Origin of the sequence: Andreprevotia chitinilytica DSM 18519, assembly GCF_000711875.1 — a bacterium.
GTDB classification, from domain to species: Bacteria; Pseudomonadota; Gammaproteobacteria; order Burkholderiales; family Chitinibacteraceae; genus Andreprevotia; species Andreprevotia chitinilytica.
Genome location: NZ_JONM01000005.1, coordinates 1 through 57671, shown reverse-complemented (window position 1 = coordinate 57671; position 57671 = coordinate 1). Strand labels below are relative to the sequence as shown.

Here is a 57671-nt window from a genome sequence, read left to right as displayed (position 1 = left end):
GCTCGGTGATCAACTCGTGCGCCTCACGCATCGCCCGCAGGCTGGTGAACAACAGGAAGGCGTGGCCGTGGGTGATTTGCAGCAAGGGCCATGCACGCTCGACCACCTTGCGGGTGAAGTCCGGCGCGTTCGGGTTGGGCATATCACGCGGCACGTAGAGGGCGGCTTGTTGCTTGTAGTCGAACGGGCTTTCCCAGGTTTCGGTGCGGGCGTCCCACAGGCCGAGTTCGTGCTGGTAGTGCTTGAAGCTGTTGTTGACGGCGAGCGTAGCGCTGGCAAATACCCAGGCTTTCTGGCCGGCATTGAGCTGTTTCTGGAACAGCTTGGCGATGTTGAGCGGCGTGGCGTGCAGCATGAAACCGTGGCTGGTGAGGTCGATCCAGTGCACCGCTTCTTCGTCTTCCACGATCTGCCATTTCGCCAGCCCTTCGCGCATGGCTTGGGCGCGTTCGCGGCATTTTTCCAGCTCTTCGGCCCGTTCGGCCTGCGCAGCGAGTTGGCCTTCGATGGCGGCGAGCTTTTCGCTCAGCACCGCCAACGCTTCAACATAAGCCGGGAATTTCTCGGCGATTTCGTGCTGCGGCATGCGCGCCGGTTCGGGCCGGAACACCAACCGGACATCACGCACGGCTTTTTCCAGCGCTTCGGCGGCTTGCGGCAGGTGGACGTAATCCTTGGCGACGACCAGTGCCTCGGCGCGGGCATCGCGGGCGAGTTCGACGATCTGGCCGGAGGTAATCGTTTCGCCGAAGAACAGGCTGGCGACTTCCGGCAGCTGATGCGCCTCATCGAAGATTACCGCATTGCAGGCGGGCAGCAACTCGCCGGCCCCTTCGTCCTTGAGCCAGACATCGGCAAAGAACAGGTGATGGTTGACCACCACCACGTCCGCCTCTTGCGCATCCTTGCGCGCCTTGAGGACGAAGCAATCCTTGTGATTCGGGCAATCGCTGCCCAGGCAGTTGTCACGCGTGCTGGTGACGTGCGCCCAGATCGGCGCGTCTTCCGGCACACCGGTACAGCCGGCCTTGTCACCACTGATCGTCGTCTTGGCGTAGCGCTCGACCTTGTGCAGATCGGCGATGTCCTCACGGCGCATGAAGCGGCCTTCGTGGCGGGCGCGTTCCAGGTGGTAATGGCAGACGTAGTTGGCGCGGCCTTTCAGCAGCGCCACCGTCACCGGCACCTTGAGCACGTCGCGCACGGTCGGGATATCGCGCTGGAATAGCTGATCCTGCAGCGTTTTAGTGCCGGTCGAGACAATCACCTTGCCGCCGTACAGCAGCGCCGGCACAAGGTAGGCAAAGGTCTTGCCGGTGCCGGTGCCGGCCTCGGCAATCAGCTGACCGCGCTCTTCCAGCGTATCGAGCACGGCGCGGGCCATTTCCAGTTGCTGGGCACGCAGTTTGTAACCGGGGAATGCGTCACCAAAGGGGCCGGTGTCGGCAAAGGCTTCGTCGAGGGTCATGCCAATCTGCCTTCAATCCGTTGCGAGCAGTCGTCAGCCGAGGAAGCCCGGCGCGCAGGAACCGGAATGTATGTGCAATACATGAGGATTACGAGCACCGGGCGACCTCGGATCACGGCTGCGCAGCAGGATTGAGGGCAGATTCGTTAAAGACCAGCGTCTGGCCACTCTGCCCAAGGCTCGCTTCGCCTAACCAATAGAGGATGGATGGCACGATGGCATCGGTCGGCGGGTTCTCATCCTTGCCTTCGCCGGGGTGGCTCTTGGTGCGGAACGGGCTTTGGATCGGGCCGGGGATCAACCAGTTGATACGGGTGTTTGGCTGGCCTTCCCACTCATCGGCGGCGATCTTGACCCACGCGCCTTGGGCGACTTTCGAGACGGTATAGCCGCCCCAATACGCTTTCGGATCGAGCGCGTGATGCTCACCGAGCACCAGCACCGCCGCATCTGGCGCAGCGAACAACAGCGGCGACAAGGCTCGCGTTAGTGCGAACGGCGCAGCGACGTTGACGCGGAATTCGTCCACCCATTCATCGAGTTTCTGGTTGGAAAGCGGCGACAGGAACGCGAAGCCATTGGCGGCATGCAGAATGCCGTCGAGCCGGCCGAATTCCTTCTGGATCACCATGCCGAGCTGGGCGAATTCAGCTTCGCCGGCCTTGGCCAGATCCAGCGGAATCGCAGCGGGCCGCGGGCCGCCAACCGCTTCGATCTCGTCGTAAACGCGGGCGAGTTTCTTCTCGTTGCGGCCGGAGAGGATCACCGTCGCACCGGCTTGCGCCAGCGCCAGCGCGGCGGCTTGGCCAATACCTTGGCCTGCGCCAGTCACGAGAATCACCCGGTCTTTGAATGCGCCAGCCGGTGCGGCGTAGTTTTTCCAGTCGTTCATGCGATGGTTTCCAATTCAAATCGCCGCGATTATCCCACGAGCGGCAGCCAAACCGCTGCGCACCGCGCCTTCGAGCGTGGCGGGGTAATCGCTGGCGGTGTAGTCGCCAGCCAGCCACAGGCTTGGATCGCTGGTCGCGTTGGCCGGGCGTGACAGGTTGGGGGTGCAGGCGAAGGTGGCGCGTTTTTCGCTGATGACTCGCGTCCAGCTCGGTGTGCCCCAGCTGAAATGCTGTTGAAGTTCTTTGACCACCGCCGCCGTGAGCTCGTTCTGATTCAGCGACGAGTGCGCGCCCCGTGCCGACAGAACGACCGCGATCAACCCCGGTGTGGCATGGGTATGGCCCCGGTCGAACACCCATTGCGACAGGCCATCCGCCAGACCGACCATCGGTTGCGGCAAGGCAACGTGGTCGGCGTACTGCAGATAAATCGTGACGATGGGTTGGAAATCCCACGCAGCCAGCAGCGTGAGCGCTGGTTCTGCAGCGGCAACGCCGGCCAGCGCCATATCGAGCCGATGTGGTGGCAAAGCGCAGACCACACCATCGAATTGCGCGTCGTTCACCAACCAACCGGCCTCCGTTTTTGTCACGCCACGTACGGTCGCCCCGAGCTGCACTTGCCCACCGCGTGCTTGTATATAAGTGGCGGCGGCATCGGGGAACAACGCGGAGAAATCCAGGATCGGGAACAACAAATCAGAAGCCGGCCGTGCGCCGCCCAAGCTATCGCGCAGCACGTTGAACAGAACCTGCGTGGAGGCGGTCTCCAGCGGGGTGTTCAACGCGGCGACTGTGAGCGGCCGCCAGAATGATTCGACCAGACTGGTCGGTTGGCGCTGCGCGGCGAGCCAAGCGCCAACCGGCAAATCAGCGGCGAGCTGCCATTTGGCAGTCTGCGCGATGCGAACAGCCCGGATCAGTGCCCAACGCTCGGGCCAAGACAACCCGCGCACGCCAAGCAAACCAGCAGCCAAGTGCAGCGGCGCTGGCAAGCGGGCGCAACGCAGATGAAAGTCGGGCAATACGCGCAGATCGAGCGGGGTGCGCAGGAAGGCGGCCGCGGGGTCGACGCCTACTTGGCACATCAACGCCAGCAATTCGGTGTACGCGCCGATCAGCAGATGCTGGCCGTTGTCGATCTGACGGCCATCGATGTCGATGCGGCGGGCGCGGCCACCGAGGACCGGGCCGGCTTCGAAGACGGTCGGGGTGAGGCCGGCATCGACTAGCGCAACAGCTGCGGCCATGCCGGCGTATCCGCCACCGAGGACGGCGATTTGTTTCATTTGGAGGGTGTTAATCCAGATGTGAGCAAGCGGCTTAAGGGCTGTTCAAAGACTTATGTCCCCTCTCCCTCGCGTGCAAGGCTTTTGCCTTGCTCAGCAATTAGCGGGAGAGGGTTAGGGAGAGGGTGCTTGAAAAGATCGATGCAGTTGACCAGACCCTCTCCCCGGCCCCTCTCCCACTTTCCCTGAACAAGGTAAAAACCTTGCACGGGATGTGAGAGGGGAGACAACTACCCAAACCAATGCGCCTTCCAAGCCAGCCACAGCTTGCGAATCGGCGTAAGGGACAGACGCTGATTCAGCACTTTCTGCGATCCATCCTGCTTGATCTCATCCAGCGTGGCGCGGTAAATCGCGGCCATCACGAGGCCGGTGCGCTGGTTCTTCTTGTCGATCGCCGGCAACTCGCTCACCGCCTTGGCATAGAACTGTTCAGCGCGTTCGATCTGGAAATCCATCAGTGCGCGGAAGGCGTCGGACTCGCGGTAGGCCAGCACATCGGCAGCCGGCACGTTGAAGCGCTGCAGGTCTTCGACCGGCAGATAGATACGGCCACGGCGGGCGTCTTCGCCCACGTCGCGGATGATGTTGGTCAGCTGGAAGGCAATGCCGAGATCGTGGGCATATTGCTCAGTGCGCGGGTCGGTGTAACCGAAGATACGTGCGGCCAACAGGCCGACCACCGACGCCACGCGATAACAATACTTTTGCAGGTCAGCAAAGCTGTTGTAACGCGCCTGTTCCAGATCCATCTGCATGCCGTCGATGATTTCGGCGAAATGCTGTTGCGGCAGCTCGAAAGCCTTGATCTGCGGTTGCAGCGCCTTGGTGACCGGATGCTGCGGTGTGCCGGCGTAGACGTTGTCGAGTTCGGCACGCCACCAGTTGAGCTTGGTCAGCGCCACGTTTTCGTCGTGGCATTCGTCGACCACATCATCCACTTCGCGGCAGAACGCATAGAGCGCGGTGATGGCGCGGCGTTTTTCCAGCGGCAGGAAGCGAAAGCTGTAATAGAAGCTGGAACCGCTGGCCGCAGCCTTGTCTTCGCAGTATTGATCGGGCGTCACAAAGAAATTTCCGGGGTGGCGGGAGATTATTGGGCGGGGTCTAAGGGCATGATCTGGCGCACGACGCGTGAGCCGGAAACGCCGGGGAAATCACGGAACAGCGCGCGGGCCAGCCAGGGCAAGGCTTGATCGAATTGATCGTTTTGCGAGCGGTTCTTGGCTTCGCCCTCGTACAGCTTGGCGAACTCTTTACGCTCCAGAGCGCGGCGATCATAGATATCCACCGACAGATAGCGGGTATAGAACGTTTCGGAAACGGTGCGGCTGCCCACGATACCGGTCTGCGGATACGAATACGGCATGATCACGATGCCGTTCGGGGTCGAGATGCGGCGGTAATAGGTATAGAAGCCGGTCGTGCCCCACACCGGTTGGCTTTGGGAGACGGTCTTGCCGTCGTCGATGCCGTAGGCCAGCTCCACCCACCAGTCGATGCGCTTCGGGTCGGTTTCTTCGATCAGGCCCGCACCCTGCAAATTGCTGGCAACTTCGCGCTCCACATCACGCTGCAACAGGCTTTGCGCCTGACTGGCATCGCGCTTGAACGCGAAACGCTTGCCTTCCACGCTGCTGGTGAAGGTGTTGCGAACGGTGACTTGGGAGACGAACTGCGGCGGTGCAGTCGCGCAACCGGCCAGCAACGCAAGCGCGCACAGGCCACCCAACAACATCTGTTTCATCACCGCTCCTCGTCCGAAATCCACGCGCAAATCCATCAGCCGATCCGACCCGGAATACGCGGCGTGGTGACGACTACATCGCCGCACTGCGCACGGTGGCGCAAGGCGTGGTCGATGAGGGTCAGCGCGAGCATGGCTTCGGCAATCGGTGTGGCACGGATGCCGACACACGGGTCATGCCGGCCCGTGGTCGCCATCAGCACCGGATTGCCTTCCTTGTCGATCGAGCGGCGTTCTTGCGCGATGCTGGAAGTCGGTTTGACGGCGATATTGACGACGATGTCCTGCCCGGTGGAAATACCGCCGAGCACGCCACCCGCCTCATTGCTGGCGAAGCCTTGCGGCGTGAGTTCGTCGCAATGTTGCGAGCCCTTCTGCGCCACGGATTTGAAGCCGGCGCCGATCTCGACGCCCTTCACCGCATTGATGTTCATCATGTTGAAGGCGATGTCCGCATCGAGGCGGTCATACACCGGCTCGCCCCAGCCCACCGGCACATTTTCCGCCACCACGGTGATCTTGGCCCCGACCGAATCGCGCTCCTTGCGGATCGCGTCCATATAGTCTTCCAGCTGATCGATGATGCCGGCGTTGGGCGCGAAGAACGGGTTGTTGCTGACTTCGTCCCAGCTTTCGAACGGGATCTCGATCTCGCCCAGCTGGCTCATATAGCCACGGATGACGATGCCGAATTTTTCGCTCAGCCATTTCTTGGCAATCGCCCCGGCCGCCACGCGCACGGCTGTTTCACGCGCCGAGCTGCGGCCACCGCCGCGATAGTCGCGAATGCCGTACTTGTGCCAATAGGTGTAGTCCGCGTGACCGGGGCGGAAGGTTTCGACGATCTTGCCGTAGTCCTGGCTGCGTTGATCGGTGTTGCGGATCAACAGCGCGATGGGGGTGCCGGTGGTCTTGCCTTCGAATACGCCGGAGAGAATCTCGACCGCATCGGCCTCCTTGCGCTGGGTGACATGGCGGCTGGTGCCAGGTTTACGGCGGTCGAGTTCCAGCTGGATCTCTTCGACCGAAATCGCCAGCCCCGGCGGGCAGCCATCGACCACGCAGCCGATACCCGGACCATGCGATTCGCCAAACGAGGTGACGGTAAACAACAAACCAAGCGTATTGCCGGACATGACTTCCCCTTGCGGCACACCGGTTCACCGGTGTTGGTATCTTGAATAGGCCGGAATTTTAACATGCAGAGGCAGTGGCAGACGGTTGCTGTTTGGGGAGGTGGCTTGGGACTGGATTTGGCGGGGGATGACGGCAAGGCAGTGGGCCCTACCTAAGGATTGCTCAAGGTCTCAACTAAGCAGCCGGAATTCCCTCGCCCACTTGTGGGAGAGGGTTAGGGAGAGGGTGCTTGCAAAGGAAGCTGAAGGTTGCACTACCCTCACCCCCGGCCCCTCTCCCACAAGTGTGAGAGGGGAGCAAACCACGAGTAGGGAGAATTGAAGCGGTTCTTACAAAAACTCCACCACCGCCGCACTCGTCGGCTCATCCGTCGTCGCACGCAGCTGGAATTTACCCGCCGGGATGCCGGCCTTCACAAACTCAGCCTTCACCGCATTGGCGCGGGCGAGGGCGGCCTTCTGGGCGTTGCCGACCTTGGTGCGGTCGCAATAGCCGCGAATCGAAATTGTCTTCGCGGCCTTGGCCTGGTCGATCAAGCCGGCGACCTTGTTCTTGCCCGCCTCGCTAATCGCGATGCTCATGGCATCGAAATCGATCTTGTACAAGTCGCCAGCCATCACCTTCACCGGCCCGACAATGCTGCCGGCAGCGGCCGGGGCGGAAGCCTGCACCGTGGCCGGGGTCTTGGCGGCGGCGGGCGCACTGGCGATGCTGGTATTGGAATTATTCGTAGCGGTATCACGCAGCCAGTGCTGCGCCTCGCCTTTCTTGGTTTCTGCGGTTTGCTGCGGTGTTTCGGCGCAGCCGGCGATCAGCGCCAGACCCACCAGACAAATGCTTACACGTTTCATCGTGCCATCCCCATTGAAGCTGTTTGCGAAAGCAGCGGGTGGAATCCACACCGCGCGATCTGCGATCAACGACGCGATCACGGCGGCGCAGCCCCTTTCGAAACCGCTTCTTATAACGAAACCGGCCCGTTCATCGATGAGGAACGGGCCGGGAATTTCACACCAATCAGGCGATCGTCTTGTTGGCGGTGAGATCCCAACCGGAGCTCACGTTACCGCCACCAGCACCGTCTTCACGCTTCTGCTGGGTGTAGGTCCACTTGATCTTGCCGTAGCTGAAGCTCACGGCTTCTTGCGGAAAGCCTTCGCCGCCGTGGGCTGCGCCGCTCGGCTCAACCTTGGAGATCAGCACTTGTTCCAGCTTCACTTCCAGATACTTCACCTTGTCGCCACCGGCGCGGCACAGTTCCAGCGTCACATCCTTGATGTGCTTGCCGGTGCAGACCGCTTCGTAAATCTTCGGGCTGGCTTTGTCGAGCAAGTGAACGATGTCGAACGTGCTGTGATTCACGCGTTCAGCAGTCGCGCCACCGGAGGAGCTGGCCGTGGCCGAAGCCGGCTGTTCGATCTTGTGCGCGAAAGACTCGATTTCGATCCAGTCTTTGTGCTTGTCGTCGGTGCTTTCGCCGGGGATACCGTCGATCTTGAGGAAGGCATCAAAAGCCATGGAAATCTCCAAATTTAAATAAAGGTCGTTAAAACAACTTTCCTGTTTTCCGTCGATTAGCGGGCGGACTTGGGCAGTTCAGCCACCAAACGCAACGAAATCGTCAATTCATCGAGCTGGAAGTGCGGGCGCAGGAAAGCGGCGGCTCGATAAACGCCCGGTTTGCCGGGTACTTCAACTACGTCCACACGGGCTTCGCGCAGCGGGTACTTCGACTTGGCTTCTTGCGATGCCGAATCGTCCAGCAACACGTATTGCGCCAACCAGGTGTTGAGGAAGTCCTGCACGTTCTGGCGGGTGGCAAAGCTGCCGATCTTGTCGCGCATGATCGACTTCATGTAATGCGCGATCCGCGATACCGAGAAGATGTAGGGCAGTTGCGTGGACAAACGCGCATTGGCGTTGGCCGCATCGGTGTTGTAGGTCTTGGCTTTCTGCGTGGATTGGCCGCTGAAGAACGCCGCGTAATCGGTGTTCTTGCAGTGCACCAGCGAGATGAAACCAAGGTCGGACAGCAGCTTTTCAGTGCGGTCGGTAATGGCGACTTCGGTCGGGCACTTCAGCGCCACTTCGCCGTCGTCGGTCTTGAAGGTATGTGCAGACAAGCCTTCGACCAGACCACCGCCTTCCACGCCACGGATCGCCGCCAGCCAGCCGAACTGGGCAAACGCATCGGTCAGCCGGGCGGCGTAGCCATAAGCGGCGTTGGTCCACAGGTACTTGCTGTGATCGGTGCCATCGACGTTCTCTTCGAAATCGAACGCCTCGACCGGCACGGTATCGCGGCCATACGGCAGGCGACCCAGCACGTGCGGCAACACCAGGCCGACGTAACGCGAATCTTCCGATTCACGGAACGACTTCCACTTGGCGTATTCGACGGTATCGAAAATCTTCGCCAGATCGCGCGGCTTGCCGATGTCGGCGAAGCTTTCCAGACCGAACAGGCCGGACGCAGCCGACGAAATCAGCGGCGCATGAGCGGATGCTGCCACGTGCGACAGCTCTTCCAGCAGGTAGAAGTCTTCCGGATGGCGGGTGAATTCATAGTCACCGACCAAGGCGGCATACGGCGCACCACCGAAGGTGCCGTATTCCTCTTCGTAAATCTTCTTGAACAGCGCGCTCTGATCGAACTCCGGCGAGGCCTTGAAATCCTTGACCAGATCTTTCTTGGAGGCGTTCAGCACCTTGATCTTGAGCTGGGTGCTGGTTTCGGATTCCATCACCAGATAGTTCAGGCCGCGCCAGGACGCTTCCAGTTTCTGGAAATCAGCTGCGTGCATGATCTCGTTGAGCTGCGACGAAATCAGCGCATCGATTTCCGCGATGCGGGCATCGATGCTGGCGGACAAATCCTTGGAAACGGTCACGGTGCCAGCGAGCACTTGCTCGGCCAGCTCGCTGATCAGATCGCGGGTGTGGTTCTTTTCTTGCTCGTTGGTGGCAATGCGGCTCTCGTCGATGATCGAATCGAGCAGCGCGGCACCGCCGGACAAGGTAACGACGGGCTTCTCTGCCAATGTTTGTTCGGAACTCATCGCTTATTCCCCCTGCCCGTTCGACTGGCCCTGACTGATTTCGCGCAGCTTTTCGGTATCACGCACCACGTCATCCAGCAGCTCTTCCAGCTTGTCGTTGCCGACCATCTTGTTGCGCAGGTCAGAAAGACGCTGGCGCGCATGCAGCAGCTTTTTCAGCGGATCGACTTGCTCGACCACTTGCTGCGGCTCGAAGTCGGCCAGCTCGTTGAACTCCAGCTCGACCGACATCAGCGTGCCGTCATCCGCCAGCTTGTTGTCCACGCGCATCGCCAGACGCGGCGCCATGCCCTTGAGCACGTCGTCGAAGTTGTCGCGGTCGATCTGCACGAACTTGCGCTCTTTCATCTTCGGCAGCGGCTGCTTGCTGTGGCCCGAGTAATCGCCCAGCACGCCCAGCACGAACGGCAGTTCCTTGGTTTCGATCGCGTCGCCGATTTCGACGTCATACGTGATTTGAACGCGTGGCGGTCTCACCCGAGACAGCTTCTTCTGCGTGCTTTCCTTGCCCATGCGAGACCTCAATCATAAAATTTTAGAAAGGCAAACTACACAACAAACAAATATTACGCAATGTTTTTTGTAAGTTTTTCGACAATATCCTGCAATGAAAGCAGGTTCAGTCCCGGGTCGGCCAACTGCCGCCCCAGGATGTAAGACACCTCGGCATAGGACTGATGGCCCGACCAGGGTGCTGACACATCTTCAACGTTGACCACCGTGAGCGGGTCCGGCTGCATGCCCCACAGCACACCCAGGAAGCGCTCGGTAAAGCACTCCGGCGCCAGCGCCAGATAGCGCCGGCCGTGTTGCGCAACGGTCAGGCAATGCGGGAAGCGGGCGAAGGTGGAACGCGTTGCGGCGCGGTACAGCGACAGCCACGTCGCCAGGCCGAGAATGTCTTCGCCCGGTGCGGACGGCAGCGGCAGCATGATCACTTGCTTGGGCGCACTGCCCGAGTAACGGCGCAGCAGCTCGCCGTAGAACACGAAGGCCAACAGATGCGCATCCAGCCCGCCACGGCCGATGCCTTGCAGCTCGGTTTCCAGGCGCGAGACCGGCGTCTGCCGCAGATGGCGGCTCAACACATTGCTCGCCAACTCCACATCGGCGGCAGCCCGGTTGCTCTGGACCTGCTGTGCTTCGAGAAACTGCCGGCAAGCCAGCATTTCCACCGAGTTATCGATGGCGCTCGCCAGCTGATCACGCAAGCCGGCAAAGAACAGCTCGTTGGCAATCGCCAGCTCAGCCAGATGCGGCGACACGCCATCGCTGGGCAGGATCGCGCCCGCCACCAAGGGATAGAAACGCCCCGCTTCATCGCGGCTGGGGTGCAGCACGCCAAAGAACGCCCATTTGCCATCGGCCGAGGTGAAGTGGAAATCGCTCGCCCCGGCGCTCAGGTATTGATCCTGCCAACCCTCGTGCTGCGCCGCCCAGGTCAGGCTGCGGGCGATCAGGTTGTCGAACTCCTGCACCACCGGATGCGTGGCATTGATGCGGACAAAGTCCGCCCGGCGCGGCAGCTTGCCGAAGATGGCGAATTGCGGCGTGACATCGTTATTGCGCATGAAACTGATCGACATGGTGGGCTCCTTACTGCGTCACGCGTTCGGGCAGATTGAGTCGTTGCAAGCTCGACAACCGCATCGGGTTGACGCCGCTCACCATGCGGAAATTGAGTTTCACGGCATCTGCATCGCCGGCGTTCTTCACCTTCCAGGTCAGTTGGCCGGTCTGCGCGCCCGGCTGATCGCCACCGTGGTCGAACTGCGCTTGCGACAGCAAACGCATCCAGCCCATGCGGCCCTGCTGATTGGCGACCACCGATGTTGCGCCGTTGAACGCCACCACCTGAATGCGTGCGCCCTGTGTGCCGGTCGTGTTCGGCCAGCTGAACGCCTGCCACGGCTGCGGGCCGTTGCGATAGCGCAAGGTCTGGCCGTCGATTTCAACGCTGATTTCAGACAAGCCCGGCGTCGGCACCGGCTGCAGCTCGAACTTCACGCCCTCGCCTTCCTGCACCATATTGCTGCCCAGCTCAGACAAACGGCTCGCGCCAGACAGGAATGCCGGGTTGAAGCGCAGGCCCATATTGGCCCAGCTGCGCGGGGTGAGCGTATCGCCCTTCTTCAGCACCAGGCCATTCAGGTATTTGTCGACGAACTTATCCAGCGTGCCGTCAGCCGGCTTCACGAAACGGGCGATATCCGGCAGCGGCGCTTCGTTCTGCGAATCGCTGAACGGGTATTTGCCGGCCAGTGTTTTCCACTGCCCGTACACCTCGCGTTGCCAGACCTGATTGATGTCCTGCTCCACCGGCCCCAGCAGCGTGGCGTAGGACTGGATCAGCGGACGCACCAGCAGCGGTCGGGTCATTTCCTTGGCATCGGTATCGGCTTGCGCCAGCAGATTGTTATCAACGAACTGCAGCGTATCGGCGAATTCGGAACCGCTGCCGTTCAGCGTGGCCTGCATCAACTGCCGCGCTGCGCCACCGGCATCATCGTTGCCGGCGAGTGCGCCCAGCTTGGCCTTCAGCTTAGCCAGTTGCTCCAGATAACCATTGAGCGCCGCGCCGTTGTTGGCACCGATGCTGTTGATCACCGCAAACTTGCGCCCCACTTCGCCATAGCCGTTGCCGTCTTTCTGCTCCGGGGCCTTGGTCTGGCCTTTCAGCAGTTCGGTGGTTTTATCCAGCACCGACTGCTTGGCGTTTTCCAGCTTGCTGTTCAGCTGCGTCGGGTTGTCCCACGAGGTTTCGAACGCGGCACGCACCAGGATCAGCTTGATCGGCGAGTTGTCCTTATCGGCCAGACGACCGATCACCTCGGCCGCGCGCGGCAGGCCGTTGATGTCTTTCACCACGATGCCTTGCAGGAATTTCTTCCACTCGGCGGCGTAATCGGCGCGGTACAGCGCCTCCAGTTCAGCCTGGTTTTTGGCGATATCGCCATCCTTGCCGAGGTTGTCTTCCAGCGAGGATGCCAGCACCCAGTCGTCACTCTTGATCTCGCCCTTGCTGGCGTCGGCAATCGCGTCGTGCATGTACTTGTCCCACGCTTCGCGGGTGAATGCGCCGGGCACCATGTAGCTACTGGCGACCAGATCGGAATCCTTGCCGTTCAGGATGCGGGCCACCGTCAACGGGGCGAACTTGGTGTTACCCCGCGCCTTGAGTTCGTTGTAAACGCGCTCTTTGGCCGACAACTTGCGCAGCGAACCACGCAACACCTCGCGGGACGACGCCACCACCTGCGGGTCGTTCTCGATCAGCGGTAGATCCGGCTCCTTGATCTGCGAGATGTAGAACGACACCACGCGCTCCACCAAGGGGTGAATCTGCTCGATCGGCCGGTCGCCGCGATTGGCTTCCAGCCACGGCCGCCAGTGGCGCGGCAATTGGTCGGCCAGATGGGCCTGATCCATCTTCGATGCGTCGTGCAGCATCAGATAGGTCTTGAGCGAGTTGTAGCCGCCTTCCAGCTTGGCCGGGCCGGACATGCCGTCCTGCACCGGAGCCACTGCCGCCGCACGAGCGGTATGCGACGGGCTCATGGCCGTGGCGCGTTGCGCCATATCCATACTGCTGAGCGTGATGTTCGGTAAGCCATGACCACCGCCACGATGCGGGCGCGGCTTGGGCGCCGGGTTCGGCGCAGCTTTCGGTTCAGGCGCGGGGGCCGGTTGTTCGACTTTCGGGGCAACCGGTTTTACAACAGGCGCAGGCTCCGGCGCGGCAGAAGCCAACTGCTTGAGCGTGCCTTCCAGATCGGCCTTCACCGGCTCCAGCATCAGCTTGCGCACGCCGTCGAAGTATTCCTTGCGCAAGGATTTTTCCAACTCGGCACCGCGATACAGCCCGACACCGATCTGCCACGGATGGCCATCCTTGCGGTAGTGCTCCAGCTCTTCGATGCGCGTTTGCAGTGTGGCGAGGCTTTGCAGACGGTCGTACAGCGGGCCGTTCGAGGCCAGCTTGCGCGCCTGGGTACGGTCGGCATCCACCGCCGTGATCAGCTTCTGGTTGCCGATATACGACCATGTGGTCATCCCCACCAGCAGCGCCAGCGCAGTCAAGCCCGCCGCCAGCCCGGCCAGACGCCAGCGGCTGCCGCTGGGCTTGGTCTGGCGGGTGATCAGGTGTTGATCAGGAAAGATGACTTCGCGAAACAGATCGCGCAGAAAGTAGCTGTACGACGACTGCGCCTGCGGCGTTTCAAAGCCGCTACGGCTCAGGTCGAATTGATTGGAAACACGCACCGCCGCACCAATGCGCGGAATGCCTTCCTGCAAGGCGCTGCTGAAATAGAAACCGCGCAGTAAGGGCTTGGCGTGGTACGGGTCGTCTTCATGCAGCAGCTCGACAAAGCGGCAAATGCCTTGCTTGAGCGCGTGGAATTCGATCGGGAAAGCAAACAGTGCGGGCCGCGCCGCATTGCCGCGATTGTTGGCGAGCTTGTCTTCGCCAATGTGCTGAATGCCGCGATACATCGCCTCGAACTGCAAGCCGACGGCACGGCCGATATTGAAGCCGCTGCCTTGATCGTGCGTAAGCGTCGCGCCCCAGACGCGGTTGCGTTCTTCCTCGGTCGCATCCGCAAAGAACTGCGCAAAGCCGCCGAGTAAATCGAGCTTGGTGAAGACGAGGTAGATCGGCACTTGCAAGCCAAACGTCGCTTCGATTTCGTGAATGCGCTCACGAATCTGCCGCGCGTAGATCGCAAAACCTTCGGAATGGTGTTGGGCGAGTTCCGGCAGGCTGATCGCCACCAGAATGCCGTTGACCGGCGCTTTGGAGCGATGCCGTTTCAACAACTTGAGAAATTCGATCCACTCGACGCGATCTTCGCTCTGCGTGGCATAGCGCCCTGCCGTATCGAGCAGCACGCCTTCGGTGGCGAAGAACCAGTCGCAATTGCGCGTGCCGCCCACGCCTTGCACGCCGTTCTTGTCGCTGAACGGAAACGTGAGGCCGGATTGCAGGATCGCCGAGCTTTTACCCGCCGCCGGGTGGCCGATGATCATGTACCACGGCAATTCATACAGCGCCGCCGTACCGCGTGCCTTGCCGATCTTGGAGCTTTTCAGCGTATCGATCGCGCCGAGCAGCCGCTGGCGCAGCAGGTTCACTTCCGCCCGCTTGTCCGGGCTGGCGCTCATCACCGCGTCATCCGCCTGGCGCTGCAGCATTTTCTCGATCAATCCACCGGCGCGCCTGGCAAGCAACTGGCCCACCAACAGGGTCAGCACCCACAGCAACATGACCCCGAAAATCCAGCCAAAGCGCGACTCGACACTGGTCAGCCCCATATACGGGCCAACAAACCAGATCAGTGCGATCAAGATCAGGAACCCGATCGCCGATGCGATCTTCGCGTTTTTCATCCAGCCCTTCATTCAGACATCTACCTGGTGACGTTTAGCTACTAATTGATTTCTCCCCTCACCCATTTGTGAGAGAGGGAATGAAAGCGTCGTACTGGTCTCCCCTCGCCCGCTTGCGGGAGAGGGGCCGGGGGTGAGGGCCCTGCCAAGTGCACAAACCCGAAAAAGCGCCCTCTCCCTAACCCTCTCCCGCAAGCGTGAGAGGGGACAAAAACCGAGAACAGCCTTCCAGCCCCCTACAAATCCTGCTGCACCGCCGCCTTGCGCAACGCCGCAATCGGCGCCTTCGATTCAATGTGGCCGTAATCCTTGAAGCCCCAGCGCCCGCCCCAAGTCAAACCAGCCGCCTCGGCCTCCTCACCCAGCGTCTGATACGCTTCGAACGCCCACGGATCGCGTTCGGATAAAACGATGTGTCCGTCGCGCATCGGCGCCAGATCCACCGCCAGACCGAACTGATGCTTGCTTTGGTACGCATGCGCCTTGGTCACCACTTGGTGCCCTTCAGCCAACATGTCCTGCCGCTCCGGGCTGCGATACCCCTCCAGCAGCGCCAGGCTGAAACCTCTTGCTTCCATCTTCGCCATCACCCGCAGCATCACCTGCGCAAACGGCTGATCCAGCTTGCTCCAGTCACGATCTGCCCCCGCCAACGACGGTCGTTCGCTGGTGATAAAGATCGAGGGGGGCAAGGGTGGGGGAGGAACCAGTTTTTCTTCGGTCAGCGCCAACTGGATGTGATCGTTCCTGGCATCGGGCTGCTGAATGAATGCGCCCAACACATGAAAACCGGCGAGGTGCAGCGTCGTCATGACAATGGTCAGCGTCGTCAGCAACACCAGCACCGGGTACAGCCACCAACGCCGGCGCAGCAGGCTGGGCCAAGTGAAATCCAGCTTACGGCGAGGTGCTTTTTCCAGCGGGATTGGCGCGGAATCCGTCCGCACAGCGGCCGGTTGCAAGACCAGCGCAGCGCCGTTCACTTCACGCGGTTCCGCATCGGCTCGCGAGTCTGGTCCGGCATAGAAAAACCGCCATCCCACCCAAGCCAGCGACGCCAACAGCAGAAACATCACGCCCAGAACAACCAACATACCGCCATCAACACCGCGCAAAATTGTAACAACACCAGAAAGGACAAAGTCAACCTGCTGAAGATATTTACTCAGCAAAAATTAACAAATGTTTCCACAACCCTTGTCCATAGCTGGATGAATTCGGCGCAAATGTATAATATCTGGCGCAAATTATCAAAACAGGACGCTGACAATGCCTGCCCTGCTCAGACCCAAAACCGTAAGCAAACCACTCACCCAATACCTAGCTCTAGTGGCTACAACACTGGCTTTCCTGAACGGTTGCGCCACCGTCCCGAAGGACTACCCGATCAATGGTGAAGCGGCGCCGACGATTAATCGGGACACCAATGGCAAATCGCTTTCAATCGTGGTCCGCTTATATCAGTTGAAAGAAAAAAATGAATTTAACCGTCTCACATTTGACACCGCAGCCAGCGGAAAACCCGACCAAGAGTTGTTCGGTCAGGAATTTGTCAGCAGAACTGAAGTCGTTTTAGTGCCAGGCGGCAAGCAAACCATCACCGATAAATTGCAGCCGGAAACGCGTTTTGTCGGCGTGGTCGGCTTCTTTCGCAAACCGGATGGGCAAGCGTGGCGCTTCCTGGTCGATGCCGATGCCGTCCGCAGCAAGGGCTTGAACTTCCGCGTGCAGGATTGCTACCTGCAGATCACCACGCCTGATCCGGTGGCCATCCCCGGCCAGGCGCCGAACTGGAAACCGGATTGCGGGCCGCAACCGACGACGACCAAGCCGGTGGTGACCAAGCGCTGAGCGCGGTCCTGTTTAGGCGACAGCCTAAATAGTCCCCTCTCACATCCCGTACAAGGTTTTACCTTGCTCAGGGAAAGTGGGAGAGGGCTAGGGAGAGGGTGCTTTGAAACCGGCGTGGCAGCTTGCACCGCCCTCACCCCCGGCCCCTCTCCCACAAGTGGGCGAGGGGAGAAAACGCCCCCCCAATCAGTACCAAACAGTACGCAACACGGAGATTTCAGCAGGATGCTCAAGGCAAAACGCGTCTTGTGGGGTGAAGGAATGTTTCTTCGCCCACAACACTTTCAACAGCAAGCCTTGTTTGCCCACAACACGGCGGCAGAAGTCCTGCACAGCATTCAGCGCCATGCCTGGGGCTTGGGTTCGGTGGAACTGGATGCCGGCGCATTGCGCGGCGGGCTGATCCGCGCTGATCAGTTGCAAGTCACCTTCCGCGATGGCACCCGCTACACCGCGCCGGAGCGAGAGCCGTTGCCGCTGTCGCGTGATCTGAGCGAGATTCCGCAAGTCGGCGTCGAGACCACGCTGTATGCCTGCCTCTCCAACCTGAATCCGTATGGCGGCAACACCCACAGCGGCGAAGGCAGCACCAGCCGGCCGGCGCGTTACCGCAATGCGCATTACAGCGCCGCTGATCTATATACCCAGGCGCTCGAAGCCGACCTGACCACGCTGGAGCTCGATATCCGGCTGATGGTCGAGGAAGAAAACCGCGACGGTTACGACTCGGTGCCCATCGCCCGCCTGACCAAGGACGCCACCAGCCAATGGCGCGCCGATGACAGCTATCTGCCGCCGATGACCCGCACCAGCGCCTCGCCGGTGTTGTCGCGCATGATTCGCCGGCTGCTCGATATCCTGCTGGTCAAGAGCGAGGCCTTGGCCGGGGCGCACCGCGAACGCGCCAAGAACGTGATGGAATACGGCACCACCGATATCGCCTCGTTCTGGCTGCTGCACACCGTCAACCGCAACTTCGCCCGGCTTAATCATTTGCTGAATGCCGAGCCGCTGCACCCGGAAGAGCTTTACATCACGCTGGCCGAGTTCTGCGGCGAGCTGCTCACCTTCTCCAGCGTGTATTCGCTCAGCGATCTACCGCCCTACCGCCACGATGCACTCGGCGAAGTGCTACCGAAGCTGGATGAACAAATTCGCGAATTGCTCGATACGGTGATTTCGTCGCGCTACGCCGTCATCCCGCTGGCGTCGCCGAAACCGTCGTTCCACATCGGCCGGCTGGAAAGCGACCGCCTGCTCGACAACGTCGATTTCTATATATCGATCCAGTCGGACATGCCGGCCGCGCAGATCATCGAAACCGTGCCGTTCAAGTTCAAGATCGGCGCGCCGGACGATGTGGAAAAAATCCTCAACTCCGCGTTGCGCGGCGTCAGCCTCGCCCATGCGCCGCAAACGCCGTCCGCCATTCCGGTGCGTGTGGGCAACCACTACTTCGCCCTCGAACCGCGTGGCGACATCTTCCAGCGCATGCTGCAGTCCCGCTCGGTCTGCATCTATGTGCCGCAGACGCTGGCCTCGCTCAACATCGAACTGATCGCCGTCTTCCGCTGACCGGCCCACTGAACCCGGAGAGTCACCATGACCCAAGCCACCGCCGAACTCGCCCACCCGCTGACAGTAGAAGCCCCCACCGGCCCTACCCTGCGCGACATGCTCGAAGACGGCGTTTATCTGCTGTTCCTGCTACGCGACGGCAACGCGCCCAACTCCTCGGCCGAATTCAACCGCCGGGTCGATCAGTTTCTGCAGCAGTACGACAAGAACGCCCGCAATTTCGGCAAGACAGCCGAATCCATCGAGCAATCGAAATACGCCTTTTGCGCCTTGATGGACGAAATCATTCTCTCGTCCGATTTCCCCCTGCGCGAAGAGTGGGAACGCATGCCGCTGCAACTGCGCCTGTTCGGCGAGCATCTGGCTGGCGAAGGCTTCTTCGACCGCCTGGAAATGCTGCGCATGGACCCGGTGAAACACATCGAAGCGCTAGAGACCTACCACGCCTGCCTGCTGCTCGGTTTCCAGGGCAAATACCTGCTGGAAGGCAGCGAAAAGCTCGGCTACCTGACCGCGCGCGTCGGCCAGGAAATCCAGCAAGTGCGCGGCGGCAAGGCCGAATTCGCACCGAACTGGAAACTGCCACACCGCTTCCAGGCGTTCGTACGACATGAACTGCCGCTGTGGTTGTACTTCGCCCTGCTCGCCATCGTCGGCGTCGGCGTGTTCATCACCTATCACGTCCTGCTTGGCATGCAGGTCGATACCTTCGTGATGCATTAAGACCGGCGATGAGCTCCGCCCGCCGACAAACCCTCACCCTCCCCTCCGTGCTCGACCGTCTGCTCGACGATCGCCCGTCGGAGCCAGAGGTGGCCGGCGCCATGCTGTTCGAAGTGGCGGACTTCAAACGCTCGCTCGCCCGCGATCTCGAAGCGCTGCTGAACACCCGCACGCTGGAGCACGAAGAACTGTTCGATGCCCACCCTTTGGCTGGCGAAACCGTCATCAACTTCGGCATTCCCGACCTCAGCGGTCTGAGCCTGCTGAACCCGGACGACCGCGAACTGCTGCGCGAACGCGTGCGCAAAGCCATCGACCGCCACGAGCCCCGCCTGAGCCGCGTGCGTGTCTCGCTCGACCTGCCACGTGAGGGCGAGCGGCTGCTGCGTTTTCGTGTCGATGGCGTCCTCAAGATTCACCCGCACCGCCCGCCGGTTTCGTTCGACGCGACGCTGCAGTTGTCATCCAACGCCTACAAGGTACGCGGCGATCTTTGATCCTCCGGTGACCCCGATGATCCAGATGCCTGATTCAGCAAACCCAAACTGACATAGCGCCCACGATGCTCGACACCCTCCTCGCGTCCTTCGCCACCGCCTTCAGCCAAGCCAACCGGCTGCTTGAACTCCACTTCAGCGACGGCAGTGGCCCGGCGGCCGATACCTTGTTGCCGCATGTGTTGACCGGCTCGGGGCAGTTGTCGTCCTGCTACCGCTACACGCTGCAATGTTTGTCCTCGGATGTGAGTCTGGAACTCAAGACCTTGTTGGGTCTGGGGGTGGAAGTCGGCATTCTCTCGGCCGACGGCGGCCGGCAGGTGATTACGGGCTTGGTGACTTCTGCCGAGTTCGCCGGTTCCGATGGCGGTTTCAGCCGCTACGACCTGACCATCGAACCGCCACTGGCGCTGCTGCGGCAACGGACCACCAGCCGGGTGTTTCAGGACGTTTCTGTCCCCGACATCGTCAAACAGATCCTCGACGAGCACCTCGCCGGCAATCCGGCCATTGCCGCCAGCTTTGCCGCCGAATTCGATTTATCCAAGACCTACCCGCAACGCTCCTATTGCGCCCAGTACCGTGAATCCGATCTGGATTTCATCCAGCGTCTGCTGGCGGAGGAAGGCATTGCCTATCGCTTCCGTTTTACCGCCGGGGATGCACCGGTCACGACCTTCGTGGCCTTCGATGATCCGTATCAACTCGATGCGGCCGAGCAAGCCCGCATCCGCTTCCATCGCGCCGCCGCCACCGAAGCCGACGACACGCTCACTCAATGGGGCGCCGTGCGGCAGATCACCCCCGGTCAGGTGCAACTGGCGAGTTTCGACTACAAGCCGGTCGATGCGCTCAAGGCGGAAGACGGCACCGCCGTCGATCATGGTGATGGCGGCCGGCAGGCGCAAAGCACCCTCATCCATTACGACGCACCGGGTGGTTACTTCGGCCAGGACAGCGACGATCTGTCGCGCTATGCGCAATTGCGCCAGCAAGCCTTCGATCGGGCGGCCAAGACCTTCTCCGGTGAAGGCACGGTGCGGTCGCTCAACATCGGCGAATGGTTCCAGCTCGACCAGCACCCGGCGCATGACGACGATGCACCGGAGAATCGCCAGTTCACCGTCACCGGCCATACCCTCACTGCTTATAACAATCTGCCCGGTGATCTGCAGCAGGGTGTGCGTGGTTTGTTGGCGAAGAACGATGCGCCAGCACAGCCATTCAAGGTGCGGGTGGATGCCGTTCGCCGCGGCATTCCGCTCAACCCGGCCTTCGCCGACACCGCCCACAGCAAACCCACCGCACCGGGGCTGCAAACGGCTACCGTGGTGGGGCCGCGGGGCGCTTCCGCCGATTCAAACCAAGCCGAGGAAATCCATACCGATGCCATGGGCCGGATCAAGATCCAGCTGCACTGGCAACGCCCGGACGAACATCCCCAAAGCGGTGCCAATCGCGACGACAACAGCAGCTGCTGGGTCCGGGTGGCCTACCCGAGTGCCGGCGACGGCTGGGGCACGCAACACATCCCGCGTGTGGGTCAGGAAGTGGTGGTGCAGTTCGTCGAGGGCGATATCGACCGGCCCTTGGTTACCGGCGTGCTGTTCAACGGCGCGCACCGCACGCCGACCTTCAGTGGCGCAGGATCATTGCCGGCCAACAAGACGCTCTCTGGCATCAAAAGCCAGGAATACAAAGGCAGCCAGTACAACGAACTGCTGTTCGATGACTCCACCGGCGAAGTCCGCACCAAGCTCTCCAGTGAACACGGCAAGACGCAACTGAATCAGGGTTACCTCACCCACCCCAGAAGCGACGGCAAGGCCGAAGCGCGCGGGGAAGGATTTGAACTCCGAACCGACCAACACGGTGCCGTCCGCGCCGGCCACGGCTTATTGATCAGTGCCGATGCCAGAAACGGCGCCTCCGGCAAACAGCTGGATCGGGCAGAAGCGCAATCCCAACTCGATGCCGCCTTCGCCCTGGCGCAAACCCTGAGCGACACCGCCACGCATCAGCAGGCGGATACCAGCGAGACGGGTAAAGACAACCTCACTGTCCAGAGCGACAACAGTGCCGGGCCCAAACATACGACCGGTCACCAGCAACATCTGAAAGAGGCGCTGAAGAGCTGGGACAAGGGCAGTAACACCGACAAGGACGGGAAATCAGGCAGCCAGGACCAGGCCGGGCAACAACCGATCCTGGTTCTCTCCGCCCCCGCGGGCATTGCCGCGACCACGCCGCAAAGCCAGACCATCACGGCTGGCACGAATCTCGATTGGGTGGCGCAGCGCGATACCAACCAGACCTCGGGACGACGCTGGCTGCATAACGTCGGGGAGCATATCAGCCTGTTCGTGGCGGGCGTCAAAGACAAAGTCAGCCTCAAGCTGATTGCGGCCAAGGGCAAGGTGCAGCTGCAGGCGCAGGAGGATTCAGTGGAGATTGCGGCCGCCAAGGACATCACCATCACCGCCCACGACAACGTCCATGTCGTCGCCGCCAAGGAAATCCTGCTGGTGTGTGCCGGCGCGTATATCCGCATCGCGGGCGGCAACATCGACATCCATGCGCCGGGCAAAGTCGACTTCAAGGGTGCGAGCCATAGCCTGGGCGGGCCGGCGAGCACGCAAGAGCCCAAACCGGACTTTCCGAAAGCAAAGATGTGCGAATTCAGCGCCCGTGATGCCGCCGCAACCGGCGATGCGCTGGCGCCGATGAAATAGAACCCGCCATGGAACATACCCTGCTGTTGCAGCACCGTTATCTTCTGGCCGACTTCCTGAACTGGGCGGATGGGCCGAAACCCGACGCGCTTCCATCTGTGCTATGCATGGCGCGCGGACTGGAAAACGACAAACGCATCCTGCCGGTGTTGATCGACATCGAACAGTTATCAGGTGCCGAGCAGCAAACACTGTGCGACTTCGAGCAATTCCAGCGTCGTAATCACGCGGCACCGGGTGTCTGCGCACTACTGAACTCGGCAGCCCCCATCGAAGCAATAGCGAAATACCTGGGCAACAACCTCATGCTGCGTGCGTCCAATATTGAGCCGGCCTTGTTCCGTTACTACGACCCACGCGTCTTTGCCCATCTGATGACGCTGCTTGGCGAAGAACAGAAAGCCACATTGCTCGGGCCGATCACCCACTGGACGGCACGTGATCTGACTGGCGCATGGCAAACCACCACGCCCACCGTCGCCGGGGCCTTGACCGGGCAACTCTTCATTCACGCCTCGCAAACCGCCTTCGTGCGCAATATCGGCGTGATCAACCGGGTGCTCAAAGTGCTGAAACACCCCCCGTCAGCACAAGCCCCCGATGCCGCTGAGCAGATTCATAAAGCGACAGAAACCGCGCGCCAATACGGTCTGGCCATCCCTGACGATCTGGTGGCATTCGCCAGCCAGTCTCAGCTTTATGGCCCGCAGATTCATCGACACCCCACGGTATTGGCCTTACTGCGCGTGACCGATGACGAGCTGACTTATGCCGAGCGCACCGAATCCATCGAGACCGATACATGGCAGCGCATGGCGGCCGAAGCCGTCATGACCGGCATAGCGCCATCACGCAACCGACTAGAAACACGGGCCGTTGAATAAAACGCCACCCCATACTGCTTCTCAGGAAAAGAACATGTCCTCGTGCCATCGTGTGTGCAAATTCTGCGACAAAGTCGGGCTGCCAATCCTGCCGGTCCGCTATGCCGTAGCCAAACTGGACAACAAAGCCACCGAAATCCCGACCAGCATCGGCAAAGACACCGCTGCCATTGCGCTGAAAAAAGCGAAATACGTGCTACGCACGCTGCGGGAGGGGTTTCTCTATGTGTTCGATGAAAAGCGGCAACACTGGGATGGCTACGTGCTCACGCCCGACGGCTATTACTATCAGTTCGACCCCAAGGAACAAGCGCCTGATTTGAGCGAAGCGAAATTCTGCTGTGTCGGCAAGAATGAGGATGTCGCGAAAGCATCTTGCATCACCGTCAAGAATGCCAAGAACGCCACCAAGGTCTGGTTCGGTTTTTCCGATGTTGAATGGACTCAGGCCACGCTCAAAAAGCATGCTGATCCGGCGTTTCGGGCGCGGCACATGCGTAGCGTTGATGTGCAGAAATGGCTTGGCAGCAAGAAAGACGACCACGCCCTCCCAATCGGTCAGCTCGATAAAACCGTTGCTGAATTCCAGCTCGACGACAAGACCGGCCCGCGCGAGTTCGAGGCATCGCCCTTCCCGTTTCATAGCCGCAAGGGCGTGGTGCAAAACGTCAAGCAATTCGCTGAGAGCTGCGCGCCCGGCAAGGGGATGATCCTGGCGCTGAACGATCCCGCCGGGGTGCTGTGCGAATTGGCCGACCTCATGCAATACCACGCCAAGGTCTTCCTGAATGAGCCGGTACGGGCACGCAAACTCACGGTCTCCAGCATTATCGACGGCCTGCGCAATTCAATCGCCAATAACGCGGAAGAAGACGACCGCGCCGCCGCCAAATCCAATCAGGCCATGATGCTGTCAGAAGGCGGCAGCATCGCCTATCTGGTTTCCGACACCTATCGAAAACAGTACGACGCCGCGGGCACGATCTCGGACGCAGAAACCAAGAAAGTCCGCGACGAATCCTGGGATAAGTACAAGGAGAAATACAGCGAGCCCAGCCGGCAGGCATTTCTCAAACAGTTCAATGCCGAACTGGAGCAACTGGGCAACGACTGGATCGAACCCCTCGCCGTTGCGCACAAAACCTGGCTCACCAGCGACCACAGCACCCACTATTTCAAAAGCAATTTCGACCCGAACGATATCGCCAGCGGTCTTGCCTATGAAAAGCTGTTCACCTTGTGCATTCAGGACACCAGCGACAAGAAGGTCATAGCTGATCAGCTCACCGCTTGGCTGGAGGGTGAAGCCACCAACCGCGCCAATTTGCTATTACGCGCCTTGGCGCTCAATAACGATGCCCTTGCCAAAGCGGTAGCCGGCACGGCGGCAACAGAGCTAAAAATGCTGCCGTGGGATAACAGCTTCGATATTTTCAAACGTGCCGTCGAGGCGGCTGAAAAGCTCCTCGGTCACACCATGGCTGAAAAACTGAACGGGAAAGACAATCTCACCAAATTTGCCCTGCAGCTCGGCGGCCCACTACTGAAAGTACTGGGCCACGGCGTTGATGATGCGGCAGCTACCGCACGCCGCAAGTTACTGTTATTGCTCGGAACCCGCTCTGGTGGTCGCATCGTTGCCGTTACCGCCCAAGGAAGGCGTGAAGACTTCGTCAAGATGCTCTACAAGCAAATGCAGCAGGCCAGCGGCGGACAAATCCCCCGCGCTGACTTACGCGAGGGGCTGCGCGAAGAGCTCAAGCGCATGAATCTGAAAGGGGACATGAAAAAGAACTGGTTGGTGTTCGTGGACCGCAATGAACTGGGCGAAGGCGTAAGCGGCAAGAATCTGCGCACAACACTCGGCAAAGCAATACTCACCCCGGATGAACTCGACGAATTGACACGCCACAGCCTGAACAAGGGCATCTCATCGCTCGGCGTGCGGTTGGGCGTTATCACCGCCGTATTGCAGGTGAACTCCATCATTAATGCCTTCAGCGACAAGAGCAAAGCGTTTGCCGACCAGAAACAGGAAACGCAGCAGCGTTTGGCAGCGGCAGCTGGCGGGCTGGCTAGTACCGTTTTACAAACGGCTAGCGTAGCGGCGGAAGGGACGGCTTGGGGCACGACGCCGTTGATGCGGAGATGGTTTAAGCTCAGCCAAGCAGAATGGCTAGGTGCTACCGGCCGCATGATTGGTGCATTGGCCGGTATTGCAGTCGCAATATGGGACGGGTTTACAGCAGTGGATCAATTCAATGCCGGCCATCGGACACTTGGGGCACTTTATTTGATTTCCGCATTTGCCGGCGGCGCACTGGGTATAGGTGCACTACTTGGATTTGCTTGGGTACTAGGGCCAATAGGCATCATATTGACTGTCATTTTTGTACTGGCAAATATTTTAATTGCCTACTTAAAGGACGACAAAATTCAAGAATGGCTCGAACGATGCGCCTTTGGAAAATCTCCGACTAAGAAATCGGCAGATGATGAACAAAAAGACCTTAAATTAGCACTCGAATAAGGGCAATCATGGATTACACCGGCCTATTGATTAAATATCGTATCAATCGTCCATTAAGCGATGAGGAGCGACAAAACGCCCTACCTAAAGAGTTGCCAGCAACCTCTGAAACCCCAGGCATTGACGGCGTTCTTCACCTGTCGGACTCTTACCTGGAAATAGTAGACAAATTCTATCGTTACAAAGGATTTGCTACGCCATTCATTCTTGCTTTTATCGTGATATGCGGTGGTGCAATCGTTCTTTCAACGAAAGCAGTATTTTTCTCAAAAGTTTTTTTAATCGACATTCCTGCCATTGTTTTTATCTTGCTGGGCATAGTCGCTCCGCTGGGTGGTATTGGATGGTTAATCTGGGTGCTCGGAAAAGAGTTTTTCACCTATATCCATTTCCCAATCATCCTCAACCGTCAGAACCGGATGGTTTATGTATTTAGGCACAACGGCCCGGACGGTGTATTAGCTGTGCCTTGGGATAAATTATTTTTTTGCATCGGTAAAGCATATGGCCGTGGCCGCGGAGAGAAGTACTTCCTTAGCGTACGAGCGCATGTCGTTGATGATAACGGCATCGTGCGCGACACCTTCGATTTAGGCACATCCGCATATGAGGAAGAAATCATTCGTGTGAAATGGGAGTACTTCCGTCTCTATATGGAGCAGGGTATAAAGTCAGTGCCAGCACCACCATGCATTGTTCATGGTCGCGAAACACTGCGCGAAAGTATTGCTACCGTATCGAGCTGGTTTGGCATTCTTTTGATAGCGGTCATCTTTTTACCCGTGTTCATACTTCAGGTATTTCTACGCTACCTGGGACTTTGGACATGCAAAACACCAATGTGGCCAGCAGATGTAAAAGCTGCATGTCAGTTGTAAGGCGGCATTGAGAGCATGGACTACACAGGCCTACTTGTTAAATATCGCATTAATTGCCCACTAACCGATGAGGACCGGGAAAATGTGCTTTCAAAAACAACACCTGCAACAGCGCAGCCTCCGGGTATTGATGGTGTATTGGGCATCTCAACGTCCAGCCTTCAGATCGTAGATAAATTTCATTACTACAAAGGTTTCACACTGCCATTCACGCTACTTGGTATCGGCCTTTGCTTATGGTTCTACAGTGCGATATGGTTAATTTTTCTTGATGACAAGTGGAGAGCCGCGGCTGGCGCTGGGGCCATATGGGCGTTAGTCTTCGTTACGGCACTCGTCCTTCCCAGTGTCGGCGTTCTGCTATGGCTCGTTGGAAAAGAAAAGCGTACCTACACACACTACCCAATCATGCTGAACCGCCAAAATCGCATGGTCTACGTATTCAAACACAATGGACCAAATGGCGTATTGGCCATATCGTGGGATAAATTGTTCTTTTGTATCGGCAAAGCCTACGGACAGGCACGCGGTGAAGACTACTTCCGCTGCGTACGGGCACATGTCATCGATGAGAATGATATGGTGCGCGAAACCTTCGATTTAGGTAACTCCAACTATGACCTAGAAACTATCCGGCGCAGATGGGAATACTTCCGGCTTTATATGGAGCAAGGTATGGACGCAGTACCGCCTCCACCAAGTATTATTCGCGGCAGTGAAACCCTGATCGAAAGCTTTAGAACCGCGTCGAGTTGGTTTGGTGTTGTCTTAGCCGCAATCATCTTCTCGCCGGTGATCTTGATTCAGGCGCCAATTCGTTATCTAGCACTATTAACAAGCAAAACGCCAGTCTGGCCGGCGGACGTAAAAGCCGCATGTCAATTGTAAGGCAACACCAAGATCATGGACTACGCTCAATACCGCACCAATAGCCCATTGGGCGACGAAGATCGTCAAAACGCTCTCCCTACAACAACGCGTGCAACGAAAGCAAGCCCGATTGTAGATGGTGTCCTGCGCGTATCAGATACTTATCTGGAAATAGTGGATCAACCCTATTACAGCAAGGGAGCCAAAGCCCCTTTTATTTTCTTGTGTATCACTGCGGCATGCGTTTTTACGGCCTATCTGTCATTGACAGCATTATCTTCACGGACCGTATTGACCATTTCTGATATTGCTTTTTCATCTTTATTTTCATCCGCACCATTCATTGCCGGCATCCTCTGGCTGAGATGGGAATTTAAAAAGGGTTTATTTTCATATACCCACGCCCCTATCATTCTCAATCGCCATAACCGTACGATCTATGTATTCAAGCACAACGGATCGAATGGCGTATTAGCTGTACCATGGGACAAGTTGTTTTTTTGTATCGGTGGAATCATCATTCCCAAGCGTTACGACAACGGTTTTCGTAGTGTATTGGCAATTGTCGTCGATGACGATGGAATTGTGCGCGACGCATTCGGCTTGGGTAACACCGACCACACTATCGAATTTCTTCAACGGAAATGGGCGTACTTTCAGCTTTATATGGAAAAAGGTGTAGATGCCGTACCGCCACCACCATGCATTGTTCCTGGCCGGGAAACCTGGCGGGAAAGTTTTTCAACCGTTGTAGGATGGTTTGGCGGTGGCTGGCTAGCAATTATCTTTTCGCCCGTGATTCTGCTCCAGACAACGGCTCGTCATTTAGGATTCTTGATCAGCAAAACGCCGGAATGGCCTGCGGACGTAAAAGCAGCCTGTCAATGGTAGCATCGATTCCTAAACGAAACACATCAGCGGCTCGCCATTCAGCATTTTATTGAAATCAAAAAACTGAAATCGCCAAAGAACAACCAATAGAAATTTGAATGAAACTCAACTCAACACCCCTATTAACCATCCTGCTGCTAGCCATCAACATCGGCGTCTTCATTGCCCAGATCATCAGCGGCATCAGCCCGGTATCGCCCAGCAATATCGACCTCATCCGTTGGGGGGCCAATCTGGCACCGCTTACGCTGACTGGCGAGAGCTGGCGCCTGGTCAGCAGCATGTTCCTGCATGTCGGCATCGTACATCTGTTGTTCAATATGTCCGTGTTATTGGCTTGGGGGCCATCGGCGGAGCGCTATTTCGGCAAGTTCGGCTTTGCGGTGCTGTATCTGTTTACCGGTATTGCCAGCGGGCTGCTCAGCGCGGTTTGGCATGGTTATCACAAGGTGTCATCCATGCAATTGCTGGCCGGCCAGATCATTCAAACCACCCAGCCAGACTTGATCGTGAGTGCGGGGGCGTCTGGCGCGCTCATGGGGATTGCTGGGGCTTTTCTGGCAGCCAAGCTGTTTGGGCACCCGGATGAAGTGGATGCGCTGCAGCGGGTAGGCGGCAAGAATCTGGCCGTGGTGGTGGCGATCAACCTTGCCTACGGTTTTGCCGGATCAGGTATCGATAACGCTGCGCATATCGGCGGCCTGATTGCGGGCTTTGTATTGGGGATTGTTTTTGTCTGGTCATTCGGGCGCGGCAATACGATTCAATATTGCGTCAAAGCGGTGTTGGCAGCGCTGGCGGTGGTATTGGGCATTCAAGGCCCGGCCGCATTCGCCAGTGATGATTTGCGCGAATTGAAAACACAGCTCGTGGAAGAAATCGCCGCGCAGAAGCAAAACGACCAAGCCGAGCATGAGCAGCGTGAAGTGGAACGGCAGACGCAGTTGGCTGAACAGCATCGCGCGCAAGAGAAGCAAGCGGTGGAACAGCAGGCGCAGCGGGATGAACAGCAGCGCCCACCGAGCGTTAGCCAAGCAGAGGCGGAAGGTGTGCAGATCAGCGTTGGAGACTGGCCGCTCGCCTTCACACTCAGCGCGAATGGCAAACATCTTTATACGGCCAACAGCGGATCGAACACGGTGTCGGTCATCGATCTGGCCAGCAAGACGGTGCTCAAGACGATTGGTGATAAACCATTGACCGGAAAGCACAAGCGTTGCAAGGCAGACAACATCTCCTGCCGCGAGGTCGGGGCAGCGGGGATCGCGGTCAGCCCGGATGAAACCATCGCCTACGTTGCTGACATGCGTCAGGATGCCCTGAGCGTCGTCGATCTGCGTACCGACACGGTGATCGGTGAGATCGGGACGGGTCACTCGCCAAGCGACATTGTGCTGTCGTCCGATGGCAAGTTCGCCTATGTGCTGAATGACGTTGATCGCATGGTTGCGGTGATCGATACCGCCGCGCGCAAACATATCGCGACGCTTGAATTAGGCCAGCAAGACCTCGTTTCTTTGCCGCTTGAGCGCCCACCCACGTTGGCGTTATCCGCCGACAATCAGCGCCTGTTCGTGAGTAATCGATGGCAAAACGCGCTGGATGTGTTCGATACGGCAACGCGCCGCCTGCTCAAGCAAATCCCGTTCGATGCGGCGAACAAAGTGCAGGGTATCAAGCTCGATGCGGCAGGAAAAAAATTGTGGGCATTGGATACACACACCATTTCCATCTACGACGCGGCAACGCTGGCGCTGGAAAAAAAGCTGCCATTCTGCAGCCCCGAACCATTCTGGGTGGATGGGTTTGATATCAATACCGATGGTTCATTGATCGCGCTGACGCAAAACGAAGAGAAGCAAACGCTGTTACTCAGCCCAGCCACGCGTAAGGTTATCGGCGTGCTGCCTGCCGAGCATCGGTCCGTGGCGATTCGTTTTGTCCCGAATAGCCAGACCTTTCTGGTGCTGAATCTGGAAACCAGCAAGGTCTCATTGCAAGACGCCACCAAGACGATGGCGACCAGTGAAGCGGCTGCCCGCAATCTCAATTCGCAACGCAATGAGATCCTATGTTGGCAATAACGCCTTTGCTGCCCGCACCAAATACCCAATTAACCGCAGGCCAATAGCCCAATCATGCTCGAATCCCTCCTCCCTTATTACGAACGCGAGCTTGGTTATCTGCGCGAGTTGTCCGGCGAATTCGCCCGGCGCTATCCCAAGATTGCCGGTCGCCTGCAACTGGAAGGCGATCAGTGCGAAGACCCGCATACCGAGCGCCTGATCGAGTCGTTCGCGTTTTTGTCGGCGCGGATTCACCGCAAGCTGGATGATGAATATCCGGAAATCTCGTCGAGTTTTCTGGAAGTGCTTTATCCGCACTATCTGCGGCCGATTCCCGCCTCGACCATCGTGCAATTCGAGTGCGATCCGCAGCGGCCGGAAATTGCCAAGCGCTATACAGTGGAGCGCGAGCATCCGGTCCACGCGCCGGCGATTCAAGGCACGGTTTGCAAGTTCCGCAGCTGCTATCCGGTCGATTTGTATCCGCTGTCGCTCACGGCAGCGCGGCTTGAGCTGACCAGTGGTTCGGGACATCTGCGCCGTCTTGCGCCCGATTCGGCGGCGGTGTTGACGCTGGAATTGCAAACGCATGGCGAGCTGGATATCTCCGCCATCGAGCTGGATAAGCTGCGCTTTTTCCTGGATGGCGAGCCGGCGCTAATGCACCTGATCTACGAGCTGCTGCTGTCAAAAACGCAGCGCGTGCGCGTGGGTGATGGCAGCGATGATCCGATCCGCACGCGAGAGCTGCCTGCCAATGCGATCCAGCCAGTGGGCTTTGGCCGGGACGAGGGCATGTTGGAGTACGACGAACGTTCCTTCCTTGGCTACCGGCTGCTCACTGAATATTTCAGCTTTCCGGATAAATTCCTGTTCGTCGATTTCACCCGGCTGGGCGAGGTCGCGCCGCGGCTGGTGGGCAACAAGCTGGTGATCCAGATTCTGCTGTCCAGCTACCCGGAGACCGAACGCCACGCCCGTTTGCTCAACAACTTGGCGCCGACGCATTTCAAGCTCGGCTGCACGCCGATCGTCAACATGTTCACCCAGGCCGGCGAGCCGATTCGCGTCACGCACCAGAAAGCGTCGTACCCGGTGGTGACCGATAGCCGCAAGCAGCACGCGTATGAAGTGATCCAGATCAAGCGCGTGGTGCGGGTGGAAAAAACCGGTAATGACGAGCGCAGCGACGAGGTGTTGCCGTTCTACGCCATCCGCCACGGCAGCGATCAGGATGCGCCGCGCTTTTACTGGCATGCCAGCCGCGAGGCGTCCGCCCGGCAAGACGACAAGGGCACCGATCTGGAGCTGCATCTGGTCGATCTCGACTTCAACCCGGTGCGCCCGGCGGCGGAAATCCTCAGCATGGATTTGCTGTGCAGCAACCGCGATCTGCCCGAGCAGATTCCGTTCGGCGGCAGCCAGGCCGGCTCGCATACCGATTTCTCGCTGCCCGGCCACGCGGTGGTGAAGCGGGTGCGGCTGCTGCGCAAACCGACCACCAGCCTGCGTCCGCCACAACGGCGCGGCTTGCAATGGCGGCTGATTTCGCATCTGTCGCTCAACTATTTGTCACTGGTGGACGGCGGCAAGGGCGCGCTGCAAGAGATGCTGGCGCTGTACAACCTGACCGATTCGCCGGTCACCAACCGGCAGATTCAAGGCATCGTCGGCATCAAGAGCCAGCCCTCGGTCACGCGCGTGGCCAGCCGGGATTTCGCCGGTTTCGTGCGCGGCACCGAGATCGTGCTGTCGCTGGATGAAGACTATTACGTCGGCGGCAGCCTCTATCTGTTCGCGAGTGTGTTGGAGCGCTTCTTTGCCCTCTATTGCGCGCCCAACAGCTTCACCAAACTGCGCGTGACCAGCGCCCAACACGAGGAGGTAGCGACATGGCCAGCACGCAGCGGCGAAGCCCTCGTGATCTGATTCAGGAGCTGGAACAAGGCGCGCCGCAGTTCGGTTTTTTCCAGAGCGTGCGGCTGTTGTCGCTCGCCGCGAAAAAGCGCGGTGAAAAACGCGGGCCGCTGCCAGCGAAGCTGCGCTTTCGCACGCTGACCAGCTTGTCATTCCCGGCCAGTGAGCTGGTGCGTTATCAGCCGGTAGATGAAGAAGCGCTCGGCATGGCCGAAGCCCGCGACGAGATGACCGTGGCCTTCATGGGCCTCACCGGGCCGTCCGGTGTGCTGCCGAACAGCTACACCGAGCTGCTGATCGAGCGCCGGCATTTCCATCGCGATACCGGGTTGCACGCGTTTCTCGATCTGTTCAGCCACCGCTCGATGTCGCTGTTCTATAGCGCGTGGCGCAAGTACCGCTATTGGTTGGCGGTGGAGGGCGGCGAGCAGGATGGCTTCACTCGTTACCTGTTGGATTTGTCCGGCCTCGGTTTGGCACGGCTGCGCGAACGGCTTGGCACGGACGATACCGCGGGCGTCGATGAAGGCTTGTTCATCCACTACGCCGGGCTGCTGTCGCAAAAGCCATTGTCTGGTCAGGCGCTGGTGACCTTGATCGAAGGTTTTTTCAGTGTGCGCGCCGAGATCGAGCAATTCGTCGGCCAGTGGATCGAGCTGCCGGCCAGCGAGCAAACCCAGCTGGGCGCAGTCGGCTGCGAGCTGGGTTTCTCCGCTTTCGCCGGCGACCGGATCTGGGATCGGCAGACCAAGATGCAGCTCAAACTCGGCCCGATGCGGCGCAAGCAATTCGACCATCTGTTGCCCGGTCAGGCCGGTGCATCGGCCCTCAAGGCGCTGATGCAATTCGCGCTCGGCCAAGGCTTGGCGTGCGATGTGACGATGGTGCTGGATCGGCGCGATGTGCCCAAGCCCCTCGTCGCCGCCGATGCCATGCCACTGCGGCTGGGCGGCAACGTCTGGCTGAATAGCACGCCGCCCAAGGCGCACCCGGATCAGATGTGTTATCGGCTGCTGCAGTGAGGTTATCTCTTGAATGCTATTCCCCCCTTTTTGAAGGGGGGCTAGGGGGGATTTCTGCGGCATCTCAAGTTGTGATGATGTCGAAATCCCCCTCAATCCCCTATGCCTGGACGAATCAAAAGATTCGCACGACACAAAAGGGGGAAGTAAAACCCGGATCGCCTCAAATTGGCCGCTAGAGAGACTTTTAGAAACACCGATCTTCACTCACAAAAAACCATCCTCAGCATTGGATTACGCGCATGTTTCTTAACCTTTTTTTCTTTGGCGGGCTGACGGCGGCCTGGTGGGCACTGGTGTGGTTTGTGCTGCCGGTGGATTTGCGCCGGCTGAGCGTGCCCACGCTGATCTCCCTGCATATCCTGGTGCCCATCATCCTGATGACGGTCGTGGTGCTGTGGCGGCGCTGGCGGGAGAAACGTGCGGCAGTTGCAGCCCAAGCGGCCATCGATGCCCAAGCCGCCGAACAAGCCGCGCGGATCAAGGCAGCGCGAGAGACGCATGAAGCCGAGCTGCAAGCCAGACGCGTGCATCTGGATTGCCGTGGCGTCTGGCTGGCCAGCACCGCCCCGGTGCCCGCTTGGTATGACGACGCGCAACCGCATTGCATCGTGCTCGAAAGCGATGCCGCCGAAGCGCAAGGCGCGGGCTGGCAACCGGCACTGTCCGCCCCGCTGCAACAGACCTTCGAGCAACTGTTCAGCGCCACCCCAGCCGCCGCCTGGCTGCCGGTTTACCTGTTACCGAGCCAGAAGCAGGATGGCGTCACCCAGATCGAGCTGGTGAAGACCGCTTGGCAAGCCGCGATTGCCAACACCGCCGTGACACGGGCCCCCGCGCAGCCCGATTGCAAGTTCCTGCCCGGCAGCGGCCCGATTCCGGATCGGCTGCTGGCCTTGTTCGGCAACGATCCCGGCCTGCCCGCCGCGCTGTTGCTGGGTTGCGATTCGCCGCTAGGGCTGGCCGAACCAGCCGATGAATTTAGCGATGAGCCCTCTCAGGCCGAACGCGACTACCAACGCTGGCATGGCAAGCCGGGGCAGGCGGTTGCCATCAGCCTGTTCAGCCGGCCGGGGCTGGCGACGACTTATGCTGACGAGCTGCCGGCCAGCCCGGGCGCCGATCCTTACCAACCGTATTGGGAGCAGCAACACGGGCGCGAAGCCGCACAAGTCGCCTGGGGCCGCGTGCCGCCAGTGCTGCAAGCCGGCCTGTTGGAACTGGCCCCGGTCGCCGCACTGTTCGGGGCCAAGCAGCTTTATAAAGCCGATGGCTTGGGCAAAGGCAATGCGCTGACGCGGCAAATCCAGACCACGCTGGAAGCCGCGCTGATCAATGCCCGCCTGCGCGATCTGCCGTTCGATCCGCCACCGGCCGATACGGAACCGCCAACACCGGAAATCGGCTGGCTGGTGCACAACAGCGGCGGCGTGGATTGCGGCGGTGGCCGGCTGGCCGCCATTGCCAGTGCCTTGAGCTATTTCGGCTGCGAACTCAATCCGATCGATGAAGCGAGCAATCTGGTCGTCGAGCAACAGGATGTCGGCGCGGCCCGCGCAGCCCTCTCGCTGGCCGTTGCGGCGATGCGGGTCGCCGCGCTGCAAAGCCCGGTGGTCACGGCCGACTTCGACGGTCAGGACACCTTGAATGTGTGCGTACTTACCCCAGCCATGGAGGCTTCAGCATGAAAAAAGTAGTTCGATTGGGTGACTCGACCAGCCATGGCGGCACCGTGGTCAGCGCATCCCCCAGCACCACTGTCATGGGCAAGCCCGTGGCACGTCTGGGCGATACCGTCACCTGCCCGATGCCCGGCCACGGCACCAACAGCATCGTCGAAGCCGAACCGACCTGGACGGTGGATGGCGGCGTGGCAGTGGCGCTGGATGGGCACAAGACCGCTTGCGGCGCTGCGCTGATTTCGAGCGCGCCGAGCACGGATAAAGGCTAGCCCCCGCCAAAGGCCTTCTCCCCTCTCCCACGTGTGGGAGAGGGGCGGGGGAGAGGGTGCAGTTGTAGCCGCAGATTGGTCTCCCCTCACCCTAACCCTCTCCCACAAGTGGGAGAGGGAACAGGTACCGGATAGGCGCTAACACAGGAATCACAAAATGGATCAAGCCATGCAAGACAGACTCGAACAACTGCTCGCCCCGGTGAGCGCAGAGCGGCCAGCCGGTGAAGACCTTGGCTACTCGCCGCTGTTTGACCAGATTCGCGAAGCCCGCCGCGCCGACGACCCTGCGCTGGCCCTCGGCGATTGGGCGGTTTCCGTCAAAAGCGCGGAATGGCCGAAAGCCAAAAAGCTGGCCGAAGACGCCCTGATCAGCAAGAGCAAGGATTTGCAGTTGGCGGTCTGGTATGGCGAAGCGCTCGCCAAGACCGAAGGCTTCACCGGGGTGACGTTTGGCCTGCGCGTGGCCGCCGGCCTGCTGGATCGTTACTGGGAAAGCGCCTATCCCGAACTCGACCCGGACGATCTGGACGAGCGCGTCGGCAAGCTGGAATGGCTGAACACGCAATTGGGCCAAGCCATCCGCCAGATTCCGCTGACCGCGCAGCAACACGGTGGGTATGACTGGTATCGCTGGCAGGAATCCCGCGATGTGGAAAACCTGGGCCGCAAAGACCCGGAATCACGCGAGAAAGCGATGGCCGAGGGCAAGCTCTCTGGTGAGCAGTTCGACAAGAGCGCGCTGCACTCCGGCTTGGCTTTCTACCTCAAGCTCTCCGCCGATGTGGCCGAAGCACGCGATGCTTATGCTGAATTCGACGCGAAGAACGACGAACGCTTTGGTCATGCCGCCGCCAACGTATCCGAAATCCGCGCCGCGCTGAACGCTTACAGTGAAGTAGTGAACGGCCTGCTGGAGCAATGCGGCGGTCGCCCCGGTGAAGCCAGCGTTACATCAGCTGAAAAAACCGCCGCGCCGGAAGCCGACGCGCACGCACCTGCTGCCGCAACTTCAGCCGCCGCGCCCGCCGTGAGCGGCGGCCCGGTCCGCAACCGCGCCGATGCGGTTCGCCAACTGCGTGAAGTAGCGCATTACTTCCGCACCAGCGAACCCCACAGCCCCGTCGCCCTGCTGGCCGAACGGGCAGCACGCTGGGCAGAAATGCCGCTGGAAGAATGGCTGCAAGCGGTGATCAAGGATGATTCGACGCTGGGGCAGCTGAAGGAGCTGCTGGATATTCGGCGGGAGTGATTTGCTCCGTGCATTCGTGCCAACGCCCGCTGCTGCGGGCGTTGGCATTTTTTGTCTCCACCCAACACGTTCTCACACAATGGCAGCAGCGGGTTTCTCCCCTCTCCCACCAATAGCTGAGCAAGGCTAAAGCCTTGCACGCGAGGGCGAGGGGACTAAAAGCGCTTCGTAGGATGGATTGAGCGTGAGCGATACCCATCAGCGACATGACGCCTTGCCACGATGGGTATCGCTCACGCTCAAGCCATTCTACAAAACCTCCGCCAACAACAAGGCCCGCATCAGCGGGTCTTGTTGTGTCTGCCTTACCTCAAAACACGCGGCATCAAGTCAACTTCACCTTCAACTCATCGCCCTTGATAGTCACCACAATCTTCTTCACCGGCTTGCCAGCCGCCATCCGGTCCAGCAGATCGGCGGAAATCCGCGCCAGCACCGTGCGGGTGAGGATGGCATCGGCATCGCGCGCGCCGCTGTCCACGTCGTAGCAGCGGTTCGTCACCAGTTCGACCAGCTCATCCGGGAACTCGACCTTGGCACCGTGGTTGATTTCAATGCGGCGGCGGATCTTGTCCAGCTTGAGCGCAACGATCTTCTTCAGCACATCGTCACTGACCGGGAAGTACGGCACCACGGTCAGGCGGCCGAGGAAGGCGGGTTTGAATACTTTCTGCAGCGTGGGGCGCAGGATTTCCACCAGATCGTCGGCGGTCGGATCACGTGGCTCGTCGCCCTCGGCCGGCGTTACACCATGATCCACCGCCCGCATCACCAGATCGGTGCCGGCGTTGGAGGTGAGCAGGATGATGGTGTTCTTGAAATCGACCTCGCGGCCTTCGGAGTCTTCCAGCAAGCCCTTGTCGAACACCTGGAAGAACAACTCCATCACATCCGGGTGGGCCTTTTCGACCTCATCGAGCAGCACTACCGAATACGGTTTGCGCCGCACCGCCTCGGTCAGCACGCCGCCTTCGCCATAGCCCACATAGCCGGGCGGCGAGCCCTTCAGACCAGAGACGCTATGCGCCTCCTGGTATTCGGACATATTGATGGTGATCAGATTGCGCTCGCCGCCGTAGAGCGACTCCGCTAGCGCCAGCGCCGTTTCCGTCTTGCCGACGCCGGACGGGCCGACCAGCATGAACACGCCCTTGGGCTTGCCGGGGTCTTCCAGATTGGCCTTGGCGATCTGCACACGCTCGGCGATCTGCGCCAGCGCGTGGTCTTGGCCGATCACCCGTTCCGCCAGCAGGCCGGCGAGTTTCTGCACCTGCGCCAGCTCGTTGTTGACCATGCGGCCGAGCGGAATGCCGGTCCAGCCGGAGATCACATCGGCGATCACGTTTTCATCCACGCATTCGAATGCCAGCGGCAAGGTTTTGTGCAGTTCACGCAGCTCGTTGCGCTTTGCCTGCAGCGGGCTCGGCTTCTTGCCCTTGGCTGGCTTGGCTTCGCTGACCTTTTTGCGCAGCTCGTCGATCTCGTCGACCAGCTTCTTTTGTGTGTCCCACGCGGCATGCAACTTGGCCAGATCGCCTTCCAGATCGGCGCGCTGCGCTTCGAGTTCGCTAATGCGCTCACCGTGGCCTTCTTCGCGGCCCAATGCCGCGAGTTCGCGATCAATATTGGCGATCAGCGCCTCCACGTCTTCCACCGGGCCGGGGCGGCCGGCGCGCGACAAGGCGACGCGGGCGCAGGCGGTATCGAGCACGCTGATCGCCTTGTCCGGCAATTGGCGGCCGACGATGTAACGGCTGGACAAATTGACCGCCGCAGTCACGGCCTCGTTGAGGATGTCGACCTTGTGGTGCACCGCCATCGCCTCGGCCACGCCGCGCACCATCTGCACGGCGATTTCCGGGGCCGGCTCATCGACCTTCACCACCTGGAAACGACGCGCCAGTGCGGCGTCTTTCTCGAAATACTTTTTGTATTCGGCCCACGTGGTTGCCGCGACGGTGCGCAGCTCCCCCCGCGCCAAGGCCGGCTTGAGCAAATTGGCCGCATCGTTCTGACCCGCCTGACCACCTGCGCCGATCATGGTGTGAGCCTCATCGATGAACAGAATGATCGGGGTCGGGCTGGCTTTCACCTCGTCGATCACCTGGCGCAGCCGGTTCTCGAATTCGCCCTTCACGCTCGCACCGGCCTGCAGCAAGCCCAGATCAAGCGTACGCACGGTAATGCCCAGCAAGGCTGGCGGTACTTCACCGCGCACGATCTTGAGCGCCAGCCCTTCCACCACCGCGGTTTTACCCACGCCCGGCTCACCGGTGAGGATCGGGTTGTTCTGGCGGCGGCGCAGCAGGATGTCGGTCATCTGGCGGATTTCGCCATCGCGCCCCAGCACCGGGTCGATCTTGCCGGCGCGGGCTTGGGCGGTGAGATCAATGGTGTATTTATCCAGCCCCGGCGTGCCGCGTTTGCTGGTCGCTTGCGGTGCGGGTGCGGTTTCAGTGGCCTCCGCCGTACCCGTCGGCACGCCGTTGCTGTCCTCGCCGCCATGCCGACGCAATGCCGCATAACCGCTGCGCAGCGCCTTGATATCCAGTTTGGCTAACGGCGATGCGGCACCGTTGAGCGAGCTGCGCAACGCGTCATCCCCGACCAGCGCCAGCAGCAGATCAAGGCTGGAGATGCTGTCTTCGCCACACTCCGCCCCGGCGATCAGCCAGGCTTTTTCCAGCCACTTCGGCACCCAGCCGGACAACACCGGATTGCGCGTATTGCCGGTCTTGAATTGCGCCAACGCATCATCCAGCTCCCGCTCCAGACTGCTGACCGGCACGCCGCCAGCTCGCAACGCAGCGCTGAAGGCGTTATCGGTCTGATCCAGCAAGGCCAGCAGCACGTGCTCGATTTCCACTTCGAAATGCGTGCGGGCAACAGCGCGGCTGGCTGCGTCTTCAACCGCGCTGCGGGCAGTGGGGGTCAACTTGCCGACGAGGGCCTTGAGTGGGGTGGACATCGGTTTTTTTCCGTTATGACGTTATTGGGTATGGCGAATCGAAACGATTGAACGATTGGATTTGCTTGGACTGGATTGGCGCGGGATCAAGACACGGGTGAATCGATAGGCGCGGCTTGCTGATCCAGCCAATTGCGCACCATCGCCCCGCCATCCTCATCCAGCTCCGGGATCATTTGTTCAAACCACGCTTTGAATTCTGCCGGCGGCAAGATCGCCGCGATCATCGGGCCGCTGTTTTCAAGGAAAGTGGATAGAAATGGCACGCCACGCAGATAGAGAAAGGTATCGTCGGTAATCCCCACATGCCGATACAAATCGCGCATCCATTCGAGATAAGGTAACGCGGCTTGTACGTGACCGCTTTGATTGCATGCCGAGATGAAATTGGTCGTTGCCGAAACAAGCGGGAACGACGGCGTTTTTTCATCGATTTCGCGGTATTTGGCAAACCACGCCTCGCCACGCGCAACCTCGCCGCACATCACCGAAGCCGATGCCAATTGCAAAGCATTGTGGGAGGTCGGCTCCAGCTCAAAAAGTGCCAGCCAGTCATTGAATGCGGCTGGCCAATCCTGCAATCGGCTTTTTGCCAATGCGCCCAGGCGGAAAGCATCTGCGCAGACATCGGCACGTGCAGAATCAAGAAACGGTGCGGCCAAACGAATGGCCTCTTCCAGCTGGCCGTTTTGCAAGGCAGCGATTGGCTCGGCTAATAGGGTGTCCGCATCGACGTCGGACTCCACGTTAGCGGCTGCGGAGATGCGTTCTGGTGATTGCTCAGATTTGTTCTTGAAGAGATTTGACCAAAAACCCATTGGTTTTCCTTGGTTGTAGCTGGGCATTACCCTATGCAGCGTGGCACAACGAATACATTGAACCGAGGGCGCGTGAGCGCTTTTTATTTGATTTTGTGGACTTCCATGACACCGGACATTGGATCATAGTAAAAGTAATCATTTTTCTGTGTTTTTAAACTGCGTTCCATTTTTCTGGCTTTGCTTGGCACATAGCACAGGACAAGCTCACCGGCACCGATGCATTGTGCTTGCGTATATGAGGTTGATTTCCACCACATCTTCTCCCAAAAGCCTTTTCTATCGGCCTCTGAGAGTAACTTCACAGCTTGATTGGAATGATCGCCATGCCTGTATAGATTGAATGATCGGCCATTCTGGGTAACCATCCAGACGGGAGTCTGTGCATTCTCTGTCGCATCATGACCAAATGTACCCAGCAAATCATTGGCACAAGCTACAACTGATACGCTGAGAAACAGACTGGATATACACAAGGCCTTGTAATTCAAATTTCTCATTGCGTCGTTTGGTCCGTATCCCAGTACCAGATTGTTGCACCGTAGCTTGATTCAGGATAATCAGGCATCAATTCACCACGCTCATACTTGCGACGCGAGTCTTGCCTGGCAGGGGTGTACCAGAACCCTGCCTGTGGGCAGGAGTGGTTACCCTCCACCCGCGTTATTGAAGGCTGGGTGCGTGATGCGTGCGTATCTTCTTGGTTCTCTTGGCCAAAATCTGAATCAAGATATTCAGACTCGTCCGGAACCTGGCAATCAAGGTAACGACGATCTTCCCAAACGAGCTGCCATGTCATTGGGAGTACAAACTCCTTGTGCATGGCTCGACGCTCGGGGTCTCTCACCCACGGTGCATTGGCCCCTTTCAGGAAATAATTCAGGGCATCCGTTTTTCCTGATGGATGGTTCGAAAAGACAGGCTCCCAAATACCATCGCAAGGTAAACGCTCGCCGCTCTTCACGGTGATATTGCTTAGCTCTGGCGTGGCTGGGCAATTCAGAGGGGCATAGCCGAAACGCAACAAGCCCGTTGTGCGGTCCGTGGAATCAATTTCAGCATCCATTTCGCTAAAGTATTCACCGCAAAATGCCGGGGGCTTGTCATTGCCATAATATTTCATGGCAGTTGGCTCTCTAACTAACGAAACGCCTGCCAGGCTTGCCTGTTCCTTTAGCAAACGTAATTGCTCCAAGCGTGGCGTCCAATCATCGTAACGCGGCTGGCCTCGCTCTCCGCCAAATAACTCATTCGATTCTTTCGAAGTGATGCTTTCCATCGCCCTGAACGAGGCTGACTCTGCTTTGGATAAGTACCCGTCCTCCCAATCGCGCCATACCGTGCGGTTACCTTGCTTGAGCAGTGCCAAACCTTGGGCGTATAGCTCCTGCGCTTCATAAGCGAAGTGCAGGTTAAATTCAGGAGGTGCCTCACCTGCTGGCCAATTTGCAACGGCGTCTTCATAGGCTTTGACGAATACATCGAAGGCGTTGGCATGGTGTTCCCATACCGTATAGCTAGACCATTTTTTTAACAACCAGAAAAGGCGTCTACGCCCGCGTTCCATGCCTTCTGGCATGATCGAAAATGCCCACTCTTTAATCGGTAGCGGCGATTGCCTATCAATAAAGAGGTTCTTAATCTGTCTCTTGATTTGCATCCCAATACCAAATCGTTGCGCCATAGTTTGATTCTGAAAATACCGGCATGTTTTGGTTCTTTTCAAAGCGTTGACGACTATCCTGCTTGGCCGGTGTATACCAAAAACCGGTACGCGGGCAAGGCCGATTGCCTTCAACGCGGCCGGTAAGCGCCTCATCAGGCAAGGTGGCGGTTGCCGATTCAGGCTCATCTAAGGTCGGACTCAAATACTCCAGCTCGTCTGGGATTTTGCCGTCTTGATAGCGGGTGTCTTCCCAAACCAAGCGCCAAGTCACTGGCAGAACAAACTGTTTACCGGGTACGTATCCCTTGCTTGGGTCATTCACCCAAGGCGCAACGGTTTTTTTCAGAAAATAGTTAAGCCGATCCGTTTTTCCAGCTGGCTGTTCAGGTAATGCAAGCTCCCAAATGCCATCGACAGGAATGGATTCGCCGCTTTCTATCAGTATTCCTGATACTGCAGGGGCTGCCGGGCATAGCGCTGGTGTGAAACCGATACTAGGGGCATCTTCATCGAGAATGGCGTTAACGTCATAATCACCAAGCCCATATGCGGCCGTTGGTTTGGCGTCAGAGGCTGGCTGAGGCTCGTAAACCAGAATGCCTCCAAGTGGTGATACCTGTTCCTTTAGAAGGCGTAATTGCTCCAAACGGGGTGTCCAGCTGTCATACCGGGGCGTTCCCCTTTCCCCTCCGTCATATCGATTGATTTCCTCAGAAGTAATGCTTTCTGTTGCCCGCAAGACCGCAAAGGCTGCGTGGCCAAGGTAGCCGTCTTCCCGATTGCGCCATACGGTGCGATCACCAAGCTTTAGCGCAGCCAAACCCTGCGGATACAGTTCCTGCGCTTCGTAGGCAAAACGCAGATTTCTTTCGGGTGGCGCTTCGCCTTCCGGCCAATTAGCGACGGCTTCTTCATATGCTTTGACAAAAGCATCAAACACGGTCGCGTAATGTTCCCAAACCGTATAACTTGACCATTTTTTGAGCAGCCAAAATCGCCGTCTCCGGCCTCGTTCCATATTATTCATATTCATTTGCCTTGCTGACTCGGCTGACCGGCTTGGTTCGCAACACGTGCGCCGGCGGTAATCGGGTGATTACTCAATTTTGATTTAACTTCGTCCACTTCAAGTCGTCGTGTCTCTTGTGCGTATTTCGATACGTCTTCACCAGAGGCTGCATAACCATGCTTACCTTCCACATCTACCCACCCGGTGGCCTTGACTTCAATCTTTACGCCCATCACTTCTGCGGTACCTCCGCCTTTCCCTGCTTTTGCAGCTTCACCAAGCTCCTTGATTGCCGCTTCCAGCTTTGCTGGAAACCCGCCAATACCCACTTGATGCCCACCGCCTTCCAAATATTGCGATCGGATATGGTCACCAAATTGCTCTGATACTTGGCCGAACCAACCTTTGAGTGCGACCTCAAGTTCATGTTCTTTCTTGATAATGGAGGCAGATGGAAATGTGACCAAGACAATAAGGCCATTCCCATTCCATTCGTCCAATACTGCATAAGGGCCACGCCATGCTTCACCGCTAGCTGGCATATGACCTACGCCCCAAAAATACCCTTGCGCATTCGTTGGATGAGGCGCAAGTTTGCTCCCGGTTCCAAAACTTCGAAAGATTGTCTTGCCAGCAAAATCTTCAGCGGCCCAAGCATCAATTTTTCCGGAGAAGGTGCTCAGGGGTTTGTAATATGTAGTATTTCCATACCCCGGATGTAGCTCCGCTTTTCGCAACAAATCAGGCCAGCCTTGCGCTATCTTTTTTTGATCGAAAAGGCTTGCTAATTGAGCCGCTTTTTCCGGGTTGTTAACTGCGCTCACTAAATTTTGTGGATATTTGCCCGCCTTAATAGCTGCTCTCACTTCCTTTTCGATCAAGTGAGCTTCTACTTCGCGAGTCAGCTGTTTCTCACCCGTAGCGAGCATGTGTATTTCGCCCTTGTAGAGCATGCCCTGCAGTACTTTCAGCTTGGTATGGAATTCCTTCAAGCCTTCCGGAATATATTTGGCCCCAAGATCACGCAACATCAGCATGCCATCGCGAATACTGATTAGCACGTTGCGCAGTCTATCCGGCAGCATCTTACCAATTCTGGCTTTCAGTATTTCTCCAATAGCAGTGGAGATGCTTTCACAAAAGCCTTTGAATTTGGCGACCAGCTCTTTTTCATACTTCAGGACTTCGAGCTCTTTCAGCCATTTCACGGCATTGCCGTGGCCCATGCGATTCAGAAAACCAATGATTTCAGCCAGAATCTTGTGGTTCTCCGCGACATCTTTGCCTACGCGCATGGCGAGGCGGCCGACCCCCTTGATGACGCCGCCGGCAACAGGAATCAGTGCGAAGATCAAGATCGTGAGCAGCACCCACTCCATGACCTGAGTGCGTCGAGCCGGCTCACGCACGAGGCGGATACTCACGGCCAGCAAATCGCGCGCCGCGGTCACGTCGCCCACGAGTGGAATCATTCCGATAGCGGCATCGACAATGACCTGCGTCGTAGTTTGGCGCTCATTGAAGGCACCTTGCACGGTCCCCCAAATGGCATCGCCAATGTCCATGCCCCATTTTTTGAGCGTAGCAGTGCTGACATCCGACATGCTTAGGCTCCTCCGTGTTTGGCGATCAGTTTGCGGATATCAGCTTCGGACAGGGTTTCCTTGTAGCCCGTCGTGGATTGCTGATCTTTGCGTTTGAACCCGCGTTTGTCCGGCCCGAATTCCACCTGCACTGCCCCCGGCGGTACATCGTTTAAGCGCGCTTGACCATTGGCATCCAGCGAGCCTTTTTTGACGGAACCATCGGAGAACGTCGCAATATAATCCGCTCCCTTTAATGGTTCTTCATCGTGATACTGGCGCTCGATCACGAGCTGATGCTTGCCGAGAGGAAAATCCGGTCGCGGCAAATTCATGCTCGCCGGCCCGCCCATGCTCTGGCTGGCCCCCTTGATATCAATCTTGCCCGGCGCATGGATCTCGATGTTGCCGCCAGCGATGCGGATATACGCGCCGCCGGAGGTAAGTAGCACTTCCTTGCCAGCGTTGATCAGTGCATTGATTTGGGCTGCGTGGCTGATGTCCTTGGCCGCCGCAATCTCCACCGAATCGTCCTGCGCCTGCATTTGAACTTTGCCCTTGGCCGCAATCAGCTTCAGGGAGACCTTGTCCTTCACCCCCGCCACGAACAACGAAATATGCTCCCCGACGTTATGCAGCCATCTACGGCCAGAGGTCTGGTTGGTGTCGCGCTGCGCGACCAGATCAAGATTGGTGCCCGCAGTAATGGTCTGGCTTTGCGGTGTGGTCGCGGCAATACCCGCCGGGGCACTGAGGACGAGGATCGGTTGCTGGCCGGCCTGGTCTTGCGATCCGCTCTTGCCGTCCTTGTCGGTGTTGCTGCCCTTGTCCCAGCTCTTCAGCGCGTCTTTCAGATGTTGCTGGTGACCGATGATCTTCTTCGGCCCGGCACTGTTGTCGCTCTGGACGGTGAGGTTGTCTTTACCCGTTTCCGTGGTATCCGCCTGTTGATGCGTGGCGGTGTCGCTCAGGGTTTGTGCCAGGGCGAAGGCGGCATCGAGTTGGGATTGCGCTTCGCTGCGGTCGAGTTGTTTGCCGGTCGCGCCGTTTCTCGCGTCCGCGCTGATCAATAAGCCATGGCCGGCGCGGAGTGCGCCGTGGCGGTCGGTACGGAGTTCAAATCCTTCCCCGCGCGCTTCGGCCTTGCCGTCTGCTCGTGGGTGGGTGAGGTAGCCCTGATTGAGCTGGGTCTTGCCATGCTCGGAGGAGAGCTTGGTTCTGACTTCGCCGGTCGAGTCATCGAACAGCAGTTCGTTGTACTGGCTGCCTTTGTATTCCTGGCTCTTGAGGCCGGACAGCGTCTTGTTGGCCGGCAAGGAGCCCGCACCACTGAAGGTCGGTGTGCGGTGCGCGCCGTTGAACAGCACGCCGGTGACCAGCGGCCGGTCGATATCGCCCTCGACGAACTGCACCACCACTTCCTGCCCCACGCGCGGGATGTGTTGCGTGCCCCAGCCGTCGCCAGCACTCGGGTAAGCCACTCGCACCCAGCAGCTGCTGTTGTCGTCACGATTGGCGCCGCTTTGGGGATGTTCGTCCGGGCGTTGCCAGTGCAATTGGATCTTGATGCGGCCCATCGCATCGGTATGAATCTCTTCGCCCGAGGGGCCAACGACAGTGGCGGTTTGCAGGCCGGGGGCGGTGGGTTTGCTGTGGTCGGTGTCGGCGAAGGCGGGATTGAGCGGAATGCCGCGGCGAACGGCATCCACCCGCACCTTGAACGGCTGCGCCGGGCTGTCGCTCTGCGCCAACAAACCACGCACGCCCTGCTGCAGCTCACCGGGCAGATTGTTATAAGCAGTGAGGGTATGGCCGGTGACGGTGAACTGGCGATTCTCCGGCGCATCGTCGTCATGGGCCGGGTGGCTGTCGAGCTGGAACCATTCGCCGATGTTGAGCGACCGCACCGTACCTTCACCACTAAACGTCTTGGCCGCCCGATCGAAGGCTTGCTGGCGCAATTGCGCATAGCGCGACAGATCGTCGCTGTCCTGGCCGAAGTAACCACCCGGTGCGTCGTAATGGATGAGGGTGCTTTGCGCCTGCCGGCCGCCATCACCATGATCGACGGCGGTGCCGTCTTCCGCCTTGAGCGCATCGACCGGCTTGTAGTCGAAACTCGCCAGTTGCACCTGACCGGGGGTGATCTGCCGCACCGCGCCCCACTGGGTCAGGGTGTCGTCGGCTTCGGTGGCGGCGGCGCGATGGAAGCGGATGCGGGCTTGTTCGGCCGCATCGAGTTGATACGGATCATCGAAGGCCACGAAGGTCGTGACCGGTGCATCCCCGGCGGTAAAACGGAAGCGATAGGCAATGCCTTCCTCCGCCAGCAGACGCTGGATGAAATCCAGATCGGATTCACGGTACTGGGCGCAATAGGAGCGTTGCGGGTAGGTCTTGGATAAATCGAATTCGGCGGCAAAGCTGGCAGCGAGGGCCGGGTTGCCGGCGAGGTGTTCGTCGAGGATCTGTTTGACGATGGCGGGGACGGACAGGTCCTGAAACACCCGGCTGGTCGTCCGTTGCCGCAACAGCGCCAGTGGCGGTTCGATGGTCAGGTCGTAGCGGCTGAAACCGCCATCGGAACCGGCGAATTCGGCAGAAGTCACCAAGCCGGTAATCACCTGCCGGCCGCCGTCGGCCGAGAGAATGCCGACTTCCACCCCCAGACCCAACAAGGTCTTGAGTTCCAGACTCACATCCGAGGACAAACATTGCAGCGTGTAGCGGTAGCAGGTCGACAACTGCCCTGAGCCGGTTAACACATGCGGCAACAGGGTATCGGCGGCCGGGCCGCTGCCGTCGCTGAAGTGGAGTTCAAGCAGCCGGTTGGCTTGGCTGAAGGCGGTGGCGAAGGACGCGAGGAGGGTGTCGAGCATGGACGACCGGCAGACGGAATCTGGGAAGTTCGACAGCTTAATGGTTATTTACACGAAAGGAAATGGACAGTTACCCGATATTAAATGCGCTTCGCAAGCGGGGTAGATTCGACGTGGGGCTTACTGCACGCAGGGCATGGAAAACGAAGTTTGAGCGCACTCTCATATCGCGAGACAAGCCAACATGGGATCGCTGTTAGATGAGGAATCGACCGCTTCGGCGTGTCCGCACAGCTGCGCTCGTCAGCGCCGCGCCAACGATTGCGGCAGTGGTGTGTGTTTGCCCTTCCCGCCCTGCAGGACGCTTGAGCGGGCCTTCTCAGCAGCGCCCGATGTTTGAGTAGCGGATTTGGGCGCCGCAAATAGAAAAACCCCTGACTAAGATCAGGGGTTTATCTATTTGACCGTTGGCGGAGACGGAGGGATTCGAACCCTCGATACAGGTTTAAGCCCGTATGCCTCCTTAGCAGGGAGGTGATTTCAGCCACTCATCCACATCTCCGTCAAGGGAAGCCGGATCATACCTGCCGATCCGGCACCCGTCAAATGACGGTTTGGGGTTAAAGCCCCGTCGCCGATGGCTTGCGGCGAATTACCGTTTATTCTCTGTTACTTAGCTTGATCCAGGCCGAATGCCTTGTGCAGCACGCGCACGGCCAGTTCCAGGTATTTCTCGTCGACGATGACCGAAATCTTGATTTCGGAGGTCGAGATCATCTGGATGTTGATGCCTTCTTCAGCCAGGGTGCGGAACATGGTGGAAGCCACGCCAACATGCGAGCGCATGCCAACGCCAACGATGGAGACCTTGCAGGTCTTGTCGTCGCCATCGACTTCACGTGCGCCGATGTGGGCTTTCACGCCGTCCAGCACTTTCATCGTGCGGGCGTATTCGCCCTTGGGCACGGTGAAGCTGAAATCGGTGGTGCCGTCCTTGCCGACGTTCTGGATGATCATGTCGACGTCGATGTTGGCGTCGGCGATCGGGCCGAGGATCTGGTAGGCGATACCGGGTTTGTCCGGCACGCCGGTCACGTTGATGCGGGCTTCGTCACGGTTGAAGGCGATGCCGGAGACGACTGGCTTTTCCATGTTCGGGTCTTCCTCGAAGGTAATCAGCGTGCCCTCGCCTTCTTCCTGGAAGGACGACAACACGCGCAGTTTCACGTTGTATTTGCCGGCGAATTCGACCGAGCGGATCTGCAGCACCTTGGAGCCGAGGCTGGCCATTTCCAGCATTTCTTCAAAGGTGATGGTCTTGAGCTTTTTGGCTTCCGGCACGACGCGCGGGTCGGTGGTGTAAACGCCGTCGACATCGGTATAGATCTGGCATTCGTCGGCCTTGAGGGCGGCGGCGAGCGCCACGCCAGAGGTATCCGAGCCGCCACGGCCCAGCGTGGTGATGTTGCCTTCAGGATCGACACCCTGGAAGCCGGCGACGATGACCACGCGGCCTGCATTGAGGTCGGCGCGCATCGGCGCATCGTCGATCGACTGGATGCGGGCTTTGGTGTGGAAGGAGTCGGTCAGGATCTTGACCTGGCTGCCGGTGTAGGACTTGGCTTCGATGCCGGCGTCCTTCAGCGCCATGGCGAGCAGGCCGATGGTGACCTGCTCGCCGGTCGAGACGATCACGTCGAGCTCGCGCGGATCAGGATTGGCCTGGACTTCCTTCGCGAGCGCGATCAGGCGGTTGGTTTCGCCGCTCATCGCGGAGACAACGACGACGATGTCGTGGCCCTGCGCCTTGAACTTGGCGACGCGGCGGGCGACGTTCTTGATCCGGTCGGGTGAGCCGACCGAAGTGCCGCCATATTTTTGGACGATCAATGCCATGGTGCAACCTAGTTGGGTTGGTAAGACGGAAATTCGCTAAGCCGGTGATTGTAATGAAAGCTGTTGCGCTTTACGAGTGAATGACCCTTGCATACAGCAACTTAGCCCGAAGAACGGTCACGCTTTATGCCACGCGAATGTGGGCTCGCGGCGCAACCGCGCACATCAATTCATAGCCGATGGTGCCGGCGGCGGCGGCCACTTCGTCGATCGACAACGCTTGCCCCCACAATTCAACGTCGCTGCCCAGCTGGGCCTGCGGGATGTCGGTGAGATCAACGGCCAGCATGTCCATCGAGATACGGCCGAGCAAGCGAGAGCGCTGCCCGGCGACGAGCACTGGTGTGCCGTTCGGCGCGTGGCGCGGATAACCATCGGCATAACCGCAAGCGACGATCCCGATGCGCATTGCCTTGTCAGCAGTAAACATCGCGCCATAGCCGACTGAATCACCCGGCTGCAGCATTTGAATACCGATGATGGCGGACGAAAGCGTCATCGCCGCCTTGAGTCCGAGTGTCGCTGCCGTCTTGCTCAGACCGAACGGGCTCGAACCATAGAGCGCAATGCCATTGCGCACCCAATCGCGATGAGTAGTGGGGTAGTCGAAAGTGGCAGCGGAATTCGCCAACGAGACCGGCAGATTCAGCCCGGCCGTGGCAGTTTCAAAACGATTCAGCTGGTTGGTGATGCCTTTGGCTGGCTCATCCGCACAGGCAAAGTGGGCCATGAGCGTGATGCCAGCAACGTTCGGGCAAGCCTTGAGCCGGGCGACCAGCTCGGGTGCCTGTTCCGCCGGAAAGCCAAGCCGGTTCATGCCGGTATTCAGCTTCAGGAACACGTACACCGGCTTGGCGAGCTTGGTCTGCTCCAGCCACGCCAGCGCTTCAGCGTTATGCACGGCGATCCAGAAATCCTGGCGAGCGGCCTCGGCCAATTCCACCTGATCGAACACGCCTTCCAGCAGCAGGATGGGCTGGCGGATGCCTTCCTCCCGCAGTTTCACCGCACCATCGAACTCCAGCGTGGCAAAGCCATCGGCATCGGGCAGTGCCGCCGCACAGCGCAACAAGCCGTGGCCGTAACCGTTGGCTTTGACCACCGCGAACGCCTTGCTGCCCGCGGCACGCGCCTTGATGACGGCGTAGTTATGCCGGATAGCGTCGAGATGGATGGTGGCAAGAATGGGGCGCGTCATGACGGGGATGGCTCCGGGCGGTTCGGCGAAAAGCGATTTGCAGAGAAGACTAGCAGGCGGAATCAGGATGGCGTTTCTTGTAGCGTTTCCACGCCCAGAAGGCGACGGCGATCAAGATCGCCACCACCACCAGCATCACGCCAGTCTGGCCGCGTTTGAGCCACATCATCAGCCACTCGCGCCGGTAGGCACCGTAATAGCCGAGATAGACCCACACCGGCGCACTGATCAGCGCGGCAAAGCCGTCCATCATCAGGAAGCGCCAGTACGGAATCTGCCGGCTCATCCCGGCACAGAGAAAGATCGGCGAGCGCAGGCCGGGCAGGAAACGGGCAACGAACAACACGCGGTTGCCATAGCGTCGGTATTTATCTTGTACGCCGGCGTAATGCGCTGGCGAGAGCAGGTGCGCCACCCAGCGCCACTTGAGCACTTCCTTGCCGTAATGGTGGCCGGCCGAGAACATGATGGTGTCGCCGATCAGCACGCCGGCCATGCCGACCAGGAACATCACGTGGACATTGGCATAACCCAGTCCGGCAATGATGCCGCCGGCCACCAGCGTGATGTCTTCTGGAATCGGGATGCCAAAACCGCACAGCAACAAGACCAGAAAAACAGCCAGATAGCCGTAATCGGTAAAGATGGGGAGGAGATATTGAAGCGTATCCATTGACTTCCTAGGTGGCGATTTGCACCACCCGCTGACACATCATCCACGGCAAGCGCCACGGTATTCCGGGTGGCGATCCAGCCACAATTCGGGTGCGATCATAGCACGTGCCTTACAGGGCTCTGTTCGGACAATCTCTAATCACGAGCGTTCCTGACAAAGAGCAGATCGGGGCAGATCGTGATATAACCCCGAGATTAATCTCAGCCCAGCCTCTCGAATGGATCGTGGTTTCTTCCTGATACTTGGCGCGCAGTTCCTGTCGGCGCTCGCAGACAACGCGTTGTTCATTGCTGCACTGGCCTTGCTAAAAGAAAACCAGGCGCCGGAATGGCATTTGTCGATGCTGCTCTGGTCCTTCACGGTGTCGTACGTCGTGCTCGCCCCGTTTGCCGGCTCCTTTGCCGATTCAATGCACAAGGGCCGGGCGATGATGATCTGTAACGGCATCAAGGTGATCGGCTGTGTGGGGATGCTGATCGGCGCACCGCCGATCCTGGCGTATGCCATCGTCGGCTTTGGCGCAGCCGCCTATTCGCCCGCCAAATACGGTCTGATCACTGAATACCTGCCACACGAAAAACTCGTTGAAGCCAATGGCTGGCTCGAAGGCGCAACGGTCGGCGCCATCATTTTCGGCACCATGCTCGGCGGCGTGCTGACCGGTGACACGGTGGGCGGTTGGCTGGATACCTACACCACGCCGGACTGGCTCAGCGCCCCAACTCTCGCCATCAGCACGATCCTGCTGCTGTACCTCGCTGCATCCTGGCTCAATCTCTATATCCCCAAACTCAACGTCCAACTCAAGCCGCTCGAATGGCGGCCAATTGCGTTGGTGCATGAGTTTGCCGAGTGTCTGAAACGGCTCTGGCAAGACCCGCAAGGACAGCTCTCGCTGGCGGTGACCACCTTATTCTGGGGCGCAGGCGCGACCATGCGACTGGTGGTGCTCAACTGGGCGGTGATCTGGCTGAACTATTCCATGCAGTCCGCCACCATCCTGATCGCCACGGTCGCTTTCGGTACGGCATTCGGCGCGGTGATCGCCGGCCGCTACGTGCCGTTGAAAAAAGCGTTCTCGGTATTGCCGGCCGGCATTGCGATGGGCGTTTTGGTGATGAGCATGTTGCTGATTCGCGATGCGCATATCGCGGGCTGGTTGATGTTCACGGTTGGCGCGCTATCTGGTTTCTTCGTCGTGCCGCTGAACGCCATGCTGCAGCATCGCGGCTATCTATTGATGGGCGCCGGGCATTCGATCGCGGTGCAGAACTTCAATGAGAACATCGGCATCCTGATCATGGTCGGCATTCACGCCCTGCTGGTGAAGTTCTTCAGCGGCCCGGTGCCGGCCGGGGCATCCGAAGCGGTGATGGACCAGTTCGCTGTAAACGGCTTGCCACCGATGTACGTTATCGTGCTGGGCTTTGGCTTATTCGTGGCCGTTGGCATGGCGTTGATCATCTGGCGCTACGCTCGCGGCGTTCGCGCTGGAATCATGCATGACTGATAAAAAAAACACCCTCGTCCTCCTCCCCCTTCTCTGCGCCCTCGCCCTCACTGCCTGCCAACGTACGGCCGATAAGCCGAACACCGTCCGCGCCACCCAAGTACGCACAACGCAGGCGACGACGGCTGACGTGCCGGTGGTGCTGACCGCACAAGGTCACGTGCTGTCGCTGAATCAGGTCGACTTGCGCCCGCAAGACGCCGGTATCCTCCGCACGATCCATTTCAAGGAAGGCGACGACGTCAAAGCCGGCCAGTTGCTGTTCAGCATCGATGACCGCGAGGCCGCCAGCAGCCTGCAAAAGATGGACGCCAACATCGTCCAGTACCAAGCCCAGCTCTCACAAGCCAACCGCGATCTGGCCCGCTCGCAAGAACTGGCCGCCAAGGGATTCGTTTCCGCCACCGCCATCGATGCCGCGCAAGCCAAAGTGGATACGCTCAAAGCGCAAATCGCCGCCGCCAGGGCCGATTCGACCGGCGCTCGCGTCACCCTGAGCTATCGCCGCATCGTCGCGCCATTCGCTGGCCGTACCGGCGCGCTCAACGCCTACCCCGGCAGCCTGGTGCAACCGGGCAGCACTCAGCCCTTGGTCACGCTGACCCAGCTCGACCCGATCTCCGTGCGCTTTTCCGTGCCCGAGAACGACCTGACCGCCGTGCGCGTCGCCCAAGCCAACGGCCCGGTGAACGTCTCCGTCCAGCTTGGCCAGGACAAGCTCAGCGGCAAATTGACCTTTATCGATAACACCATCGACAGCACCAGCGGCACCATCGCGATGAAGGCCGAATTCGCCAATCCCAAGCATCTGCTCTGGCCGGGCATGTATATGCCGGTGTCCGTGGATGCCGGCGTCACGCGCGATGCGGTCGTCCTGCCTGCGCAAGCCGTGCAAAGCGGGCCATCCGGCCGATTCGTCTATCGCGTCGCCGATGGCAAGGCCGCGAGCCAGCCGGTGCAGCTCGTACGGGTGTTCGACGAACGCGCCATCGTGACTGGCGTGCAGCCCGGCACCAAAGTCGTGCTCGAAGGCGGCCAGAACCTGCGCACCGGCATGACCGTGCAGGAAGCCAGCGCCCCGGCCCGCCAAGCGAAGTAAGACAGCGCGCCCATGAATCTTTCCGCCCTCTGCATCCATCGCCCGGTTGCCACTCTGTTACTGTGGCTGGCCGTTGTCGTCGCCGGCATTTCGGCGTGGTTCCAACTGCCGATCGCCGCCCTGCCCAACTACGACACGCCGACGATCAGCGTCAGCGCCAACCTGCCCGGCGCCAGCCCGGAAACGATGGCCACCTCGGTCGCCACCGTACTGGAAAAGCAGTTCTCGACCATTCCGGGCCTCGCCACGCAAACCTCCAGCAGTACGCTCGGCAACACCTCGATCACGCTGGAATTCGATGCGGATCGCAATATCGACGCCGCTGCCGTCGATGTGCAGGCCGCGCTGTTCCGCGCCAACCGCAGCCTGCCGTCGGACATGACCAGCCCGCCGAGTTACCGCAAGGTCAACCCGGCCGATGCCGCCATCCTCTTGATCGGCATCACCTCGCCCTCGATGGCGCTGTCTGATCTGAATGCCTATGGCGACAACCTGCTCTCGCCCGCGCTTGCCACCATCAACGGCGTCGCGCAGGTGCAGGTGTTCGGTCAGACGCGCTACGCCGTGCGGGTCTCGATCCAGCCGGAGCAACTCAACGCCCGCGGACTTGCTCTCACCGACGTCTCCGCCGCGCTCAAAGCCGCCAACGCCAACTCCCCAGTTGGCCAGCTCGATGGCAAACGCCAGACACTGATCCTGAACGCCGATGCCAACCTCAAGCACGCGGCCGACTTCGCCAAGGTGATCATCGCCACCCGCAACGGCCAGCCCGTGCGCCTTGGCGATGTCGCCAAGGTGGAAGACAGCGTCGAAAACCTGCGCACCAGCAGCTGGGTCGACAACGAACGCGCCATCGTGCTTGCGGTGCAGCGCCAACCGGGTGCCAACGTCGTCGCCACGGTGGATACCATCCGCAAGACGCTGCCGCAGCTCAAAGCGCAGATGCCGGCCTCGGTGCAGATCAAGGTGCTGAACGACCGCTCAGTCTCGGTGCGCGATGCCATTCACGACGTCACGCTCACCATGATGCTGACCATCGTGCTGGTGGTGCTGGTCATCCTGCTGTTCCTGCGCCGCGCCAGCGCCACGCTGATTCCGTCCGCCAGCTTGCCGGTGTCGCTGCTGGGCACCTTCGCGCTGATGTACGGGCTGGGCTATAGCCTCGACAACATCTCGCTGATGGGCCTCACCATCGCCGTCGGCCTTGTCGTCGACGATGCCATCGTGGTGCTGGAAAACATCGTCCGCCACGTCGAAGAAGGCATGGCCCCGATGGATGCAGCCGTCAAAGGCGCGCGCGAAGTCGGCTTCACCGTGATCTCGATCTCCATCTCGCTGATCGCCGTCTTCATCCCGATCTTTTTCATGCCCGGCACCATCGGCAAGCTGTTCCACGAATTCGCCGTCGTGGTCACGCTCGCCATTGCCGTCTCGGCTGCTGTATCGCTCACGCTGATTCCACTGTTTGCCAGCCGCTTCCTCAAGCACGAACCGGTCGATGCCCACGCCAAGGACGAACCGGCGTGGAGCCGTTTGTTCGAGAACCTGTTCAACCGCCTCCTGCACGGCTATACCCACTCGCTCGATATCGCGTTGCGCCATCGCATGCTGGTGTTGCTGATCGCGCTGGCTACGGTCATCGGCACGGTCTGGATCTACGCCGCCTCGCCCAAAGGTTTCTTTCCGCAGGAAGACATCGGCCAGATTCAAGCCACCGTCGAAGGTCCGCAAGACATCTCCTACGACGCCCTGCTCGCCATGCAGCGCATCGTCTCGCAACGCACCTTCGATAACCCCAACGTCGCCACCGTCGTCTCGCGGGTCGATACCGGCAACACCACCCGCATGTTCATCTCGCTCAAACCGCGTGGTGAACGGGCGCAGATGAAAGACGTCATCGCCAGCCTGCGCAAAGTCACTGCCGGCCTCACCGGCTTCACGCTCTATGCCAAACCGATCCAGAACCTGAACATCAGCGGCCGATCGGCCAGCAGCTCGTATCAATACACGCTGCAATCGGTCCGCGCCGACGACCTCGATCAATGGGCCGACAAGCTGCTGGCTGAACTGCGGCAGTCGGACGTCCTCGCCGACGTCAACACCGATGCGCAAAAGAACGGCCTGCAAGCCACCCTGAAAATCGATCACGACAAAGCCCAGCTGCTCGGCATCGATACCCAAACGCTGAAGAGCACGCTCTACGCCGCCTATGGCGGGCAACAGGTATCGACCATCTACGACCCCGAGGACAGCTATCAGGTGATCATGGAATTGTCGCCAGAAAGCCGCCGCGACGAATCCGCGCTCGACAAGCTCTACGTCACCAACAAGACCGGCACGCTGGTGCCGATCACCGCCTTCGCCCACGTCGTCCGCGAACAAGTCGCCACCGCCGTCAACCATCAGGGCCAGCTGCCCGCCGTTACGCTCTCGTTCAATCTGGCCGCCGGCAAATCGCTGTCCGACGCCAGCATCGCCATTCAAAACGCGCAGCACGCCATCGGCATGCCGAGCTATGTATTCGGCGCATTCGCCGGCGAAGCTGCCGTGTTCCAGTCATCGCAATCCAGCCAGCTGTGGCTGATCCTGATCGCCATCGCGGTGATCTACGTGATCCTGGGCGTGCTGTACGAGAGCTGGATTCACCCGGTCACCATCCTGGCCGGCATCCCCTCCGCCGCCATCGGCGCGCTGCTGGCGCTGCGGATACTGGGGCTGGAGCTGACCTTCATCGCCATGGTCGGCATCCTGCTGCTGGTCGGCATCGTCAAGAAAAACGCCATCATGATGATCGACTTCGCGCTGGAGGCGCAGCGCAACCAAGGCTTGTCACCGCTCGAAGCCATCCGCCAAGCCTGCGCGCTGCGGTTCCGCCCGATCATGATGACCACCTTCGCCGCCATCATGGGTGCACTACCGATTGCGCTCGGGCTCGGCGCGGGTGCGGAGCTACGCCAACCGCTGGGCGTATCAGTCGTCGGCGGGTTGCTGTTCTCGCAACTGATCACGCTGTATGTCACGCCGGTGCTCTACCTCGGTTTCGATGCACTGACGACGCGCTTTGGCGGACAAGGCTTCAAGTCAGAGCTTGAACCGGATGCGGAGCGCAAATAGCATTGGGTATGGTTTGGATATGCAAACAGGGCGACGATGTCGCCCTGTTTTGTTTCAGTCTCCGTAGCACGGGTTAGCCACGAGGCATAACCCGCGACCTCTATGGGCTCGCCACACATGCCCCTGCGCGGGTCAAACGACCCGCCCTACTCGCTTGAGACGGGATTTCGTAGGTTGGTGTTGAGCGCGCGAAGCCCAACATTCGCCACGCGACGCATACCGCCATCGATGCTTGAGCTGATGTTGGGCTTCGCTGCGCTCAACGCCAACCTACGATCGGTCTCCGTAGCCCGGACGCGTTCTGCGGCCGGGGTTGGTTCAAGGTATCTACGCAGGTGGAATCGGCCAGGTGTAGTGGTTCAATTTCCCCGGACACCTCAATAGGTGGTAAATCCACCTTCTGAGGGAAATGAATCAATGACACAAACACGCAGAACCTTCGACAGCAGCTTCAAGTTGCAAGTCGTCAAGATGATCAAAGACCAAGGGCTGAGCGTGGCACAGGTCTGCCGGGATATGGGGCTGGGCGAGACCAACGTACGCAAATGGCTCAAGCAGTTTGAGGCCGAGCAAGCCGGTCAGCCTGGACCAGGACTGCCGCTGACGGCCGAGCAACAACGCATCCGGCAGCTGGAAGCCGAGAATCGCCAGCTGCGCCAGGACAACGACATCCTAAAAAAAGCATCGGCCTT

Annotated in this window: 43 protein-coding genes, 1 tRNA gene and 1 other RNA gene (1 of these 45 running past the window's edge); 20 read left to right on the top strand and 25 right to left on the bottom strand. The window is 59.3% G+C overall.

Annotated features, from left to right (window positions below; translation table 11 throughout):
* The 14 genes from yoaA to BR41_RS08280 all read right to left on the bottom strand — a co-directional run.
* Positions 1–1468 carry the 5' portion of a DNA repair helicase YoaA gene (gene yoaA / locus BR41_RS08340; protein ID WP_035055156.1) on the bottom strand. Its footprint begins 497 nt before the window's first position, so 1468 of the gene's 1965 nt are visible here — the first part of the coding sequence; the start codon lies at positions 1466–1468; its stop codon lies beyond the left edge, outside the window.
* 7 nt (positions 1469–1475) lie between these two features.
* A non-coding RNA gene (locus BR41_RS23575) (sX9 sRNA) lies at positions 1476–1551 on the bottom strand.
* A gap of 29 nt (positions 1552–1580) precedes the next feature.
* On the bottom strand, positions 1581–2360 hold the full coding sequence (locus tag BR41_RS08335) for an SDR family NAD(P)-dependent oxidoreductase (protein WP_035055154.1): 780 nt from the start codon (positions 2358–2360) through the stop codon (positions 1581–1583).
* A gap of 15 nt (positions 2361–2375) precedes the next feature.
* Positions 2376–3650: a hydroxysqualene dehydroxylase HpnE gene (gene hpnE / locus BR41_RS08330; RefSeq protein ID WP_035055151.1), complete on the bottom strand. Its 1275-nt coding sequence runs from the start codon at positions 3648–3650 to the stop codon at positions 2376–2378.
* A gap of 230 nt (positions 3651–3880) precedes the next feature.
* Positions 3881–4717, bottom strand: coding sequence for a presqualene diphosphate synthase HpnD (gene hpnD / locus BR41_RS08325; protein ID WP_035055149.1), 837 nt, complete (start codon positions 4715–4717; stop codon positions 3881–3883).
* 26 nt (positions 4718–4743) lie between these two features.
* Positions 4744–5397, bottom strand: a complete 654-nt coding sequence (locus tag BR41_RS08320; RefSeq protein WP_035055146.1) for a DUF4136 domain-containing protein — start codon at positions 5395–5397, stop codon at positions 4744–4746.
* A 35-nt stretch (positions 5398–5432) separates the two neighbouring features.
* On the bottom strand, positions 5433–6533 hold the full coding sequence (gene aroC, locus BR41_RS08315) for a chorismate synthase (RefSeq protein ID WP_035055145.1): 1101 nt from the start codon (positions 6531–6533) through the stop codon (positions 5433–5435).
* A 330-nt stretch (positions 6534–6863) separates the two neighbouring features.
* Positions 6864–7385 (bottom strand): OmpA family protein, encoded by a 522-nt coding sequence (locus tag BR41_RS08310; RefSeq protein WP_156970615.1) that lies wholly within the window; start codon positions 7383–7385, stop codon positions 6864–6866.
* Between the two features lie 166 nt (positions 7386–7551).
* Entirely contained in the window at positions 7552–8052 is a 501-nt protein-coding gene (locus BR41_RS08305; protein ID WP_035055140.1) for an Hcp family type VI secretion system effector, read from the bottom strand.
* Between the two features lie 56 nt (positions 8053–8108).
* Complete coding sequence (gene tssC, locus BR41_RS08300) at positions 8109–9593, bottom strand: type VI secretion system contractile sheath large subunit (RefSeq protein WP_035055138.1); 1485 nt, start codon at positions 9591–9593, stop codon at positions 8109–8111.
* 3 nt (positions 9594–9596) lie between these two features.
* Positions 9597–10106, bottom strand: a complete 510-nt coding sequence (gene tssB / locus BR41_RS08295; RefSeq protein WP_035055135.1) for a type VI secretion system contractile sheath small subunit — start codon at positions 10104–10106, stop codon at positions 9597–9599.
* Positions 10107–10159: 53 nt separating this feature from the next.
* Positions 10160–11179, bottom strand: a complete 1020-nt coding sequence (gene tagF, locus BR41_RS08290; RefSeq protein WP_035055133.1) for a type VI secretion system-associated protein TagF — start codon at positions 11177–11179, stop codon at positions 10160–10162.
* Positions 11180–11189: 10 nt separating this feature from the next.
* On the bottom strand, positions 11190–14981 hold the full coding sequence (gene tssM / locus BR41_RS08285; protein WP_035055130.1) for a type VI secretion system membrane subunit TssM: 3792 nt from the start codon (positions 14979–14981) through the stop codon (positions 11190–11192).
* Positions 14982–15217: 236 nt separating this feature from the next.
* Entirely contained in the window at positions 15218–16075 is an 858-nt protein-coding gene (locus tag BR41_RS08280; RefSeq protein ID WP_245615835.1) for a M15 family metallopeptidase, read from the bottom strand.
* 175 nt (positions 16076–16250) lie between these two features.
* On the opposite strand from BR41_RS08280, the gene tssJ reads away from it, so the two are divergent.
* The 16 genes from tssJ (at position 16251) to tssA (ending at position 36623) form a co-directional block, all read left to right on the top strand.
* On the top strand, positions 16251–16832 hold the full coding sequence (gene tssJ, locus BR41_RS08275) for a type VI secretion system lipoprotein TssJ (protein ID WP_084186933.1): 582 nt from the start codon (positions 16251–16253) through the stop codon (positions 16830–16832).
* Between the two features lie 225 nt (positions 16833–17057).
* A complete protein-coding gene (tssK, locus tag BR41_RS08270) occupies positions 17058–18407 on the top strand; it encodes a type VI secretion system baseplate subunit TssK (RefSeq protein WP_035055128.1) in 1350 nt (449 codons plus the stop codon).
* A 27-nt stretch (positions 18408–18434) separates the two neighbouring features.
* A complete protein-coding gene (gene icmH / locus BR41_RS08265) occupies positions 18435–19133 on the top strand; it encodes a type IVB secretion system protein IcmH/DotU (RefSeq protein ID WP_035055125.1) in 699 nt (232 codons plus the stop codon).
* An 8-nt stretch (positions 19134–19141) separates the two neighbouring features.
* Positions 19142–19630 carry a type VI secretion system baseplate subunit TssE gene (gene tssE, locus BR41_RS08260; protein WP_035055123.1) on the top strand — a complete coding sequence of 163 codons (489 nt, stop codon included), beginning with the start codon at positions 19142–19144 and terminating at the stop codon, positions 19628–19630.
* 65 nt (positions 19631–19695) lie between these two features.
* Complete coding sequence (locus tag BR41_RS08255) at positions 19696–22362, top strand: type VI secretion system Vgr family protein (RefSeq protein ID WP_035055120.1); 2667 nt, start codon at positions 19696–19698, stop codon at positions 22360–22362.
* Between the two features lie 8 nt (positions 22363–22370).
* Positions 22371–23246, top strand: a complete 876-nt coding sequence (locus BR41_RS08250) for a DUF4123 domain-containing protein (RefSeq protein WP_035055117.1) — start codon at positions 22371–22373, stop codon at positions 23244–23246.
* Positions 23239–25776 (top strand): T6SS effector BTH_I2691 family protein, encoded by a 2538-nt coding sequence (locus BR41_RS08245; protein ID WP_156970614.1) that lies wholly within the window; start codon positions 23239–23241, stop codon positions 25774–25776. Before BR41_RS08250 ends, BR41_RS08245 begins: the two co-directional genes overlap by 8 nt.
* Positions 25777–25784: 8 nt before the next feature.
* Entirely contained in the window at positions 25785–26654 is an 870-nt protein-coding gene (locus BR41_RS08240; protein ID WP_035055112.1) for a DUF6708 domain-containing protein, read from the top strand.
* A gap of 15 nt (positions 26655–26669) precedes the next feature.
* Entirely contained in the window at positions 26670–27542 is an 873-nt protein-coding gene (locus BR41_RS08235) for a DUF6708 domain-containing protein (protein WP_156970613.1), read from the top strand.
* A 15-nt stretch (positions 27543–27557) separates the two neighbouring features.
* Positions 27558–28415, top strand: a complete 858-nt coding sequence (locus BR41_RS24090; RefSeq protein WP_156970612.1) for a DUF6708 domain-containing protein — start codon at positions 27558–27560, stop codon at positions 28413–28415.
* Positions 28416–28513: 98 nt separating this feature from the next.
* Positions 28514–30499 carry a rhomboid family intramembrane serine protease gene (locus tag BR41_RS08230; protein ID WP_035055106.1) on the top strand — a complete coding sequence of 662 codons (1986 nt, stop codon included), beginning with the start codon at positions 28514–28516 and terminating at the stop codon, positions 30497–30499.
* A 54-nt stretch (positions 30500–30553) separates the two neighbouring features.
* Positions 30554–32410: a type VI secretion system baseplate subunit TssF gene (gene tssF, locus BR41_RS08225; protein ID WP_035055104.1), complete on the top strand. Its 1857-nt coding sequence runs from the start codon at positions 30554–30556 to the stop codon at positions 32408–32410.
* Positions 32374–33420 (top strand): type VI secretion system baseplate subunit TssG, encoded by a 1047-nt coding sequence (gene tssG, locus BR41_RS08220; protein ID WP_035055102.1) that lies wholly within the window; start codon positions 32374–32376, stop codon positions 33418–33420. The genes tssF and tssG overlap by 37 nt, the downstream gene beginning before the upstream one ends.
* 242 nt (positions 33421–33662) lie before the next feature.
* Positions 33663–35108, top strand: a complete 1446-nt coding sequence (locus BR41_RS08215) for a hypothetical protein (RefSeq protein ID WP_035055100.1) — start codon at positions 33663–33665, stop codon at positions 35106–35108.
* Entirely contained in the window at positions 35105–35371 is a 267-nt protein-coding gene (locus BR41_RS08210; protein WP_035055098.1) for a PAAR domain-containing protein, read from the top strand. The genes BR41_RS08215 and BR41_RS08210 overlap by 4 nt, the downstream gene beginning before the upstream one ends.
* Before the next feature lie 169 nt (positions 35372–35540).
* The gene (tssA, locus tag BR41_RS08205) at positions 35541–36623 is read left to right on the top strand and encodes a type VI secretion system protein TssA (protein WP_035055556.1); all 1083 of its coding nucleotides are present in this window, start codon (positions 35541–35543) and stop codon (positions 36621–36623) included.
* A 325-nt stretch (positions 36624–36948) separates the two neighbouring features.
* Here the strand turns inward: tssA and tssH are convergent, their stop codons facing one another.
* From tssH to BR41_RS08160, 11 genes are all read right to left on the bottom strand, one after another.
* Complete coding sequence (gene tssH / locus BR41_RS08200; protein WP_035055096.1) at positions 36949–39591, bottom strand: type VI secretion system ATPase TssH; 2643 nt, start codon at positions 39589–39591, stop codon at positions 36949–36951.
* 86 nt (positions 39592–39677) lie between these two features.
* Positions 39678–40409, bottom strand: coding sequence for a tetratricopeptide repeat protein (locus BR41_RS08195; RefSeq protein WP_035055093.1), 732 nt, complete (start codon positions 40407–40409; stop codon positions 39678–39680).
* Positions 40410–40492: 83 nt separating this feature from the next.
* The gene (locus tag BR41_RS24085; protein WP_156970611.1) at positions 40493–40909 is read right to left on the bottom strand and encodes a hypothetical protein; all 417 of its coding nucleotides are present in this window, start codon (positions 40907–40909) and stop codon (positions 40493–40495) included.
* Positions 40906–42093 (bottom strand): Imm72 family immunity protein, encoded by a 1188-nt coding sequence (locus tag BR41_RS08190; protein WP_169741271.1) that lies wholly within the window; start codon positions 42091–42093, stop codon positions 40906–40908. The genes BR41_RS24085 and BR41_RS08190 overlap by 4 nt, the downstream gene beginning before the upstream one ends.
* The gene (locus BR41_RS23570) at positions 42047–43108 is read right to left on the bottom strand and encodes an Imm72 family immunity protein (RefSeq protein WP_084186930.1); all 1062 of its coding nucleotides are present in this window, start codon (positions 43106–43108) and stop codon (positions 42047–42049) included. The genes BR41_RS08190 and BR41_RS23570 overlap by 47 nt, the downstream gene beginning before the upstream one ends.
* Complete coding sequence (locus tag BR41_RS08185) at positions 43105–44688, bottom strand: hypothetical protein (RefSeq protein WP_035055089.1); 1584 nt, start codon at positions 44686–44688, stop codon at positions 43105–43107. The genes BR41_RS23570 and BR41_RS08185 overlap by 4 nt, the downstream gene beginning before the upstream one ends.
* 2 nt (positions 44689–44690) lie before the next feature.
* Positions 44691–47546: a type VI secretion system Vgr family protein gene (locus tag BR41_RS08180; RefSeq protein WP_084186929.1), complete on the bottom strand. Its 2856-nt coding sequence runs from the start codon at positions 47544–47546 to the stop codon at positions 44691–44693.
* A 408-nt stretch (positions 47547–47954) separates the two neighbouring features.
* A tRNA-Ser gene (locus BR41_RS08175) sits at positions 47955–48048 on the bottom strand.
* A gap of 107 nt (positions 48049–48155) precedes the next feature.
* On the bottom strand, positions 48156–49382 hold the full coding sequence (locus BR41_RS08170; protein WP_035055087.1) for an aspartate kinase: 1227 nt from the start codon (positions 49380–49382) through the stop codon (positions 48156–48158).
* A 124-nt stretch (positions 49383–49506) separates the two neighbouring features.
* Complete coding sequence (gene alr / locus BR41_RS08165) at positions 49507–50580, bottom strand: alanine racemase (RefSeq protein ID WP_035055084.1); 1074 nt, start codon at positions 50578–50580, stop codon at positions 49507–49509.
* 49 nt (positions 50581–50629) lie between these two features.
* The gene (locus BR41_RS08160) at positions 50630–51253 is read right to left on the bottom strand and encodes a DedA family protein (RefSeq protein ID WP_035055081.1); all 624 of its coding nucleotides are present in this window, start codon (positions 51251–51253) and stop codon (positions 50630–50632) included.
* Positions 51254–51473: 220 nt separating this feature from the next.
* Between BR41_RS08160 and lplT the strand changes: the two genes are divergently transcribed.
* The 4 genes from lplT to BR41_RS08140 all read left to right on the top strand — a co-directional run.
* Entirely contained in the window at positions 51474–52766 is a 1293-nt protein-coding gene (lplT, locus tag BR41_RS08155; RefSeq protein ID WP_035055079.1) for a lysophospholipid transporter LplT, read from the top strand.
* A complete protein-coding gene (locus tag BR41_RS08150) occupies positions 52759–53865 on the top strand; it encodes an efflux RND transporter periplasmic adaptor subunit (RefSeq protein ID WP_051710494.1) in 1107 nt (368 codons plus the stop codon). Before lplT ends, BR41_RS08150 begins: the two co-directional genes overlap by 8 nt.
* Positions 53866–53877: 12 nt before the next feature.
* The gene (locus BR41_RS08145) at positions 53878–56979 is read left to right on the top strand and encodes an efflux RND transporter permease subunit (RefSeq protein WP_035055077.1); all 3102 of its coding nucleotides are present in this window, start codon (positions 53878–53880) and stop codon (positions 56977–56979) included.
* Between the two features lie 417 nt (positions 56980–57396).
* On the top strand, positions 57397–57671 hold a 275-nt coding region (locus BR41_RS08140; protein ID WP_035055075.1), incomplete at its 3' end, for an IS3 family transposase.

What these genes read in the sequence shown, in the direction of transcription:
- BR41_RS08255 (WP_035055120.1), top strand. Translation starts at nt 19,696, where the DNA reads ATGCTCGACACCCTCCTCGCGTCCTTCGCCACCGCCTTCAGCCAAGCC.
- BR41_RS08230 (WP_035055106.1), top strand. Translation starts at nt 28,514, where the DNA reads ATGAAACTCAACTCAACACCCCTATTAACCATCCTGCTGCTAGCCATC.
- icmH (WP_035055125.1), top strand. Translation starts at nt 18,435, where the DNA reads ATGACCCAAGCCACCGCCGAACTCGCCCACCCGCTGACAGTAGAAGCC.
- tssA (WP_035055556.1), top strand. Translation starts at nt 35,541, where the DNA reads ATGCAAGACAGACTCGAACAACTGCTCGCCCCGGTGAGCGCAGAGCGG.
- tssK (WP_035055128.1), top strand. Translation starts at nt 17,058, where the DNA reads ATGCTCAAGGCAAAACGCGTCTTGTGGGGTGAAGGAATGTTTCTTCGC.
- BR41_RS08195 (WP_035055093.1), bottom strand. Translation starts at nt 40,409, where the DNA reads ATGGGTTTTTGGTCAAATCTCTTCAAGAACAAATCTGAGCAATCACCA.
- BR41_RS08320 (WP_035055146.1), bottom strand. Translation starts at nt 5,397, where the DNA reads ATGAAACAGATGTTGTTGGGTGGCCTGTGCGCGCTTGCGTTGCTGGCC.
- tagF (WP_035055133.1), bottom strand. Translation starts at nt 11,179, where the DNA reads ATGTCGATCAGTTTCATGCGCAATAACGATGTCACGCCGCAATTCGCC.
- tssB (WP_035055135.1), bottom strand. Translation starts at nt 10,106, where the DNA reads ATGGGCAAGGAAAGCACGCAGAAGAAGCTGTCTCGGGTGAGACCGCCA.
- BR41_RS08190 (WP_169741271.1), bottom strand. Translation starts at nt 42,093, where the DNA reads ATGGCGCAACGATTTGGTATTGGGATGCAAATCAAGAGACAGATTAAG.
- BR41_RS08170 (WP_035055087.1), bottom strand. Translation starts at nt 49,382, where the DNA reads ATGGCATTGATCGTCCAAAAATATGGCGGCACTTCGGTCGGCTCACCC.
- BR41_RS24085 (WP_156970611.1), bottom strand. Translation starts at nt 40,909, where the DNA reads ATGAGAAATTTGAATTACAAGGCCTTGTGTATATCCAGTCTGTTTCTC.
- BR41_RS08150 (WP_051710494.1), top strand. Translation starts at nt 52,759, where the DNA reads ATGACTGATAAAAAAAACACCCTCGTCCTCCTCCCCCTTCTCTGCGCC.
- BR41_RS23570 (WP_084186930.1), bottom strand. Translation starts at nt 43,108, where the DNA reads ATGAATATGAATAATATGGAACGAGGCCGGAGACGGCGATTTTGGCTG.
- hpnE (WP_035055151.1), bottom strand. Translation starts at nt 3,650, where the DNA reads ATGAAACAAATCGCCGTCCTCGGTGGCGGATACGCCGGCATGGCCGCA.
- BR41_RS08280 (WP_245615835.1), bottom strand. Translation starts at nt 16,075, where the DNA reads ATGTTGGTTGTTCTGGGCGTGATGTTTCTGCTGTTGGCGTCGCTGGCT.
- BR41_RS24090 (WP_156970612.1), top strand. Translation starts at nt 27,558, where the DNA reads ATGGACTACGCTCAATACCGCACCAATAGCCCATTGGGCGACGAAGAT.
- tssC (WP_035055138.1), bottom strand. Translation starts at nt 9,593, where the DNA reads ATGAGTTCCGAACAAACATTGGCAGAGAAGCCCGTCGTTACCTTGTCC.
- BR41_RS08250 (WP_035055117.1), top strand. Translation starts at nt 22,371, where the DNA reads ATGGAACATACCCTGCTGTTGCAGCACCGTTATCTTCTGGCCGACTTC.
- tssG (WP_035055102.1), top strand. Translation starts at nt 32,374, where the DNA reads ATGGCCAGCACGCAGCGGCGAAGCCCTCGTGATCTGATTCAGGAGCTG.
- alr (WP_035055084.1), bottom strand. Translation starts at nt 50,580, where the DNA reads ATGACGCGCCCCATTCTTGCCACCATCCATCTCGACGCTATCCGGCAT.
- BR41_RS08160 (WP_035055081.1), bottom strand. Translation starts at nt 51,253, where the DNA reads ATGGATACGCTTCAATATCTCCTCCCCATCTTTACCGATTACGGCTAT.
- tssE (WP_035055123.1), top strand. Translation starts at nt 19,142, where the DNA reads ATGAGCTCCGCCCGCCGACAAACCCTCACCCTCCCCTCCGTGCTCGAC.
- BR41_RS08180 (WP_084186929.1), bottom strand. Translation starts at nt 47,546, where the DNA reads ATGCTCGACACCCTCCTCGCGTCCTTCGCCACCGCCTTCAGCCAAGCC.
- BR41_RS08185 (WP_035055089.1), bottom strand. Translation starts at nt 44,688, where the DNA reads ATGTCGGATGTCAGCACTGCTACGCTCAAAAAATGGGGCATGGACATT.
- aroC (WP_035055145.1), bottom strand. Translation starts at nt 6,533, where the DNA reads ATGTCCGGCAATACGCTTGGTTTGTTGTTTACCGTCACCTCGTTTGGC.
- BR41_RS08215 (WP_035055100.1), top strand. Translation starts at nt 33,663, where the DNA reads ATGTTTCTTAACCTTTTTTTCTTTGGCGGGCTGACGGCGGCCTGGTGG.
- BR41_RS08210 (WP_035055098.1), top strand. Translation starts at nt 35,105, where the DNA reads ATGAAAAAAGTAGTTCGATTGGGTGACTCGACCAGCCATGGCGGCACC.
- BR41_RS08335 (WP_035055154.1), bottom strand. Translation starts at nt 2,360, where the DNA reads ATGAACGACTGGAAAAACTACGCCGCACCGGCTGGCGCATTCAAAGAC.
- BR41_RS08235 (WP_156970613.1), top strand. Translation starts at nt 26,670, where the DNA reads ATGGACTACACAGGCCTACTTGTTAAATATCGCATTAATTGCCCACTA.
- BR41_RS08305 (WP_035055140.1), bottom strand. Translation starts at nt 8,052, where the DNA reads ATGGCTTTTGATGCCTTCCTCAAGATCGACGGTATCCCCGGCGAAAGC.
- BR41_RS08310 (WP_156970615.1), bottom strand. Translation starts at nt 7,385, where the DNA reads ATGAAACGTGTAAGCATTTGTCTGGTGGGTCTGGCGCTGATCGCCGGC.
- BR41_RS08145 (WP_035055077.1), top strand. Translation starts at nt 53,878, where the DNA reads ATGAATCTTTCCGCCCTCTGCATCCATCGCCCGGTTGCCACTCTGTTA.
- tssJ (WP_084186933.1), top strand. Translation starts at nt 16,251, where the DNA reads ATGCCTGCCCTGCTCAGACCCAAAACCGTAAGCAAACCACTCACCCAA.
- tssF (WP_035055104.1), top strand. Translation starts at nt 30,554, where the DNA reads ATGCTCGAATCCCTCCTCCCTTATTACGAACGCGAGCTTGGTTATCTG.
- tssM (WP_035055130.1), bottom strand. Translation starts at nt 14,981, where the DNA reads ATGAAAAACGCGAAGATCGCATCGGCGATCGGGTTCCTGATCTTGATC.
- tssH (WP_035055096.1), bottom strand. Translation starts at nt 39,591, where the DNA reads ATGTCCACCCCACTCAAGGCCCTCGTCGGCAAGTTGACCCCCACTGCC.
- BR41_RS08240 (WP_035055112.1), top strand. Translation starts at nt 25,785, where the DNA reads ATGGATTACACCGGCCTATTGATTAAATATCGTATCAATCGTCCATTA.
- lplT (WP_035055079.1), top strand. Translation starts at nt 51,474, where the DNA reads ATGGATCGTGGTTTCTTCCTGATACTTGGCGCGCAGTTCCTGTCGGCG.